The sequence below is a fragment of the Parabacteroides sp. AF17-3 genome (assembly GCF_003635445.1).
GTDB classification, from domain to species: Bacteria; Bacteroidota; Bacteroidia; order Bacteroidales; family Tannerellaceae; genus Parabacteroides; species Parabacteroides goldsteinii.
Genome location: NZ_QTMM01000002.1, coordinates 479,166 through 536,836, shown reverse-complemented (window position 1 = coordinate 536,836; position 57,671 = coordinate 479,166). Strand labels below are relative to the sequence as shown.

Here is a 57,671-nt window from a genome sequence, read left to right as displayed (position 1 = left end):
TAGAGAAATCTAATCGATAATAACAATGAGTACGAAAAGAACAAAGAGCTCTTTCAGGACAATGAGCACAAACAGAAAATTAGAATCTGTTTTCCTGTTTGTCACAGGACGGTGTAATGCTAAATGTAAAATGTGTTTCTATGCAGAAGACATGGATAAAAAGGAGAAAGACCTGACTTTTGAAGAAATCAAGACAATCTCCGAAACAGCCGGGCAGTTCAACCGTTTGTGGGTATCCGGCGGTGAACCGACACTGCGTGAGGAGTTACCTGAAATTATAGAGATGTTCTACAAGAATAACGAGATAAAGGACGTGAATATCCCTACCAACGGATTGAAGCCTGACCGGATCGTCGCCTGGGTAAAACAAATCCGCCAGAATTGTCCGGAACTGAATATCAACCTGAGCCTTTCTTTGGACGGTTTCGGTGATACGCATGATATACAGCGCGGCGTTCCCGGCAATTTCTACAAAGCGATGGGGACACTGAAGCTGATTGAAAAAAACTTTGCTGACGACGGCAGGGTGTTGAAAAACCTGGCCACCGTAATCACCAAATATAACGAGAATGAGGTCGAGGATCTGATGATATGGATGCTGGGACGTTTCCATCTTTCCAATCATATTATCGAAGCTGCACGCGGCATGACCCGCGACGACGGAGTGAAGGTTCTTACCGAGCCTACTTTACGCGCCTTGCAGGATAAGGTTGTTCCTATTTATAATGTATATGGGGAGCGTATGGCGGAGGAAACCGGTGGGTTCAGAAAACCTATCGCCCGTTTCTTCTACCTGGGTTTCATACGTACATTATATAATGTACGTGCGACCAATATCGATCATCCGACCCCCTGGGGTATGGATTGTACGGCCGGCGAAACAACACTGGTCATAGACTATGACGGTCGTTTCCGTGCCTGTGAACTTCGCGAACCGCTCGGTAATGTAAAGGATTATGATTGCAATATCGCAAAGATTATGGAGAGCGATGCCATGAAACAGGAGATTGCCGCTATCGGTCATGGTGACAAGGCTAACTGCTGGTGTACGCATGGGTGTTGGATCACTTCATCGCTTGTTTTCAATCCCCGCAAGATGATCACGCAGGTCTATAAAGGATACCGGGAGATGAAGAAGCTGAACCGTCCTCTGAATATCAGTGAAGAGCTTTTGCAGAGCATCGAACGCAAATATGCCTTGGACGAACAGAAACTGGTGGAGCTGGGGGTTCGTAATTAAAATAGTTCCGATAACGGATCATTTATAAAGCCGGTTGACGGGAAATATACCTCTGTTAACCGGCTTTATTGTGTTTAAGGGAATAATTGTCAAATTATCTGGTAGAATTGCCATTTCCCATAGGGGAAAAATGTCGGATCTTTGCATCATAAGTTAAACTGATAAACAAAGAAAGACATGACTACTAAATTAAAAGATTTATTCGACACATTTCTGAACATTGCAGCTTCTTCACAGAAACTGGGTATTAACCTGATCCGCGTAGCTATCCTGATTATATTCGTATGGATCGGCGGGCTGAAATTCTATAATTATGAAGCGGAAGGGATCGTTCCTTTTGTGGCAAACAGTCCGTTTATGAGCTTTTTCTATGCAAAGAGTGCACCGGAATACAAAGAATATAAGTTGAAAGAAGGTGAATTCAATGAAGCCAAGCATCAGTGGCATGTAGAAAACAATACCTATATTTTTTCACATGGACTAGGCATTATGATCATGGCGATCGGTATCCTGACTTTCCTGGGTATCTTTTCTCCGAAAATTGGCTTGATAGGTTCCGGACTGGCGATCATAATGACATTGGGTACGCTTTCATTCCTGGTGACAACACCTGAAGTATGGGTGCCCGATTTGGGAAGCGGAGAACATGGTTTCCCCTTACTGACCGGAGCAGGTCGGCTGGTAATAAAAGATACGGCAATCATAGCCGGAGCGATCGTGGTATTGTCCGACTGTGCACAACGTATATTAAAGAAGAAATAGGAACAAAAAGTGTTTATTTTAACACTTTGGAAGCAAAAAACAAACATATTGAACCTTGTTAGCTTTTCTTATAGTGTATGAAACACCATTTAGCATAAAACCTCTTGACAGGTTTGGATTAAGCAGTATATTTGCATCATGGTTTTTTCATAATAGTATTAGATTTAAGGTTAACAAAGTTGGTTAGGGCTTGTCGTGAGACAGGCTTTAATTGTTTATAGGGGTTTGCATCCGGAAATGCAAGCCTTTTTTCTTTTAAATATGGCATTCTCTGAAAAATAACTCCCTTTTTTATCGGTAATATTCGGCAATTCACCGATATTTGACTGTAATAGGACGTATTTCTATTGCCGGAAGGCTGACAGGAGCATACTTTTGCTCTCAAACAATTAAACTGTATATCGTATGAATCTTAGGAAAAACTTATTTTGGGCCATCCCGTTTATTGTAGTGGGGGTCGTATGGATCATGAGGAACACAGGCATGATCACGGATGATCTTTTTAGGTATAGGGAGTATTTCCCGGAGACATTATATAGGCGGTTTGATTACCTTTTTGGTTGGTGCGGCATTTTTACTGCCACGACTGGGGTGGATGGATAGCGATTGGTTGCAGGTCTATTGGCCGGCTGCTTTTGTCATTGTCGGTTTAATGCTGATCTTCGAACCGCGTAAAAAGAACTCCTATCATTACAATAGCCGGAGAGAGGATACCGGTGGAGAAGATATCCGGGGAAATGCCGTTGCCGGTAAAGTAAAAAGTGATTTTATTAATACGGACGGATATGTGGAATCGGATAATACATTTGGCTATGTGGAACAAATTATTTTAGATCCGGTATTTAAAGGAGCCAGGATTAGGACTGTGTTTGGGGGAACGGTCCTGGATTTGCGGAAAACGAAGCTGGATAGTGCTAAAACCTATATTGATATCGATTGTAAGTTTGCCGGTGTGGAAATCTATCTTCCTGGGGATTGGGCGGTCAATTTTCATGGCAGTCCGATCATGGGGGCATGCGAGGATAAACGTTTTAATGCCTCTATGGAAATGGATAAAGAACATATACTGGTTGTACGGGGAATTGTTATGTTCGGTGGCATTGAATTTAAGAGTTGATTATGCAGACACATCCGTTTATAAATTCTGTCCTGTGTAGAATGGCTGGTGTGGCTTTGGCTGTGGTCAGTTGCAGCATAAGCGCCTTGCTCCTCTATTATTACGGACATACGGGATGGCTTGTCGCATGGTTGGATAGTCTGGTTTCGGTCGGTATATTCTGTGTCTCCGGTTTCCTGTTCTGGTATGTAACAGGCATATTGCGGCCATTACAGGCCCAGATTGCATTGGCTGTTGGCGTCCTTATCATATCCGTTACCGGAGGATATATGGCCGGGGCGCTGGTTTATCCGGATAGGATGGATTGGTTTGCATCTACCATTCCGTTCCGTATTTTGTTGGGTTTGCTGGGATGGATTATTTTGGCCCAGTGGTATTATATCCGTTGGAAGGAGTTGCAGATGGAGATACAGGAGGAACAGAGAAAAGAAGAAAATGCTCCGGCGGAAACAGGCGTATCGTCACCGGAAGAGGAAGCAATACTGGATCGCATCTCTGTGAAGGATGGCAGCCGTATCCATCTGATCCACCTGGAGGAGTTACTTTATATCCAGGCCAGCGGTGACTATGTGGCACTCTTCACGACCGACGGACAGTATATAAAAGATCAGACAATGAAATATTTTGAATCGCATCTGCCGGCAAACCTGTTTATCCGTATTCACCGTTCCTGTATCGTTAATAGCGAACAGATCATGCGTGTGGAACTGTTCGGCAAGGAAAGTTACCAGGTTCGTCTTAAAACAGGTGTCTGTCTGCGTGCCAGCCTGACCGGATACAAGTTGCTTAAAGAACGTCTTTCTCTATAGATTTGGCTGTTTTAACTGTTAAAATTAGCAGTTTTTGTCTGTATTGTATAAAGTTTTGTGTTCGGAAACAATTTTTAGCTACAATGCCCGAAAGGCTTAACATATATTGTCTGTAAAAGACTTGACAAACGCTTGTTTCAGGCTTATCTTTGTACTGTGGTTTTTTCATAATAGTATTAGATTTAAGGTTAACAAAGTTGGTTAGGGCTTGTCGTGAGACAGGCTTTAATTGTTTATAGGGGGTTCTTTTCTCATCATTTTGTATGAATCTTTGATTTTGAGGTGTTATCTTTGCAAGCTATGGAATATATAGGACTGCATGAAGATAAAATATCACTTGCTGATATTATAAAATATCTTTCTCTTTTGAAAGGTAATATGGATGAATTGAATTTGCTTGAATTCAAAACCATTAAAGGTTGGTTGGTTTATTCTTTGTCATTAGTTCTTTTGTTGTGTATACCTTGTGTAATCATTTTATTAATAACAGGTCTTTTATCCGGAAATATAGATAGCGGATTATTATTGGCTGTTTCTTTTATCCCTTTCCTCTTTATTTTGCCTTTGACATTGTTATTGACTTTCATCAACAATTACAGAAAACCTAAAAAGTTGAGGGAACTAATGCAGACGGTTTTGATGCGTTACGAATGGGATGGTCCTATCAATCAAACCGGACGGTTGCAGTTGGAATGCAGGAAGGACCATTTTCTGTTTAGAACGGAAGTTTTGCGGCAAATGAATCCCAAAGGGCGTAATGTGTCTTTGATTTTCATATCCGTTCCTTTCTATGTACCGATAGAAAAGGAGCTGATACATGCCGAAGATATAATTGCTTATCTGAAAGGCAAGTCTCTTTTCGTGATTGAGCCAGATATGGCTTGTTTGAGAATGTCGTTTAAAATGTTTCAGAAACTGGATTTGCGTGAAGATATTGATCAGTTGATTTATGTGATGAAACGTTTTTCCCTTCGTCCCGGAACACTCTTCAAGGCGCAGGATATAACTTTGAAAGTTCCTGAAACACTGGAAATACAGGCACTATTCGTTTTCGGTCAAAAAATAGACCAAAGGTTTCTGAATTGGGCTAACCTGATGCTTGATGCCGGATTTGTGAGTGATAATATGAAAATTATGGCTGAACAAGCATCTCTGACTCTCCCTCAAAAAGAATTGAAGAAAAGAGTAGAGGTGATTTTCCTGGAGTTTAATTTGTATTTCTCTAAAGAGACTGCATTAAATAATTATTTGATATTCCTTATACTGGAAGAACAGGAAGAACGAAGGTCTGTTTTGGAGATTATAGAATGTCTGGCCAGTCTCTATCAATCTTCCAGGCTGCCTCTGTTGCAAGAATATGATCTGTTATATAAAGCGAAAAGGGCATTGGATGAAACAGGAGAACAAAATTTCTGGACGGCAGACCTGCCTTTGACGGTCGATAATGTGGATACTTATATATTAACCTATTTGACCAGAAGGCTAGCTGACCTGATAGCTTCTCGAGAAAAGGATCAGTGATCGATCATCCCTTTGTAACAGATGCGTCAAAAAATAACGTAAATGTTGCATTTTTATTAAACCTCTATGAATTAAGCGCATAATTACAAATAATTGGCGAGTTCGTGCTTTTTGTGCTATTGTTTATTGATTTAGTTTGCACCATCAACCTTGAATAAGTAAAATAAAATTGATAGACATGAAAGCACTATTGTTAACTGTTGCCCTGCTGCTGGGGTGTGTAACCGTTTCCTCACAGGATAAAGATACGGGGATAATTACCGTCTCTACAAACGATCTGAGTATGGTCTTTTCGATCTCTCCGGATAAGAAAGTAGTGTATAACTATTTTGGCGATAAATTCCAGGACGTTTCCCCTTTCCTTCATAAGAAGTATAAAGAACAACCGGATAACGGAATCGGTTATGCTCCGGTAATCTATCCGGCTTACGGAGGACGTTTCTTCCTGAATCCGGCATTGAAACTGACCCATGACGACGGCGTTCAGACAACCGAATTAATATATGCAGCTCATCAGGTAAAGAATATAGATAATAATAGAATAGAAACAGTGATACAATTGAAAGATCCTTTGTATCCGGTTTTCGTTAACCTGAACTTCACGGCTTATCAGAAAGAAAATGTAATCTGCCAGTCAGTCTCCATATCCCATCAGGAGAAAAACAAGCTGGCTGTCGAGAATATTGCCTCCGCTTATCTTCCCCTTCATGCAGATTCTTATTATCTGACCCATTTCCACGGGGCCTGGGCTTCCGAAATGCAACTGGTAGAAGAACAACTGACACCGGGTGTGAAACGGGTGGAATCCAAGAAGGGGATACGTACTACCCAGTCTGAAAACTCTTCTTTCCTGCTTTCCCTGAATGGCCCTGCCAATGAAGACATGGGCGAAGTGTATGCCGGCTCCCTGGCCTGGTCGGGTAACTATCTGTCTTCCTTTGAGATAGACGAATGCGGTTTGTTGCATGTCATGAGCGGGATGAATGATTTTGCCTCTACTTATAATCTGGAACCGGGTAAAACGTTGCAGACTCCGGAAATGGTCTGGACATATAGTTCTACCGGTAAGGGACAGGTATCGAGAAACCTCCACGACTGGTCGCGTAACTATGCATTGGCCCATGGAGATCAGGAATTGCCTATCGTCCTGAATAGCTGGGAAGGCGCTTATTTCGATTTTAATGAAAAAACGATTACGGATATGATCGATGACGCTGCTGCTTTCGGTGTTGAAATGTTCGTACTCGATGACGGATGGTTCGGAAATAAGTATCCCCGCAATTCGGATAAGGTTGGTTTGGGCGATTGGCAGGTGAACAGGAAAAAACTGCCACGCGGAATCGATTATCTGGCGAAGCATGCGGTAAGTAAAGGATTGAAGTTCGGTATCTGGATTGAGCCTGAAATGGTAAGTCCCAAGAGTGAACTGGCAGAGAAGCATCCGGAATGGATCGTCAAGAGCGGTAAACGTGATATAATCCCGATGCGTAACCAGTGGTTACTCGATTTGAGTAATCCGGAGGTACAGGACTTTGTTGTAAAGACGTTTGATGAAGTGATCGCTTTGTCTCCTGATATCTCTTATATAAAATGGGATGCAAACCGTCACGTGGATAATTTCGGTTCCGAATATCTGTCCAAAGAAAATCAGACTCATTTCTGGATTGACTATACAAAGGGCTTGTACAGTGTTTACGAACGGATTCGTGCAAAACACCCGGATGTTCTTATTCAGTTGTGTTCTTCGGGTGGCGGCCGTCTCGACTTCGGTGCATTGAAATATCATGACGAGTTCTGGGCTAGCGATAACACCAATTCGTTTGACCGTATATTCATCCAATACAGCACAAATCTTTTCTTCCCGGCAAAGGCTACGGCCGCCCATGTTTCGACTACTCCGAATCATCAGACGGGTATGATGGCGCCGCTGAAGTTCCGTTTTGATGTGGCTATGACAGGCCGCCTGGGCATGGAGCTGCAACCCAAAGACCTGACCGGCGACGAACTACCTTTCGCTGAGCAAGCTATAAAGAATTATAAACGTATCCGCCCGATCGTACAGTTTGGAGACCTCTATCGCCTGAAATCTCCTTACGACGGAACCGGCTGGGCTTCACATATGTATATATCTAAGGATAAAAAGGAATCGGTGTTTTTTGCTTATAGCCTGAAATACCACGGACGTACAACATTCTTTGAGACCAGATTGAAAGGACTGGACCCGGCTAAAATGTATAAGATCACAGAGTTGAACAAAGCCGGGAACAGCACCTTCTATGGCGACGGTCAGGTTTTCCCCGGTGATTATCTGATGAAAGCCGGAATCAGCCTGACGATAGGGAATACTTATGAAAGTACCGTTCTGTTGATAACGGAACAATGAAACTATCTATAAATTATCAATACATGAAACTCATCAATTTAAATCTGCTGCTATTGCTCGCCCTGCTTGTATCCTGCGGCGAATCATCCGTTTCTTCGGGAAAGTGGACGGTTAGCTATGACCAGGTGCAGAAAGGCCACCGTATCGAGAAGGAGAACCAGCTTCTTTCCGATGGGGTTTATGCCTCCTACAAGTTGGGTAATAAGTTGGTCACGACCCGTGACTACAAAAAGAGCAGTTCGAAAGTCACCGCTATCAGCGATGCTTTCGGTCAGGGTTCATTGTTGCAGGTGACCTACACGGATAGCAACCTGCCTACGCTTGTACAATCTTTCTACATCTATCCGGAGAAAGATTATCTGCTGACGGAATTTACTCTTCAGGGAGGAGCCGCTGACGTTGAATCGAATTATATGGCCCCGGTTACTATCGACCGCATGCCGGCCGTGTTGGCTGAAGGCGATAACCGCGCGTTATTCCAGCCTTTCGATAACGATTGCTGGATACGTTATCAGTCTCATCCGCTCACTTTCGATCAATTACGTAGCTATGAAGTAGCGACTGTCTTCAACAACGACGACCGTAAAGGTTTTGTCATCGGTTCAGTGGAACACTCCGACTGGAAGACCGGTATCGATATGGGGAAAGGCGACCGTAATAATATCGGTTCATTGGTTTGCTTCGGCGGCGTTGCCGATTCGTTGACACGCGACTCTAAGGCACACGGTGCTTTAAAAGGAAAAATGGTAAAGTCTCCTAAGGTATTTTTCGGTATCTTCAACGACTGGCGTGCCGGACTGGAAGAGTATGGAAAAGCGAATGCGGTGGTTGCCCCTGTAAAGAGATGGCCAGGTGCCGTTACCTTTGGCTGGAACAGCTGGGGCGCGTTACAGTTCAGGCTGAATCATCAGAATGCAATTGAAGTGTCCGACTTTTTCAAAGAAAACCTGCAAAATAACCATTTCGTCAATACAGACGGGAATGTGACGATCGGCCTTGATTCAGGCTGGAACAGTTTCACGGAAGAAGAGTTGAAAGACTTCGTGAATCATTGTACTGCCAACGGCCAGATTCCAGGTGTATACTGGACGCCTTTCACCGATTGGGGAAAACATCCCGAACGGATGATCAAAGACGCTCCTGACTATAAATTCCAGGATGTCTACCTCTACGCCAACGGTCAGCCGCAGGAACTGGACGGTGCTTATGCCATCGACCCGACCCATCCGGCTATCGAGGAGATGATGAAGAAAACATCCGATCTTTTCCGTCGTTGCGGTTTCAAGTATGTAAAGATGGACTTTATGACGCATGGTGCGATGGAAGCCGACAAATGGTATAACCCGGAAATCCGTACAGGTATCCAGGGATATAATTACGGTATGCAGTTGCTGAATAAATATTTCGGTGATATGTATCTTAATTTATCCATCTCGCCTGTATTCCCGGCCCATTATGCCAACTCACGCCGTATCGCCTGTGATGCCTGGAACAAGATCAAGGATACCGAGTATACGCTGAATGCCCTTTCTTACGGATGGTGGCAGGATGAGGTGTATCAGTATAATGATGCCGACCACCTGGTGTTGCGCGAAGCTACCGAAGGCGAAAACCGTGCCCGTATCACTTCCGGTGCCATTACCGGACTTTATATCGTTGGCGACGATTTCAGTAAAGGCGGCAAACAGATCGACAAGGATCGTGCCTTGAAATTCCTGACGAACCCGGATGTGAATGCTGTAGCCAAAGGGGTTTCTTTCTCTCCGGTAGAAGGAAACGGTGAAAAATCGGAACATCAATTTATTCACCATGATGCAGATGGTACATCTTATTTTGCTATCTTTAATTATTCGGAAGATGAGATGAATGCCACTATTTCACTGGAACGTATGGGACTAGACCCTGCGGCAAACTATCAGGCAAAAGAGCTCTGGAGTGGAAATGAACAACCAGTAAAGGAAAAACTAACTGTGACGGTCCCTGCCAAGGATGCGTTGCTTTATAAAATTAGAAACAACTAAATGTTCTTAAATTTATCAATTATGAAACAGATCAAGCTTTTTAGTATTTTGATGATGCTTGTGTTATGCTGCGGTACCGTTTTCGCACAGGGCATAACGATAACAGGTACAATCACCGACGCTAAAACGTCGGAGTCGCTCCCGGGAGCGAGCGTTGTTCTCAAGGGAACAACGCAAGGGACTATATCGGATATGGATGGAAAATATTCCATCTCTGCAACACCGGGCGCCACACTGGTGATCAGCTATATCGGATATGACACCAAAGAAGTAAAAGTTGGAAACCAGCATGTTATTAACGTAACTCTTTCGGAAGACTCGCAATCTATCGACGAAGTTGTGATTGTAGGTGCTTCCATGAAGAAAAGCGACCTGACCGGTGCTATCTCCCATGTCGACGCCAAGGTGTTGGAGGAAAGACCGGTAACAACCGTCAACGAGGCCCTTCAGGGACGTGTTGCCGGTGTCTTGATCACTAAGGGAACCCGTCCGGGCGACGATTCCAGCATCAAGATCCGTGGTGTGAATACGATTAACTCAGGCTCGGACCCTATCTACGTTGTCGATGGTTTGGTGATGGGCAATGGTTATGGTGGTTTTAATGCGATCAATGTAAACGATGTCGCTTCGGTACAGGTATTGAAAGATGCCTCGGCTACGGCTCTTTACGGTTCGCGTGGTGCTAACGGTGTAGTTCTTATCACGACCAAGAAAGGTAAGATTGGCGAAGGACGCGTAACCTATGACGGATGGGTAGGTTTCTCTAAAATCACCCAGCGTCCGAAGACACTGAATGCACAGCAGTTGTTCGACCTGCGTGTGGATGCTTTTGCCAATGGTTACATGCATGATAATCCGACAGCAAACCGTCAGGATTATATCGACAATACGCTGATGAAAACCAATACGGCTTTCTCCGATGCTGAATTTGAAACGTATCGTTCGGGCAAGAGCTACAACTGGCTCGACGAAGTGATCAGCAGCGGTTTCCAGCAGAACCATTCCGTAAGTTTTTCCAATGCAACGGAAAAGAACAACGTTTATATCAGTTTCGATTACGCCAATATCGATGGATTGATCGGTGATTCGAAAGAAAAGAAATATTCCGGTCGTGTCAATGCGGAATCGATGATCAAACCGTGGTTGAAGATCGGTACGAACTCTTCTTTCTCACGTACGGAAAACAATTTGCCGACAGACGACGTGTACGACAAGGCACTGAACGCAAACCCGTTGCTGAATCCGGAACCGTTCCGCGATCCGTCGACCCGCTATACCTGGGATTATCTGACACTGTATTACCGTGTCCACAATGAAGGAAACAACAACGATTATAACCCGTTCAACTCGCAGGAAGTAGCCCGCGAGCGTGCCCGTAACCGTTTCCTTTCATCCAATTACATCAATATCAATCCGATTGAAGGACTGAATATCCGTTCAACTTTCGCGCTGGACGTTTCTTCACAGACATGGTTCGAATATACACCGAGCTACATCCAGGAAGCGATCCGCCATTATAACGGTGATGCAAGAGCAAAACATGAAAGATGGTCACAGCTGAACTGGCAGTGGGATAACACGATCACTTACGATAAGACGATCAACAAACACCGCATGAACTTCCTGTTCGGTACGAGTACGACTAAGAATACCGAAAACTATACAAAAGCGCAGGGCGACCGTTTCGCCAGCGACGACCTGTTGTGGAACGACCTGAAAGGTGCTGCCGCTAACGATAAAAAAGAACTTGATTCAGATTTCAAGGGCAATACCCTCGTTTCTGTGCTGGGTAGAGTGAACTACAATTATGACCTGCGCTATTATCTGACGGCAACGGCCCGTTATGACGGTTCTTCCAAATTTGCCGAAGGCCACCGTTGGGGTATTCTTCCTTCTTTCTCTGCTGCATGGGATGTGACGAATGAAGCGTTTATGGAAGACCAGACAATCTTTGACCGTTTGAAAATGCGTGTCGGTTACGGTGTGGTTGGTAACCAGGATATCGAAAACTATGCGTATCGTACGCTTTATTTCTCTTCTGTCAGCAACGGTGAGGCTTCTTATGCAACCAGCGGTTTGAGAGGTACACCTGCCATCACTTGGGAAAAACAGAAACAAACGAATATCGGTGTCGATATGGCATTTCTGAACGATCGTTTGAACGTTTCTCTGGACGGGTTCTTTATCAAGAACGATAACTTGCTGATGAAACATTCATTGCCGTTGACTTCCGGTTACAGCGAAACATGGGAAAACATCGGTTCTGTAAAGAACAAAGGTTTCGAAGCGACTATCAACGCAACCCCGATACAGACAAAAGACTTTACCTGGAATGTAAATGCTAACATCTCCTTTGACAAGAACGAGGTTTCGAAACTGTATGGCGATGTAAAGGAAATCCTGAACGGCTCTGAACGTGAGAAGAACATCTTTCTGGGTGAATCGCTGAATAACATTTATACTTATAAAACAGGCGGTATTGCCAATGAGTCAAACCGTAGCCAATGGGAAAATCTGGATTTCAACGGTAAACATGTCAGCTTGGGTGACTTGTTCCCATTGGATGTTTCCGGTCCTGACGGTGTGCCCGACGGCGTAGTCGACCAGCTTGACCGTGTAGTGGTGGGTAAGAAAGACCCGAAATTCTACGGTGGATTTGCAACAGACTTCAACTATAAAGGTATCACCCTGAATGCTGTTTTCAATTATTCTTATGGGGCGAAGAAGATCAGTTCTTATTATGAAACATTGATCAACAGTACAGGTACAAGCATGGCTTCCGAAGATTTGCTGAATCGTTGGACACCGGAAAATACAGGAGCCTCCGTTCCCCGCGTGATCGCCAATACCAGCAGCGGTTACAATCGTTACAACCCGTCGGATATGGATTACACGATCCAGAATGCATCTTATCTGCGTTTGTCTACCCTGACATTGGCTTATTCATTCCCGAAGCCTCTGTTGAGCCAGATCAAAGTAGAAAACCTGCGTGTTTACTTCACTGCATCCAACTTGTTCTGTATCACCAAATACAAGGGGTTCGATCCTGAAACAGGCGACTACGGTTATCCTCCGACAAAGATGTATGTGTTAGGTTTAAACTTTAGTTTTTAATGGAATAAATAGGAAACAATTATGAAAAAGAGATATAATTTAATCGGATTACTGGCTTTGGCGCTTACAGCCGGGATCACCACATCTTGTTCCGATTTCCTGACACAGGAGAACAAGAAAGCACTGACAGAAGAGCAGATCTATTCGGATGTCGAGTTTATCGAACTGAATCTGAAAGGTATATACAATACCTGGCGTGATAACACCCGCCAGGATGAACGGGCCTGGTTCCTGATGACCGGTACCGACGAAATCCAACGTGGAGCCCTTCAGAATAAAGGAGGCGGTGAAGGCGCGGCAATGGACCGTTACGATGCTAATATGAATTCATTGCATAGTAAGGTAAAAGATCAGTGGAACAAACGTTTCCCGATTGTTACCGCCGCAGCCAAGATTATCCGTGCATTGGATACTCCTGAACTGGTTGAGGGATCGAAAGAAGCCGGACTTTTGGGTGAAGCCTGTTTCGTCCGTGGTTTCGTCGATTATGAACTGGCTATGTACTGGGGTGAAATTCCTATCATCGACCTGGATAAGCTGGATGAAACGGGTTATGGCCGGCAGCCGCTGACCGATGTATGGCAATTCATTATCAACGACCTGGAAAAGGCTGCTAAGTATGCTCCGAAAACCAATACCGCCGGTCGTGCTACTTCCGGTGCCGGTTACACTATGCTGGGTAAAGCCTATATGTCCGCCCCGGTTGAAACAGGACTCCGTGACTTCAATAAGGCAAAGGAATGCTTTGAAGCGGTAATAGGTATGGGATACCAACTGGTTCCTTATGCCGATCTGTGGAATTACGAAAAACCGAATACAGCCGAATCTATCTACGAATTTCAGTTCAACAATAACCCGAACCGTAATCAGATTCAGTTTCAGATCGGTTCGCGTGTAGCACAGAACTGGTGGACCGATGGTTGTTATTTTGCTGGCTACGACCATGTAGTTGTTACTGAATATGCTTATGAAACCGTAGAGAACGGCGGTATTTGGGAAGACGGCGATGTTCGTAAAGAAGAAAGTATCCGCTACGATTTCACTTATTATGGCGAAGTTCCCAACTATGAATGTGTTGCCTGGGAAGACCTGGGTGAAGACCATGACGAGTTGAAACCGCATGTAAAGAAATATGAAGATTTCCGTACCGACCAGCATTCCGGACTGGGTATCAATAATATGTGGAACTCGGGTAAGAATATCCCGGCTATCCGTTATGCCGATGTGCTTCTCAGTTATGCTGAATGTCTGAATGAATTGGGACAAACCGGGCAGGCTGTCGAAAAGGTAAACGAAGTGCGTAACCGTGCGTGGGGCTTTAGTATCCCGGCTGATAAGAAATGGGATGCAGGCATGTCGCAAGATGTTTTCCGTACAAAGATATTGGATGAACGTATCCGTGAGTTTCTGGGTGAGAACTGGCGCCGTGCCGACCTGATCCGTACAGGCAAGTTTGTCGAGTATATTAAGGAACGCAATAAATGGGCGAAACGTTCGGGTACGATACAGGATTATAATGTCCGTTATCCGATACCTAACGAAGAGATCGAACAGAATCCGGACATGACGCAGGACGATCAGAACCCGGGTTACAGATAATAGTAGGGCTGCCCCCGTTTCCTGTTTTGGAAACTGTAATCGACTAAGCACTAGTCGGTAATGGCAAAAAGATTGTAAGAAGAAAAACACCGGGAAGGCATGTCTTTGCCCGGTGTTTTATTTACTAACCGAATTAAGCTAATATACAAGGATCATGAAAAAGAATTTACAAAGAATTACCCTGCTCTTTTGTCTTGTCTGCCTGTTTATCGGGAGGGAGACGTTTGCGGCTGACCAGCAGACGATAACTTCCGGTGACTGGAAGATCGTTTATAACAACGATACGAAAACCTGTGATTTTATCCATAAAGGAAAAACAATCCTGGCGGGTGTCTTCGTCCAGGCCAAAGATAAAGACCAACTGCTGCGTAGTACGGAATACGGCCAGCCGACCTTCTCGGAAGAAGCTGTCGACGACGTTTTCGGTGCCGGCCATAAATATACATTTACCTATGCCGGACAGGAGGGAGCACCTTCCCTGCAACAGCTGTTTTATTTCTATCCTGATAAAAGCTATTTCCTGACAGAGGCTTTTATCCTTTCAGAAGCCGGTACGTCGAGTAATTATATCGCTCCGGTTGTTACCGAAACAGTCAACTCTTTCCTGAATACGAATACCTCCAACCGCGTGTTATCCGTCCCCTTTGATAACGATGCCTGGATCGGCTATTCCTCTCTGGCCTTGTCGGTCGATTCCGTATCGTTCGAGGTTACTTCTTTCTACTGTGGTGATACCCGCGAAGGGTTGGTAATCGGCTCGGTAGAACACGATACCTGGAAGACCGGAGTCCGTTATTCCACTTCCGGCAACCAGAAGGTAAACCGTCTCGAATGTTTTGGCGGCATAAGCCATCGCGTAACCCACGATATAGATGCTACCGGAGCAAAAGCCCACGGCAGCATTTCCGGCACTAAACTGAAATCTCCGAAGCTCTTAATCGGTATGTTCAACGATTGGCGCGAAGGGTTGGAAGCCTATGGAGAGGCCAATGCCTTGATCGCGCCTCCCCGAAAATGGTCGAATGGAAATATCTTCGGTTGGAACAGCTGGGGCGCCATGGCTGAGAAGCTGAACTACGAAGGTGTGCTGGATGTCTCTGATTATATCAGTACGAACCTGCAACCGAACAATTTTACCAATGACGGCACGGCCTATGTCATCCTCGATTCTTATTGGGATAACCTGACTGATACCCAGTTGAAATCATTCGCCGAACGATGTGTTGCCAACGGGCAGGTTCCCGGCATTTACTGGGCTCCTTTCTCCGACTGGGGGGAAAACGGCAGCCGTACGATGGAAGGAAGTAACTATAAATATGGGGAAGCCTATTTATATGTAAACGGACAGCCTAAAAAGATCGCTTCCCGTGCCCTGGACCCCACGCATCCCGGAACCCGCCAGCGGATGAGTTATTTCATCAACCGCTTTAAAGATTTAGGTTATAAATATATCAAGTTCGATTTCCTGAATAATGCAATCCTTGAAGCGGACTCTTATTATGATAAGAATGTAACGACCGGCGTTCAAGCTTACAACAGCGGAATGAAATATCTGACGGAATTGTGCGGAGACGATCTGTTTATGGCTTTATCCATTGCGCCTGCATTTCCGGCTCAATACGGCAATTCCCGTCGTATCAGTTGTGATGCCTGGGGAGCTAAAGAGGATACGGAATATGTAATGAACGGCCTTTCTTATGGCTGGTGGCTCGACAAGGTGTATAACTTTAATGATGCCGACCACCTGGTGCTTCATAGAGAGGATTATAACGAGGATGAGAACCGTATGCGTATTACCTCCGGTGTGATTACCGGGACATATATCCTGGGTGATAACTTCAGCCAGAAGGGAACATGTCTCGGGGAACCGGCTGCCCGGCAGAAAGCAGAAAAGTTTGCAACGAATGCGGAAGTGAACGAAATTGCCCGTATCGGTAAATCTTTTTATCCGGTAGAAGGGGCAAAGGCTTCGGGAAAGAATAGTTGGGGACGTAACCGCGGCGAGAATCTCTTTATGCTAGATACGGAAGATTATCTGTATGTTGCCGCTTTCAACTATAAAGACCTGGCTTTCTCGGAAAATATAAAATTGTCGAGATTGGGAATCGCCTCTTCCGATGTAAAAGGAATTAAGGAATTGTGGACCGGGCAGGATGTATCATTGCAAGGTGAAGAAATCCCTGTATCCTTACCTGAGTATGGCGTGAAACTCTATAAGATAGAGAAGAAAGGTACCGGTACCGGACTAACTGGTCTTACTGCGCCGGATAAAAAGATTACAGGCTGGGTGAAGGATGATCATTTGTTCATTCAGAGTGAAGAGACCTTGAAAGGTCTTTTCATTTATTCGGCGCAGGGAACGTTAGTCAAGAAACTTCCGGCTTTATATCCACAGGCCCGCTATGATATAAATATCGCTGATTTGCCAAAAGGCATGTTTCTTGTTCAGGCAGTCACTTCCGTGCAGGAGTCAGAATGTTTGAAGTTCGTAAAATAATGGTATCTGTTTCCCCTCTGGAGAGGGGATTAAGGGGTGTGTTAAAGCTCGTTTTAAGGCGTAACTATAACACACCCCCTGCCCCCTCTCCAGAGGGGAAAAGTTACTCTCCGGCTGTTAATTTTAGTAGAATTTGATTGTAATCTATATAGTTTTGTGTTCAGTAACAAAATTTGACTGGAACAAGTGTTTTGCTTAACGTTTATTAGTCTGAAAAGGCTTGACAAAAGGCCTCTACAGCCTTATCTTTGTACTGTGGTTTTTTCATAATAGTATTAGATTTAAGGTTAACAAAGTTTGGTTAGGGCTTGTCGTGAGACAGGCTTTAATTGTTTATAGGGGTTTGCTTTATGCGAGCCTTATTATATCAAACTAACAGACAATAAAAAAGGGAACATCAGGTCAATTGATGTTCCCTTTTCTTTTATATAAGAACGGATTAAGTTGTACCGGCAACTTCGGCTGTCCGCTCTACTACTTCAATTTCAAAAACTAAAGTAGAGTAGGCAGGGATAGTAACATTCCCGGCGCTGTCTTTTTTGTCAACCGAACCATAACCTAGTCTTTGAGGAATCCAGACTTCCCATTTCTCGCCTACTTTCATATTTTGCAGAGCGATAGTCCATCCTGATATGGGACTGGGAATTCCTGTTCCATAGTAACTATTGTAGTTTGAAGAGGCTGTACTGACAGCCCATTCGGAAGGTGATCCGTCTTCTAATTCTTTCTTATCGAAATATTCACCATCCTCGCTGTTAGGGAACCATCCTTTGTAATAAACAGTGACACGACTGTTGTAATAGATTGGAATTTCAGGTTTATCTGCTTCTTTGAGCCTTTTAGCATAAATGAAATCTTCTCCGGCTCCCTGTATGCTTACCTTAAAGAAATCCGGGTCATTAGCCTTCGCCGCGAAAGCCTGTTCGTTTTCCAGCTTGTAGGCTTCAACGGCTACATCATCACTATCATCGTCATCTTTACAGGAAGTAAAGACGGCAGACATACAAAAAATCATCAACGCGAATTGCAGGTACTTCTTCATTTAATTATTCAGTTATCTTTTTTAATAAAGTCTTCAGGCTTACCTTTTCAGAGATAATATCGTGCAGCTTGTCGATGCTTACACGTTCCTGTTCCATGGTGTCACGGAAACGGATCGTTACACAATTATCCTTCAAAGTATCATGGTCAACTGTAATACAGTACGGAGTTCCAATAGCATCCTGACGGCGGTAACGTTTACCGATAGAATCTTTTTCATCATACTGGCAACGGAAGTCGAACTTCAGCATGTTGACGATCTCTTCAGCCTTTTCAGGAAGCCCGTCTTTTTTCACCAGTGGCAATACGGCGAGTTTGATAGGAGCCAGGGCTGCCGGCAATTTCAAAACAACGCGTGTTTCACCGTTTTCAAGTGTCTCTTCGCAGTATGAACCTGCCATAACGCTCAGGAATACGCGGTCAACACCGATAGATGTTTCAATAACGTACGGAGTATAGCTTTTATTTAATTCCGGATCGAAATATTGTATTTTCTTTCCTGAGAACTTTTCGTGCTGGCTCAGGTCGAAGTCTGTGCGGCTATGGATACCTTCCACTTCCTTGAAACCGAACGGCATTTCATATTCGATGTCGGTAGCGGCATTGGCATAGTGGGCGAGCTTTTCGTGATCGTGGTAACGATACTTTTGGTCACCTAATCCCATAGCCTTATGCCATTTCAAGCGGGTAGACTTCCACATCTTGAACCATTCCATTTCTTCTCCCGGACGAACGAAGAACTGCATTTCCATCTGTTCGAACTCACGCATACGGAAGATGAACTGACGGGCAACGATCTCGTTACGGAACGCTTTACCGATCTGGGCGATACCGAAAGGAATCTTCATACGGCCGGTCTTCTGTACGTTGAGGAAGTTAACGAAAATACCCTGTGCCGTTTCCGGACGCAAATACACTTTCATTGCGCCGTCGGCAGTCGATCCCATGTCGGTTGCAAACATCAGGTTAAACTGGCGTACTTCCGTCCAATTGCGTGTACCGGAAATCGGGCAAACGATTTCGCAGTCCAGAATCAACTGGCGCAGGTCTTCGAAATTGGAATCGTTCATGTCTTTAGAGAAACGTTCGTGTATCTCGTTCCATTTGGCTTGGTATTCCAATACACGGCCATTGGTGGTACGGAACTGCGCTTCGTCGAATGCTTCGCCAAAACGTTTGGCGGCTTTTGCCACCTCTTTGTTTATCTTTTCTTCAATTTTTGCCAAGTGGTCTTCGATCAGTACGTCGGCGCGATAGCGTTTCTTTGAATCCTTGTTGTCGATCAAAGGGTCGTTGAATGCGTCCACATGGCCGGATGCTTTCCAGATGGTCGGGTGCATAAAAATAGCGGAGTCGATGCCTACCACATTTTCATGAAGCAGCGTCATGCTGTCCCACCAGTATTTCTTTATATTGTTTTTCAGCTCTACGCCATACTGTCCGTAATCATATACTGCTCCCAAACCGTCATATATTTCTGAAGAAGGAAATACAAATCCGTATTCTTTGCAGTGTGAAACTAATTTCTTGAAAACATCTTCTTGTGCCATAACTATATGTAATTATTATCAACTTGCAAAGTAAATGATTTTTTCTGTAAGTTATGGCATGTCTGACAGTTTATTCAGGGCAACCGCCCCAAAACAGTTCTCGCCCGAAAGAAAACGGATGGGGAACTGTTCTTTTTTGATAAGTACCATTTTGGCCGACACAAAACACCGTTTTACATGATTGAAATGGTAGTTTAAAGTCATGAAAGTCCGTGACGGAAACAATCCTCCCCCTCCATGATTTTCATACTTCTGCCTTCACACATGTAACACGCTGTATTATAGTTTATTGTGGTGAACCCTGCCTTTTCACTACTGCTTGGGGAACCGTAACAGAAAAACCTTCCGGTGAGTAGGCATCCGTTTAGGGACGGATAGTTATCCGTTGGGCAACCAATGCCTGTCCGTTGGGGAAGAACCACCCGCCTTCATACAGTCATGTAAGTAGTGCTGACACTACGATGCTGACCGCGGATGGGATAGTAGTACCGGCATGACGGTACACCTACCTTATAACGTACATACCAATAGGATATAGGGGACCGGACGCTACTTTACAGGGTATAATCTGCCGGAATATAGGGGAAAAACCGTACGTATTCTTGGGAAAAGCCGTACGCATTTGTTCGAACAACATTTTATCACCCTTTACTCTTTCTTCACTACAAATAACTGTTTTATAATATGTTATAGACGGTGAAAGGTGAAATTAAATTTATAAAACTCCATTGGGAGATTGATTTTTTACAAAAAACGAGGACTTTTTGAAGCTCCAAAAGTCTTTGCTGCCCTTTTTCAAACAATTTAGTGCGGTTGCCCTGCAGTTTATTAACGTGGTATCTTGATTTGAATGTTTCCTTGTATCATGATTCCCTCTTTTATTGTTTGAGAATAGATCGGGGATATTGTAAGAAGTATGAAGACTATATAAAGTAACTGTTTGAGGTTATGTCTATTCATGATTATAACACTATAAAGTTAATGTGTAGAGTCAATAACCAAAGAGAGGTGGCCATCACGGTCACCTCTCTCGTTTCACCAATCATTATGTTGAATATTTAGTTTGGAGTTTTCTAATTTTCCCACCAAACACGGCCATGTTCACTATCCAAACGACCGAAGTTAGATTCCTTTTGCATATCTTCCAAGCGTTTTACTTGGTTAGCATAGTTAGGAGAACCATCTGCCGGCATAGTGAATTTTTTGCGACGCGGAACTTGTTGTAATTCGCCGTACACATGGATCGGTTCCCAAGTAACCAAAGTAGAGGTTGTACTCGGATAGCCTACACGTTTGTACATCGCCCACGATTCATTGTTGTTCTTGAAGTGTTCTATCCAAGTCTGGCAATAAATCTGTTCTTTAGCCATAGCGCTGTTCCAAGCAATTCCTTCCTGTGCCATGTATTCGTCGATTTCAGCTTCTGTAATGGCTTCGTAGTTGTTGATTTTGCAGTAGTCGGCAATCTTGCTCCAGAATTTCAAAGAAGCTCTTACACCCTCTTCGTACCATTCCTGTGCGCTTTTCGTATTAGCCACACCTTCCAATGTAAATTCGGCAGCCATAAAGCAGAAGTCTGCATAAGTCACCAATGGCACCCAGCCGCCTGCTGTACCTTCATCCTGTGCCCCTTTCCACAGACGAGTCTGTGGTCTGTTCATCGGGCGCATATCGATATCATCCAGATAACGCGAAGTACGACAAACATCTTCTGCCTGCAAATCATAGCTTACGTGACCACCTTCCCAACGGCTCAAATTGGTAGGAATGATTTGTTTGGGAGTTGTTGTTTCCAGTGCGTTGAATGCAGCGACATTTTCCGGAGTCAGGTTGTTGATCTGGAAGAAAAGACGTTTACGTGGGTCGTTGTATTTTTTCAGATAATTCATGAAGCAGACAGAAGCACGGTCCATGTCAATGACTGAATGCCAGTCGCCCAATGTAGTCCAGTGATTATCGAAATAAAGGACGAAACTATCGTCAATGTTGTCGAATATATTACCGGATGACAATATTTCTCGTGCAATGGCTTTAGCCTCTTCCGGTTTCCGGTTCAACAGACGTAATGCCAAGCGCAGGCGTACAGCGTTAACGGCTTTCACCCATTTAGTCATATCGCCATTATACGCCAGGTCGTAATTTTTGAAAGAAATCTGGTTCGTAGCGGTAGCCAGCTTATTAGCAGCTTCTTTCAGTTCCTGATTCCAGATGGTGTACAACTCTTCTTGTGTTTGAAATGCCGGTTCGAGGATTTCCGGACGTCCGTTACGTGTTCCCCAGGCATCTGTATAAGCCAATGAACCGTATACATCGGAGGTCTGGATACCTTTGGTGATCAGCAGGACACGAGCCACTTCTATCAAGTTGCTATAAGCAGCTTCCTGTTCCGGTAAATTTGTTTGGATGTAATAAGGGATATGTGTTGCGTACTTTCCGGCAGTATTATAGTTGCCATAGACTGTACCACCCCATCCGGCACACTCTGTAAAGTTTGTCGTTCCGTACCCCCAGATACCTGTACAATACTGCATCCAGCGTAAACGACAGGCATAAGAATCTGCCCAGGTTTCTCCGGCATTGAGCATCGCATTTTCTACCTGATAGAGGTATACTTCCGGATCGACCTCATACACCGTATCGGGATTTTTATTGATTTCGGTAAAATCTGCATCGCAAGAGGTCAATGCAGCCATAGATGCTAAAGCACCGAAAATATAATATTTAATCTTTTTCATTTGACTATACGTTTGATTAGAATGAAACATTAACACTGAAGCCGATGTTACGTGAGAATACCGCACCACCACTTTCCATATATTCGGAACTGTAAGTTGTATTCAAACCTTCCGGATGAATGTTGTCGGGCAAGCTGTTATACAGGAAACCCAGGTTACGTGCCATCAAGCCTACACTGACATTCTGCATATATGCTTTTTCTACCCATTTTTTAGGTAATTGCCAATGTACGGAGACTTCACGCAGCGCAATCCATGAACATTTGTGGATACCTTCTTCGCGGATACCGCCAGACCAACTATATACATTGTCGTAATACTTGTAGGCCGACAGCGGTTCAACCAATCCTTTTTCGTAAGCAGCCTGATAGCTCATGCCGGATACATCCTGTCCCTTGATTTCTGTGCCGGGCATGAATACACCTTCCGGAATGACACCATCGTTAACGGTTCTCCCGTCGGCCAATGTACGAGGTAGACCGCCATATTGTGTATCGCGACCAGCCAGTGAAGACTTGATATTACCGGAATTCATACCATAGTAATAACTTGCAGAGAAGATGTCACCACCGAAACGGGCATCAATTACAGCATTCAACGTAACGCCCTTCCAACTTACGGAAGTATTAGCACCCCACAAGAATTTGGGTTGCAAGGAACCGATCTTTACACTTTCGTTTGAACGAGGATAAGAACCGTCTGCATTTAATAGTTTTTCGCCCTTTTCATTACGTGTGTAACCGTATGAAGTATAGATATCACCGTAAGAACCGCCAACGGTTGCCCATCCCTGCGTATCTGTACCGCCACCTACTAACTGATACTTGTCGACACCTTCAAACAGGGAAACAATTTTGTTTGTATTGCGTGTCAAGTTGAAAGACAAGTCCCAACGCCAGTCTTTTGTTTCGATCGGAGTACCGGTGATCAATAACTCGATACCCTTATTCTGGATATCACCGGCATTGATCCAGCGTTTGCCTACACCCGACTCAGATGCGATCGGTAATCCCAGGATTTGGTTCTTCGTATTGGTCTTATACCAAGCAAAGTCGAAACCTAAGCGGTTCTTCAGGAAACGCATATCCAAACCAACTTCGATAGAGTGTTGTTTTTCAGGTTTCAAATCCAGGTTAGGCAATTCATCCTTGTCAAATTTGTAATACGGATAAGTTCCGCTACTTAATTGATTATCGAATGTATTGTCGAAAGCATAGTAACCTGTACCTGTTGTTAAATACGGTGCACAGTCATTACCCACAATGGCGTAAGAAGCTCTTAACTTACCGAAAGAGATGAACTCCGGCATGTGTTCACGCAGACCTTCAACAAACAACCAAGAGGCACCTACCGACGGATAGAAGTAAGAGGTATTTCCGGTTCCGTTCTGATAGATCAATGCAGACGACCAATCGTTACGTCCGGTGATATCCAAGAAGTAAACGCCTTTGTAGTCCATATTGGTAAACGCATAGATTGAATTGATACGTTTACGGCTGGTATTGTATCTCACGCTTGTTTCGGCACGTTGCACAGAGTTGGTCATGTCGAACAGGCCGGGTACACGCAAACCGTTCTTCGAGTCGGTTTTATGGTATCCGCTGCGAGTATCCCACTGCTCAACTGCCACACTACCACTGATGTTGAAGTCTTCGAACGAATGGTTGGCCGTCAACATACCGGTAATTTTGTACTGGTCTTTCTTGTTTTCATGGATCTTGTAAGCTGCCCCATCGTACTTGCTGGCGCCTGTTGCCATTACTTTTGACTCGTTGGTAGTGTACAATTTATAGATGTCACCTTTTACTTTTACAGATAACCAATCCAACAGTTTCAGATCCAGGTTCAAGTATCCGCGCACGCTCATTTCATCTTGTGTGTAGATGTTTTCCAAGTAATCGTAGATGGTTTTAGAGTATCCGTATGGGTCCATCGAGTTGTAACCGTCGCCTGCCGGGCTGATGTATTTTTTATCTTTCAGCCAATAGTCTGTGTCATATTCGCGGGCGATGCTGTACATGAAGTCGTAGATCGGCGATCCAGCTCCACCCTGCCGAGTCGGGTTTTGTGCCGTTGATTCGATATAAGAGAAACCGCCTTCTGCTTTCAAACGAGAACTAATATCGTGTGAGGCGTTTAAGCTGAATGAATTACGTTTGAACTCATTGTTGAAAGTCAAACCATCGGAATTCAGATTTGAATAAGAAAAACGGAATGCACTTTTTTCAGAACCACCTTGCAATGCCACATTTGTGTTCATGTAACGGCCGGTCTTATACAAATTCTGCAAGTTGTTTGTTTTTGCAGAATAGATCATTTCCTGACCGTCCACATAGAACGGCTTGCCGTCGAAACGCGGTCCGAAACTACGTCCGGCCGAGGTATAACGGTTTTCAGAACCGTCATCATTCAACGCCCAAACGGGGGATGAACCGGAACCGAATTCGTTTTGCAAATCAGGGGTTGCATAGATCTTTTCCCACTGTTGCGTGTGAGAAACAGAGATACCGATACCTTCTCCTTTGCGTCCTTTCTTGGTGGTGATCAAGATCACACCGTTTGCTGCACGTGAACCGTAAAGGGCAGTAGCGGCGGCACCTTTCAAGACAGACATAGACTCGAAGTCGTCGGAGTTCAAGTTTTTCAGGTCATTACCCCAGTCTTGGCCCTGGCCGGTTTTTGTTACTTCATTGTCGATGATAATACCGTCGATAACGAAAATCGGCTGGTTGTTACCGCCCAATGAGGTGTTACCACGAATAATGATGCGTTGTGAAGATTGCGGGCCGGAGTTACCCATGTTAATCTGTACACCGGCAACCTTACCTTGCAAACCATTGATCGGGTTAGGAGAGTTTACTTTGGCGATTTCATCTCCTTTCAGTTCTGTCATGGCGTAACCCAGTGATTTTTTGTCACGCGACATACCCAGGGCTGTTACCACAACTTCATCCAGGGCTTGTGAATCTTCTTCCAGAAGAATTTTCATTGTCGTTTGTCCCGTGTAGGCGATTTCTTTTGTTTTGTATCCGACAAAAGAGATTTGTAGGACTTGACCTTTTTTGACGTTATCCAGTGTAAATTTACCGTCAAGATCAGTCATAATACCATTAGTGGTGCCTTTGATTACCACAGAAGCTCCAATTACCGGACCTAATGCGTCTTCTACGACTCCGGTTACTTTCCCACTCTGTTGGGAAATGTTTACACTTTGCCTGTCGGGCAATACGTCGGCGTAGACTCCTATCGGAGATGCTAATGCACCGGCAAGCAAAATCAAGCTTGGAAATTTCAATTTTTTAGACATAAGCGTTTGATTTATAAGTAAAAATAGATGTGTGTATAATGTGTTTCAGCATCAATTAAATTATTATCATAGTTCTAGTAGAACTATGGAATTATGTCAAAAAGAAAGTATGATGAATTGCTTAAAATAGGATAAATCTATTTTAAATTAGTTAATCGCCAGCTTGTGTGCGCTAAAAGGGTTAATTTTGTTACAAATTAGTTGTAATTAATTATAAAAAAATGAGGTCAGAAATGAGATGTTAACTACTAATCTATTTTTTGATAGATATTATGAATTAGTTCTACTAGAACAATATCATTTAGAAAAATGTAAAATGCTGACTATATATTTATAGTTCATTTGTTTGCCTTAATTTTTAATTTACAGTATCGAGTCTTTTTTGAATGTTTCGATATGTTAAATATTCTATTGTCTGCTATTTTTCTCTCCTGCTGAAATGCTTTTTTTATGTAATCAATTGTTATTTAGATAATGCTGGTAATTTTAATCTAAATCTCCCTGATGTATTTTCATGGATTTGTTTAGCTTTGTGAAAGCTTATGTTTTAATACGATTTTACATTATAAAACACAATAATATGAATGACGTTTCAAAAAAAGTAGTAGTTCTTTTGGCTCATCCCAATCTGAAAGAATCACAGGCTAACAAGGCTTTAGCCGATGCGGTAAAAGATATCGATGGCGTGATGGTATACGATCTGTATGAATATCAGGATCAGTCTTTTGATGTAAATGTGTGGAGCACGATTATATCCGATGCTTCCATGGTGGTCTTTCAATTTCCTTTCCACTGGATGTCAGCACCTTCGTTGTTGAAAAGATGGCTGGACGAGGTCTTTACTTCCCTGGCAAAGACACCAGCTGTAGCCGGCAAGCCGTTGCAGATCGTCACTACAACAGGTTCGGAGTATGCCGCTTACCGTAGCGGAGGCAGGAATTGTTTCACGATGGATGAACTTCTGCGTCCTTATCAGGGATGTGCAATACATGCCGGAATGACCTGGCAGACGCCATTGGTGGTTTATGGCATGGGAAGTGCCGATGCTTCCAGGAATATAGCAACGGGTGTCGAGGTTTACAGAAAGATGGTGGAAACGGTACTGGCTGATCATACGGTGAATAATGCCTGGTAAAGTTTTCGGATAATTAATGAACTTTCTGCCTTAATTCCTTTCAAATCAACAAAAAATATCTATTTTTGCGAAGTTGATGTTTTTAATGTTTGCGCAGACAATATTAATTATCTAAATAGAATACCATGAAATCAGAAGACATCTCACGTCGCTCGTTCCTGAAACGGGCATTGGCATTATCGGCAGCTACTGCAATACCTTCGTTTTGGATCCCTTCGAAGGCTGGTGCAATGCCGGGTGTACCGTTCGTTAGTGCGAACGAGAAAGTTAATATCGCATTTATTGGCATTGGTAACCGGGGTGGTGAAATTGCCAAGGAATTGTATAAGACCGGATTGTGTAATGTTGTAGCCCTTTGCGATGTGGATATGGGGGCGAAGCATACGCAGGAACTGATCTCCATGTTCCCGAAAGTTCCCCGTTATCAGGATTTCCGTAAGATGTTCGATCAGATGGCGGATAAGATCGATGCTGTGACGGTGGGGGTTCCCGACCATGCCCATTTCCCGATCACAATCGAGGCAATGGCCCACGGCAAACATGTATATGTTGAAAAACCGATGGCGCGTACTTTCCAGGAAATAGAACTGATGATGCGCGGTGAAAAGAAATATGGCGTGGTCACACAGATGGGTAACCAGGGACATTCCGAAGCCAATTATTTCCAGTTCAAGGCATGGAAAGAAGCTGGTCTGATAAAGGATGTAACAGCTATCACCGCTCATATGAACTCTCCGCGTCGTTGGCACGGATGGAATCCGAATATCAAGCATATGCCGATGGGAGAACCGATTCCTGAAACAATGGATTGGGATACCTGGCTGGGGGTAGTGCAGCATCATGACTATAACCATGATTATCATATGGGACAATGGCGTTGTTGGTATGACTTCGGTATGGGCGCGCTGGGTGACTGGGGTGCACATATTCTGGATACGGCACACGAATTCCTGGATATGGGATTGCCTACAGAGATCAACCCGTTGTATCTGAAAGATCATAATAAATTCTTCTTCCCGATGTCGTCGACTATCCTGTTCAAATTCCCCGAAAGAGGCGATATGCCGGGAATAGATGTTACCTGGTACGATGGTCTGGATAATATCCCTCCTGTTCCTGAAAACTTCGGTTCTTCGGATGTCGATCCGAATATTCCGACTGTAGCCGGTGGCAAACTGCAATTGATGAAACTGAATCCGGGTAAGGAAATTTATACGAAGACGCTGACATTCAAAGGAGGTTCTCATGGAAGTACATTGTCTGTCATCCCGGATAAGATTGCCAAGGAAATGAATCCAACCCTTCCCGAATACCAGAAGAGTCCTTCCAACCATTACGCGAACTTCCTGTTGGCTTGCCAGGGCAAGGAAAAGCCCCGTTCACCGTTCTCTATCGCCGGTCCGCTGAGCCAGGTATTCTGCCTGGGTGTATTGGCACAGCGCCTGAACCGTAAGTTAGTTCTCGACCGCACCACCAAAGAGATCGTCAACGACAGCTTCGCCAACCAGATGCTGAGCGGACAGCCGCCACGCAAAGGATGGGAAGAGTATTATAATGTATAGTGTTGGTTATATAGAATAATTTAGTTAGTAGCCAAAGTAGATCACTCAGATTCTGCTTTGGCTACTGATTCTTTCATGACTCTGTATCGTTATAATAATATTTTGTTCATTGCAAATGAATAAAAAACGATATTTTTACTCATTCTGAATGAATGAAATTTAGTTCGTAATTTGCGGGATTGAAACAGAGGTAGTCTATTTAACCTAAAATATCCTGTTCCGGTGAATAATTCATCCCTTTCCTTCGTATATTTGTACCGCAACAAACTGATTGCCGATTGATTTCGATAATATTATCGATAGCCATCAGTAATATTATCGATAGTTATCAGTTATATTACTGATGGCTGTCGGCAATAAGTTAGTAAGGCATAAAATTTAGTACAGTATGGCATCCCGAAAAATGTCGTACGTAACCTTTTAAATCAAATTCCCATGAGTATCAAATTCAGTGTTTATAAGACTCCCCGGCCTAAAGGGAGTAAAGATAACTTAGAACATGCACGTCTTGTTTCGAGAGGAACAAAAGGTCTTGAAGAGATATGCAGAGATCTCTCGGATGCTTGCACGGTTAATTCGGCCGATATAAAAGGTGTGCTGGAAGCATTGACCGTATATATGGGTAGGGAACTTGGCTACGGATATAGTATCGAGTTGGAGGGGATCGGACATTTCTCCCCGGCGTTGCGTACCCGGAAAATTTCTGAGGAAAACGGAAAAATCAGGTTTAGTGTTTCTGTCGACGGGGTGAATTTTCGCTGTTCCAACCGTTTGAAGGAGATGGTTAAAGAAGAACGTCCCAAGAAAGTAAAAAGAGAAAATATTTCTTCTGAACCCATCGAAACCCGGAAAGAAAAGATGTTGGAATATATCCGCAAGCATGAAAGCATCAATGAATCGGATTATGCAGAGTTGAACAATTGTACTCGTTACCGGGCAGGCAAAGAGCTGAAACAGTTTTTGGAAGAAGGTATCATCCGTGAGATGGGATATAAAACGCACAGGGTTTATGTGTTGGCCGCGAAGGAGTAAAGTACTTTTTTCCCTTCGCATGTTTTCCCGGGAGCAGACTTACCTTACATGTCATCAGGAGAAAAACCTTTATATTCTATTGTGTACTTTTTATGGCTTGCAGCAATATTTTTGGCTTTATATTCTAATGTCCCTAAGTTGATCTCGTTAGGATTGTGTTTTACTTCACCGATGACCATTCTCTTATTGAATTCGTCTACGGCAACGATATCTATTTCGTTTTTATTTCCGTTTTCCCAATAAGAACCGATAGCAGACCATTCTTTGGATAAGATTAGCTGGTCTCGGAAATATTTTTCAAGTATTCGTCCTATATATGTGTTGTAATCTCTTTCTACCACCTGTCGAATGAATCCCAGATTGGATATTTCTACTGCGCTTCTGTATTTGTAAATAAAGCGAAACCAGAAGTTCAGGAAATTGTCATCAATATAATAACGGATCTGCCGGGTATTCGGCTTTGAAAATATTGGACTGGTACGGGTAATGACATTAAAGTCTTCTTCCAATGTTTTTAATTGGGGACCGACTGAAACACCTAATTCGCCTTCGATTTCCGGTCGGGATGTTTTAGAAGAGGCTATTAGGGAAAGAATAGAGAAATAAACAGTATAATCCTTTCCAAATTCTTCTATGAGAACATTTTTTCCTTCCTCTAAAAAGAAAGAGTTTTCGCTGAAAATAGTATCCAGTATTTTCTCTTTTGTAAAAGCTTTGCTCTTGATTAATAGTTCTATATACCGTGCAACACCTCCGGTTACTGTATAAAAAGCCAGTAAATCTTCCGGAGTGAAAGATGGGAAATGATCTCTTATGATATCTTTTATCACATCTACTGTGAATGGGCGTAACACAATGCGATGATCGGCTCGTTGGAATAGTGGTTCCCGGGAGTTTTCGAATATGCGTTTCATGAGTGAATAGATCGAGCCGCAAAGTACTAAGTTTATTTTTGCGTGATCTTTCATTTCATCCCATACATTTTGCATTTCGCTGTAAATGGCGGGATTAATATAATAGAATTCCTGAAATTCATCTATTACTAATGTAAAGTTTTGTTCAGTTGATATGCGCATCAGATATCGGAATAAATCCCGGAAGTTACGGTATTCAAGGATATCTGTACCTAATATGTCTTTGGCAATTGCTACAAATTCTTCGCAGAGAAGTACTTCATTCTTTTTAGTACAGAAGAAGTAAATCATCTTTTTGTTTTCGAAAGCTTTCTTAATCAATGTAGTCTTTCCGACACGCCGGCGCCCGATTACAATTGTCATTTGTGCTGCTTCGGCAGACAACTCTTCCCAGTCATGTAGTAATTGTAATTCTTTATTTCTATTGTAAAATTTCATAAGCTATCCTTCTATTGTAGTCAATATTACTGTAACTTTCGCTACAATAATGCAAATGTAGTTATAATATGCTTATTATGAAATAATTATAATGATATTTTTGAGGTAAACCGGTCAGACTTTATTCACAGGCTTCTTTTGCCGGGGTATTATCATTATCTTTGTAGCCTTTATAATAACGCTCGTATGAAATACATCTGCTGTCTGATCTTGTTCTTTACTGTCCTTTTACCTTCCTGTCAGTGGGGACGGCAGGAGGCTTTCTTTCCGGATGAAGGTTTGGCTGAACGTCTGTTGCGGGAAAATCCGGACAGCCTGGCGATGATACTGGAAGAGCAGGTCGTTCCAGCTGAACTCTCGGATAGCCTTCGGGCGGAATATGGCTGGTGGATCACCCGGCTGCATCAACGACAGGGACGGAATATGGTGAATGATTCGCTGATTCATTATACACTTCGTTGTTATGAGCAACAACAATCCCCTCGTCTGACAGAAGCATATATGTTAGCTGCCATGCAGGTGAACTATTCGGGAGATAAAAGGGAAGAGGCTAAAGAGTTTATTTCAAAAGGAATACAGATTGCAGCAAACAATAAAGATACCACTTTGCTGGTGGAGCTTGCTTCGACTCTGGGTTATCATGATCTGCTTCCGGGGAATCTTTCTCTGGTACCTGAAGACGTTAAGCACATTATATTCGATTATTATGCTTTAGATTCGTTGCAGATGATTCATTGTTTGTATGGTCTCGGTTGTTATTATGCTTCCCGGCAGGAACCGGATTCAATGGAGCATTATATGATACGGGCACTAAAACTGGCGGAAGAGCTGCGAGTTGATAACAGTTCGATTCTCCGTAATTATATAGATGGTTTGAATGCTTTCCATCAGAGTGAAAAGGCTTTGCCGCTGATGAGGAAGTTTGATCGGGAATATCCTCCGAAACATCTGCATGATAGTATTGTGAAGACTGCTACTTATGTATGTCTTTGGTTAAATCTGGGGAAATTGGATTCTGCGGAGGTTTACCTGAAACAATTGGAATATTGTTGCGATTTAATCCCCCGGGATTATTACGGGAACGGATATCGTACCTCTTTTTTTTATGTGGAGAAACTGCTTCGTAGTGTTTATGATGTAAAGAAGAATAATGCTCTGAATATCATTGCTGTCTATGATTTTTGTGAAAAGGTGGCATCGGTGGAAAGAAGGAATGTGGCAATAGAAAAAGAGCGGTTGTTTGTGCAGAACCAACTGGAACGGAGGAATCTGAATCTGAAGATTCAAAAAGACCGGAACCACCGCCTGACTCTTTATATTCTGTCGGCAGCCGCTTGCCTGATTTTCTTCCTGGCTTATTTATACCAACGTAAATTGTTGAAGAAGGAACGTTTTATCCGGCAGATGAGAGAGCAGATGCGACTGCATCAAATTGCATTAAGCGAAAAGGAACAGCTGATCCGGCAAAATGAGGAGGCGATCGAACAATTGTCAGCCCGCCAGTCGGAGCAGGAGGAAATAGCCGAACAGCAATTGAACGACCAACTATCTGAAATTGAACGGATCTGTCAGGAGAATGAGCTATTGAACCGGGAAAAGAAGCAGCTGCAACAGGAAATGGCCCGATATGCTCAGAATATTCCGGAAAAAAACATTGAAATGGATTCGTATGAGCGGATGGTTATACAAAACCAAGCGCTTACAACCAGCACGAAACAATTGTCTCTTCAGGTTATCTTGCAATATAAAGAGTTGGAACGTTTGTACAAAGGAGAAGTCCGTAATCTGTCGGATATAGACTGGCCTGTCATTTATAAATTGATAGACAAGATATTTAATAATTACACCGGGCGGCTTCGTGCTTCTTTCCCGTTGCTGACGGAAGAAGATATTCAGTGCTGCTGCCTGATTAAATTACAACTGTCCACCTCGGCTATTGCCCGGTTGTATAGTATTGCTCCCTCTTCCGTCACCAAACGGAAACAACGTATAAAGGAGCGGATTAATCAGGGAAAAAATGAGTTGATCGGGAAGGATCAGCCGGCCGATGTCTATCTGTGGGGATTTTGATGGGGTGATTTGTCCACTTGAAAAATATAGATTCTTTTATTTGCTTGTTTATTAGTTGTTTAACTGTGCGTGATTGTACAGGTACTCGGTATTCTTTGTCCACATGGAATTCAAGGTTGTCTACTGCGGAGGCTCTACCTTTGCCTTCAGATAATCACTCAAATTCTATGTTATATGAAAAGAATATATCTATTTATTTTAGGTGCTGTTCTGTCAGTCAGTCTATGTTATGCGCAAAAGATAAAGATCTCCGGAATGGTGACAGATGGAAGCACGGATGCCTCTGTTGAATTTGCCAATGTCGTGTTGCAAACGCTCGATTCAACTTTTGTCACAGGTGTATCGACTGATACGAAGGGACGTTTTCAGTTGGAAAAAATAGAAACAGGCAGTTATCGTCTGATTATTTCCGCTATTGGGTATACAGATAATATAACCGATCTGAATGGCCTTTCCAAGTCAGTTGATTTGGGAAAACTAACATTGAATGAAGCAGCGGAACAACTCGATGAGGTGACAGTTACAGCCGCCAATATTGTCAACCGGGCGGACCGTAAGATCGTATTTCCCAATAAACAACAGCTGGCAGCCTCTACAAATGGGGTGAATTTGCTTCAGGCCCTGATGTTACCGCGCATTCAGGTGAATCCGATGACAAGGGATATCTGTGTTTCCGGCGGTGGCTCCGTACAGCTTTGTCTGAATGGAGCGAAGGTGGATGCAAAAGATATTTCTGCATTGCAGCCGAACGATATCATACGTATTGAATACCTGGAGAATCCCGGCCTGCGTTACGGAGATGCCGAAGCCGTATTGAATTATATCACCCGCCGGTACGAAACAGGTGGCTCCGTCAGCCTGGATATGATGAATTCCCCGCATGTAGTATTCCATAATGATGAAATATCAGCCAAACTGAATCATAAGAAATCGGAGTTTGGTCTGAGTTATTATGCCAGTCCGCGTGACTTTTACAAATGCTGGCGCACGAATGAAGAATCTTTCCTCTTTGAAGACGGTACCTCTTTGCACCGGTATGAAAAAGGGCAGCCCGGACATTTTCAGGAACTGAATCATGGCGGTTCTTTCACCTATAATTATCAAGAACCGGATAAATATCTGCTGAATGCAAAGCTGGGTTACTGGGGGTATCTGCAACCACATACGGATTACAGAAGTGAGTTGTATAATGTCGAGTATCCGGACCATGTAACGGATATGCGGGACAACAATGATAAAAAAACACATCGTCCGTATGTCGATTTATATTATCAGCAGAACCTGAAGCACAAACAGTTTCTGGCGCTCAACCTGGTCGGAACATATATCTACACCGACTCCAAGCGTACTTATCAGGAAAAGCAGAACGATCTGTTGCTGACTGATATCTACTCCGGTGTAAAAGGGAATAAATATTCCGTGATTGGTGAAGGTATTTATGAAAAAGGTTTTGAAAAAGGCCGGTTAAGTGCAGGACTGAAACATTCACAAGCCTTTTCGGAGAATACCTATGATGGAAATATGACATATAAAACGGAGATGAAACAGTCGGATACCTATTTATATACCGAGTTTCAGGGCAAATGGCAAAAGCTCAATTATTCGTTGGGTGTGGGTGTTACCCGTTCATGGCTGAAACAGGAAGGGGAAGATGGTTATCAGACCTATACGTTCTGGCCTCGTTTTTCTTTCCGTTATGCTTTCTCTGATAATTTCTATGCGCGCCTGAATGGCAGCCTGACGAACAATCCGCCGGCACTGTCGGAGTTGAGTGCTGTCGAGCAACTGATCGATTCGATGCAGATACAGCGGGGAAATCCGGACCTGAATCCGTACAACCGTTACCAGGCTGATTTGTATATGGAATACCGGAAGGGGAAAGTCTCTGTCGGCTTGTCTTCCCGTTATCGGAATGCTCCGAAAGCGATAATGGAATCTACTTTTATTGAGGATGGCATGTTTATTCATACTTATGAAAATCAGGATGGTTTTCAGTCCTTGAATGGCGAGTTGAACCTGCGGGCCGGTATGTTATGGAATATCCTGCAATTTTCTCTCAGCGGAGGCGTGAACCGTTACTGGAGTGATGGGAAAGATTACCGGCATACCTATACGAACTGGTATTATCGTGCAGAGATAATGGGGCAGTATAAACATTTGACGGCTATGTTCAGTATTTACAACCGCCGGAATAGTTTCTGGGGAGAGAAAATGTCGAGCGGAGAGAATCTTCATATGCTGATGGTCCGGTATAATTATAAACAGTTCTCAGTCGGAGCCGGTATGATCAATCCTTTTGCCAATAACTATAAACGGATTTATGAAAACTGGAATAAGTATGTTTCCTCGTACAAGGAGAATTATATCAATGAAAGCTCTCATGCCTTTTTCCTGACCTTTGCCTGGAATTTCCGGTTCGGTCGCAAATACCAGAGTGATGGGAAGAAGATATATAACCAGGATAATGATTCGGGAATAATGAATGCCGGCAAATAAATGATTGTCTGGCGGATTGCCGGCTGTTATTCCTGTTCGTATCAGTTACATCTGCAAAACCTGTTCGCCCCGCAGGTGCAGGTTGGCCCGCCATCGCCATTGAGTATTTGTACGTTTTCTCAATTATGACTCTCCTTTAAACGTAAGATAATATAACTCAATAGAAAAAATGTATAAATAGATTGTCCATGGATTCTTTTATTTTTGTATGCTAATTTGATTAATTAAAATGAAACATCTATTCTTTCTTCTTTTTATTCTACTGTCTTCCGGTACGTACGCAGGGAACAAGATCCTTTTTGAAATAGGCAAGCAGGATAATTCAGCTGCCGAGTTTGCTTTGTATCCCGATAACTATAATAGTTTTTTGGCTAATTTCGGAGGGGAGAAATCTTTTTATGTCGGTTATTCGTCGGCCGGTAAGCACTGGCCTTATGTTTTGCCGGGACCGCTGGATAGCTGGGCTGGCGGCGGATATTGGGCCGGGTTTCATCCCCGCCATTTCCCTGCTGTGTTTTTTAATCTGGATAAGGTCTCTGCGCAGGGAGAATGTTCCCTGACTTTTTTCTTTACCGGGGCGCATAACAGCCATCCTGTGAAGATACGGGTGGAGATAAACGGTAACCGGTTTGAGGAAGAGTTGAACGGAGAAAACTCAGGAGAGTTACTTACGAACAAGGAGACCGGAAAGGCGAAAGAAATAAAAATACAGTTTCCTGCTGCGTGGCTTACTGCCGGGATGAATAAAATCCAGTTGGGAACAATTAAAGGAACCTGGGCGATTTTTGATTGTATCCGTTTGGAAACACCGGCCGGCATTCGGCTGGGGAAAGCTTCTTCTTCCCTGATACGTTCTGTCAAAGCAGCTCCGTTCGAATACCGGAAAGAAAACGGGGAACGTATGCAACCGGTCCTGGTGGATATGAACCAGTTTGACCATTCCCGGGAACTGACGTTCCGGATAGAGGGATGCCAGCCGGTTTCGCGTGTGATTGAAACGGGTGAGAGTATCCAGGAGATATGGATGCCTGCTGCCAAGACCAATGACAAACAGGAAACTTTGCAGTTCACGATTCAGGATGGCAAGGAGATTGTTTATAAAGGAGAAATTACCCGTAGCCGGCAGCCTCTTCATTCTTATTCGGATGATGTCGACCTGCTGATGGGTACCGGTAATTCACGCTGGATGTTCAAACCCGGACCGAGTCTCCCGCTGAGTATGGTGCAGATCGCCCCTGATAACCAGGATGAGATATGGAAAGCCGGATATGAATATACGATTGAAAATATCATGGGCTTCAATCATTTCAGCGACTGGACCATGACCGGATTCCTGATGCAGCCTACCTGCGGGGAACTGAAAGTAAATCCTGGACGGGAGGATTTTCCCGACGAAGGTTATCGTTCGCGTATCGATAAGGCTTCCGAAAAAGCTGAAATAGGCAGATATTCCGTTTATATGACCGACACAAAGATCAAAGCGGAGATTACGGCAACGCGTCGTGCAGCCCTGCAACGGTATATTTTCCCGGCCAGGGAAGATGCCCGGATTCTGATCGATATGTTTACTCCCAACGAGTATCCGCATAATCTGGTGAATGCGCATATCACGAAAGTAAATGATACTGAGATAGAAGGGTATGCGACTTATTATAATGCTTTTACCGGTTATACGTTGGAGCAGAACTATACGTTATATTTTGTCCTTCAATTTAGTAAGCCTTTTGATTCGATGGGGGGATGGGTGAACGAAGGTGTTAAACCGGTAACCGGTTATATCCCTGGATGGAACAGGAATCACGAGTTTGAGACTCCTGCTGAAATAAAACAGAATATCACGCAGATAGATGGCAAAGGTGATGTCGGTATATTCCTAAATTATAAGACGAAGGAGAATGAAGAGATTCTTGTCCGTTCGGGTGTCTCTCTGGTTGATATGGCTGGGGCACGAAATAACCTGAAACAGGAACTGGCTGATCCGTTTGGTTGGGATTTTGAGAAAGTCGTGGATAATGCCCGTTCCGTCTGGGATGAATATCTGGGCAGGATAGCGATTGAAACAGATGATTACCTGCAAAAGAAAAAATTCTATACGAATCTTTATCGTGCCTTGGCAGCTAAAGCAACCTGGAGCGATGTGGATGGTCGTTTTGTAGATGAAGACGAGCGGATCAGGCAGTTGGAGAAACCGGACGATTGTATCGTGAGCGGTGAATATTGGAATACGTTCTGGAATAATCAGCAGTTATTTAATCTGATGGCTCCTGAAATATCCAGCCAATGGGCACGTTCGGCTATTCAGCTTTACCAGAATAGCGGATGGTTCAATACGGACCCTGCCGGAATCGAACATACCGGTGTTATGGTTGCCATGCATCCGATCTCTCAGATTCTGGGAGCCTGGCAAAGTGGTATACGTGATTTTGACTTGAATATTGCGTATGATGGTTTGAAAAAGATGATGACGACACCTCCTCAGAAATACGAAGGCGGTGGAACTGTTGGTGTTGAGAATTTAGTTCCCTATATGAAGTATGGGTATATTCCTGCAGGAAAAGGGACGGTTTCTAATACGATGGAATATGCTTATGATGACTGGTGCCTGGGGCAGATGGCTAAGATCCTGGGGAAGACCGATGATTTTAAATTATTTGATAAACGTTCGAACAATTGGTGTAACTTGTTTGATCCTGAGTCCGGTTTTATGCGGCCCAAAGATGAACATGGAAACTGGGTGGAACCTTTCGATCCGTATCATACTCCCGGATTTACGGAAGGGAATGCTTTCAATTATTCCTGGTTTGTTCCTCATAACCCCGAAAAGTTAATTCGTGAGGTCGGTAAAGAACGCTTTATAAGCCGCCTGGATAAGGCGATGGAGCAGTCGTCGCATGCCAATTTCAATGCGGCCGGCGATAATTTTTCGGCCTTTCCGATTAATCATGGCAACGAGACATCTATGGAAGTGGCTTATCTTTTCAATTGGGCAGGTGCTCCCCATCTGACACAGAAATGGATACGTGCTATACAGGAACAGTATTACGGGACTACCCCTTATGACGCTTATCCGGGTGATGAGGATCTGGGGCAGATGAGTAGTTGGTTTGTTATGAGTGCCATCGGTCTGTTTCAGATGGAGGGCGGTTGTTCGGAAAAGCCTTTCTATGAACTGGCATCCCCCCGTTATCCGAAAATAACGATCCGCCTGGACGGTAAGTATGGTCGGGGAAAAACTTTTGTGATCGAAGCTCCCGGTGCATCTAAGGAAAATAAATACATTCAATCAGTGACTTTGAATGGAAAGCCAGTCGATGGTTTTAAAATACCACAGGATGAAGTGTTGAAAGGGGGAAAGATTGTAGTTGAGATGGGAAAGGAGGCAAAGAAATGAACGTAACATCATTAGATCAGATAAAAGATCGTTATTATGGTGAAATAGGGACACCGGAGCGCAATGAGCTTGAAAGAGAATTGGAATCTCTTCGTGTCGGTGTGAAAATTCGTGCAGCACGTGAAAAGCGAGTCCTCAATAGTAAACAAAGCAACTGTAGCTAAAGGATGTTCCAATCTAGAAATAATTGAGCTATCCCGATCCCGTGCTTGACACGGGATCGCAAAGGCACAAACCGTATCCTGTATGTATTTTTTGATACAGCCGGTTCTTCTGCGACCCCGTGTCAAGCACGGGGACAAGATAGTTCGCTTCTGACAAAATCTGAAACAAGTTATTTTGGTGTGGTTGTCCTGAATAGGAGCAAGTAAACACCTTTATTTCTTTTCAAGCTCTTCAATCCTTTTCAAAAGAACATCGATAAGACGGGAATTAGATTTAACCAATTCGCGGAGGTCATCGCTATTGTCTACATTTACAATACTACTGTCACGCGTAATCCATACGCGACCATAATCTTTAGGATAGTTATTATACGTATCTCCTTCTATTCTCGTGAATAGTTCAACTGCGGACATGTTGAGTATATCCGCTATTTTGTTCAGACGAGTAAGGGTGAGGTCGGTTTCGCCATATTCAATTTTGCAATAGGCACTCGTAGAAAGATTGAGTTTTTCACTCATTTGTTCTTGTGTCAAATTCCTTTCCAGACGAAGTAATTGAAGGCGTTGTCCTACCAGTTTTTTCAAATCTGTTTCCATACTCGTAAATAATTGATTAATATTCTTATTTTATCGGTCAAAAGTAACAAATAATGTGGATATAATGTAACCTCTTTTCAATTTAACTTTGTAAAGTCAATAATTCTTAAAATCATTTAGATCAATAGGCCTGTGAAGTGAATGGTATAGAGACCGTAAAGTCTTATGCTTCGGCATTAGACGTGTCAAAATTATGACTTGTCAAATTATTATTAACCTGTAAAATAATACAAGAAAATGCAACAAAAAAAGAATTGTGATTTTCTCCCGGGAAGAAAGGATTCGATTTCCCAGGCAATAAAGATTATGTGTGGCTTGTTTTTATGTTTGCCGACAGAAGTTTTTGCTATGGATGAGAATCTTGAATTGTTAACCTCAAGTTGGATAGAGAACAGGATACCTGATCAGGCGGAAAAAACAGTGACTGTTATGGTACGGGATGAAACCGGGCCTGTCATAGGAGCAAATGTTGTGGTAAAAGGAACGACAATAGGGAATATATCAGATGATAATGGAATGGTTATCCTGCAAAATATCCCGGATAATTCGACCTTGGTTATATCCTATATAGGTTATATAAGCCAGGAAGTGAAAGTCGGGAAACAGCATTCAATTCAAGTGAAATTGGTAGAAGATGCCGAGACCCTGCAAGAAGTTGTAGTTATCGGTTATGGCTCACTGGATAAAAAGCAAGTCACCAGCGCTATCACCTCTTTGAAAGCTGACGACCTGATGGTCGGTGTCAGTGGTGCCGACATTTCTACATCTTTGCAAGGCAAAATTGGTGGTCTGGTGATGTATAATCTTGGAAGTGCCAATGCAGGCACCACATTCCAGTTACGTGGCATGACTTCCATCAATGCCGGCAAAGCTCCGCTAATCGTCATCGATGGTTTTCCGGGGGGTGATATCCGGTCTTTGACGCAAGACGACATCAAGTCGATCGACATTTTGAAAGATGGTTCTGCCGGAGCTATCTACGGTACACGGGCTGCCTCCGGTGTGATTCTGATTACGACCAAAAGTGGTTCGGACACGAATGGAAAAGTGAAACTAACCTATAGTAACGAATTCACGAAGAAACAGGGATATAATGCTCCGGAAATGCTCTCCGGACGTGAATATGCAGATTATGAAATCGGTACCGATTATGGACAGGATACAGATTGGTGGGATGAATTGCTGAATCATGGTAATTTTTCGCAAAAGCATCATCTTGCATTGGAGTTCGGTACCGAAAAGGCGCAGGTCTATACTTCTTTTTTCTATGAAAAGAACCAGGGAGTGGCCAAGCAGGATGGACGTCAGGATTATGGAGGGCGTGTGAATGCTAATTTCAAACTGTTTGACGATTGGTTGGAGATACATCCGGCTGTCGATTATCGGCAGGCTGCACGTAACAACCATTTTCCAAATTTCCAGCAGGCTATGCGTAATAACCCGACACGTTCTCCTTATGATCCGGAAAATGAAACCGGATATAATGTGTGGTTGAACGAATCGCTTGATTATAACGTGGTGGCCGATGCTATGCTGGAGGATTACTACGGAGTGGACAAATGGTTTAAGCCGGAGGTGAATATGAAATTGAATATCAAACCGGTTCCAGGCCTCTCTTACCAGCAGATCCTGGGGTATGAAAACCGCCAGTGGGAGTTGCACCAATATTGGCCGCGGACGCATCGTTCTGAGTTGAACGAATCACGTAAAGGACATGCGCATCTCGCATTCAGCAAGACTGAGAATCTGACTTCCGAGGGATATTTTTCTTATATAAAGGATTTTAAGGAAGATCATAGCTTGAACGTTACCGCCGGTTATTCTTATTTCGAGCATAACGGCGAGAATTTCGGTATGGATAACTATAATTTCTCTGTCGATGGTCTGAAATATTGGGATATCGGCAAAGGTAGTTATCTGAGTGACGGTAAGGCTGGCATGAGTTCCGGTAAAAATATCACGGAACGTCTGTTCTCTGTCTTTGCCCGTGCTAACTATGCTTATCGGGATAAGTACTTATTATCTGCCTCCATACGTCATGAGGGTTCCTCCAAGTTTTCTGCAGACAATCGTTGGGCTAATTTCTGGTCTGCCAGTGCCGGTTGGCGTATTTCCAAAGAGAACTTCATGAAAGAGGTAAAATGGGTAGATGACTTGAAGGTCCGTTTTGGTTATGGTGTGACAGGCAATAACGATTTCGATGCCTCTTATATGGCCGATATGCTGGGCTCTGATACATACTGGATGCTTCCGAATGGCGAATGGGCTTATTCTTTTGGTAAAACGCAGAATGTGAACCGGAATTTAGGATGGGAAGAGAAGAAAGAATGGAACTTAGGGGTTGATTATTCTTTATTTGGCAACCGGCTATATGGAAAATTCGACTATTTCAAACGTACGATCGACAATCTGATTTATGAAGTGGCCGTGCCTCAGCCTCCTTATACACAGAACACGCAGTGGCAGAATATCGGTAGTATGGAAGTCAAAGGATGGGAGTTTGAAGTCGGAGGAGATATCATTCGCACAAAAGATTTTGTTTGGTCTTCCAACTTAAATCTTAGCCATAATTCAGGTAAGATTGCTACGCTTTGGGGAAATAATACTTATAAAAACGGTAACGGTTTCGTTGCCCCGGGTTCACCGGGTGATGCGGCACGCATGGAAGAGGGATCGACGATCGGTTCTTTTTATATCTGGAAGTTTGCCGGTTTCGATGATGAGGGCAATTTTTTGTTGTACGACAAAGACAACAATGTGATTCCTGCAAAGGACAAGACTGAGAATGACAAACGTTATGTCGGAAACTATACCCCAAAGTTGATTGTCGGCTGGAGTCATACATTTACTTACAGGAATTTTGATCTGGGTGTCAACCTCCGTAGCTGGATAGACTTCGATGTCTATAACACAATTAATATGTACTATGGTATACAGGGACAAGGTAATTTCAATGTGTTGAAAGACGCTTACGGCAAGTTCAGTCATATCAAAGGGGAAAAGCAGATTTGCGATTATTATCTGGAAGACGGTACTTTCCTGAAGATCGACGCTATTACGTTGGGTTATACGTTGCCGATGAAGAAGTATACGAAGAATCTGATCGATCGGATACGTATCTACGGCACAGTCGGCAATGTCTGTACGATTACCGGTTACAGTGGTATGAATCCGGAGGTAAACATTACCGGCTGGGATCAGGGTACTGAGAAGTTTTGGGATACGGAACGCTTTTATCCGATGGTTCGCACATATACATTAGGCATGCAGTTTAACTTCTAAAACAGATTGTAAGATGAAAAAAAGAAATATAATCCATTTGTTTTTATCAGGAATCATAAGCCTGTTGGCTGTTACGTCTTGTGATATAGATCCGACATTTTATTCGCAGTCGGTTCCTGAAACGTTTTATACCTCTCAGGATGCCGTGTGGCAGCGCTTCAACCGTCCGTTTACACATTGGCGTTGGTTTGTCGGGTCCAATAATGATCGTTGGGCTTTGCAGGAAATTGGCACAGATGAATTTTGCCTGCCAACCCGTGGCAGCGACTGGTATGACGGAGCCTATTACCAGAAAGTGCATCATCATGCTTATACCGAAGATATGGCATTTGTCAACAACGGATGGTATGGCTTTTCCATGGGGGTAGCTTTGGCCTGGGATGCTTTGGAGGATTTGGCTAAAATCGATTTCGATGCTTTGGGTTTTGCCGACGGGACACGCGAGTCGATGCTGAACCAGCAGAAAGTGTTGGTGGCTTCGCTTTATTTGGACGGGCTTGATCTGTTTGGCGGTGTTCCGCTCTATACGACGACGCAAAGTGATATCAAAGGGCGGTCGACTGATTTGGAAACATTTAATTTTATCGATTCTTTATTGACGGAGGCTATTCCCGAACTTCCGCTAAAGGAGGAATTGGGAGCGCAAGAGACCGGAAGTATCAACAGAGCTGCCGCCGCTGCGTTGAAAGTGCGTCTTTATTTCAATGCAAAATCTTATATCGGTAAAGATATGTTTGCTGAAGCTGCCGGTATCTGTAAAGATATCATCGATGGGAAATATGGGCAGTATGCGTTGGCTTCCGACTGGACAAATATTTTTGGTTTCGACAATGAAGCCTGCCCGGAACTGATCTGGTCTATTCCGAGCCAGAATGCAAAACTGGAGACGGATGCCGGCTATTGGGATTGGTCTGTCCCTTATAATTACAAAAATTATCTGGGTGGTTTGGAAGGTTCCGGATCCAACAATGGAATAGGATTGATACCGAGTCTGGATCCGACAGGTAAGAAGTATCCGTATAAACTCGGAGGTGCTTATGGAAAATTTCACGATTGGGATGTACGCAAACAACCGTATGTATATGAAGGAAGCGGTAAATATCGAGGCATGTTCATTGTTGGCAAGTTAGTTAATCCGATTCATCCGGAATGGACTTGTACGGGAAGCCGTGAATATAAAGGGGAAGTAATTACGGTAGTCGATCAGGTCGCTTATTTTGCCAAAGTGGGTAAAGATGCGAAGTATCCGGATCTCGAATCGCTCCCGTCTAATGTGGGCATGGCGGAAGAAAACTCTTGTGTCCGGCTGGTAAAATTCAGTCCGCGTCCCAACCAGGATGAGATGAAACGTAAGTTTGATCCGGATGTTCCTGTCATCCGCTTGGCTGAGATTTATTATACGTTGGCCGAGTGTAAGATGCGTGCCGGTGACAAAGAGGGAGCCGCTGATCTGATCAATACTGTCCGGAAGCGTTATTTTGAGGGCGGGAACGATCCTGATCCTGTCACGTCTGCCAATTTGGATAAATATCGTATGTTGGATGAATGGCAACTGGAATTTCTGGGTGAAGGACGGAGACGTACTGATTTGGTTCGGTGGGATGCTTATGTGACGGAAAGCTGGTGGGATCATCAGGCAACCAATAATAAAAATCTGAATCGCTTCCCGATACATTACAGTATTATCGGTGCTAATAACCTGATCAAGCAAAATCCTGGCTATGGTGAGTAATAAGAAAAGATTCGAAAGAATGTTGTGTTTTAATTAAATATAGTTTTTCGTGTTTTGAGGCTGTCAAAAGTTATCTGTTTCTTTGATTCAGGTCTTTGTGACAGCTTCTTAACGTTATCCCGGAATAATCTTATACCCCGCTGCCGTCAGCGTATATTGTATTTGGTCGATATGTTCCTGGTTACGTGTTTCCATTTCCAGACGGAGATAGCAGCCGTTGATGTCGGCGGTATGGCTAACTCGTTCGTGATGGACGGATACCACATTGGCTCCGGTGCGGGCAATAATTTCAGAAACGTGCTGTAACTGTCCGGGTTTGTCGACCAGTTCGATCGTCATGGTGTAGGATCGGCCGGATTTCTGCAAGCCCCGTCCGATAACGCGAGAGAGGATCGTTACGTCGATATTTCCTCCCGATACCAGGCAGATCGCTTTTTTACCTTTTATGGGAACTTTATTGAACATGGCTGCCGCTACGGCTACCGCCCCTGCTCCCTCGGCGATTAATTTGTGCTGTTCGATCAGAGCCAGGATAGCGGTCGAAATCTCATCGTCGTTGACTGTAACGATTTCATCCACATACTTTTTACAATATTCAAATGTATGTTCACCCGGTTCTTTTACGGCTATACCGTCGGCAATGGTACGGACGAATCCCATCCGTTCGATTTTATTGTGCTCGATAGAATTCAGCATGCTTGGTGCACCGCTGGCCTGTACGCCGTATATTTTTACATTCGGATTCAGATGTTTGATTGCAAAGGCGACGCCGGAGATAAGTCCCCCTCCGCCTATCGGAACGATTACGGCATCCAGGTCGGGCAACTGTTCCAATAATTCCAGTCCGATAGTCCCTTGTCCGGCAATAACGTCTTCGTCATCAAAAGGATGAACGAACGTATATCCTTTTTCATCTCTCAGCTTCAGGGCTTTCTGATAAGCGTCGTCGTACACGCCTTCGACCAGGCAAACATCGGCACCGTACCATTTGGTAGCCTCTATCTTGGAGATCGGTGCATTGTCCGGCAGGCAGATCAGTGACTTGATGCCATGGGTGGTGGCAGCCAGGGCGACACCCTGTGCATGATTACCGGCGGAACAGGCTACGACGCCTTTGGCCTTCTCTTCTTCTGTCAGTTGGGCGATTTTGAAGCAGGCACCGCGGACTTTGAATGATCCAGTAATCTGTAAGTTCTCCGGTTTCAGATAGATATGAGAATCCGGATTGATGTTGGGCGCACTGATCAGGTCGGTGCGACGGATAACTGTTTTCAAGGCAAAAGATGCCTGATAAATCTTATCGAGTGTGAGCATTACGCTAAATTTTTGAGGAGACAAATATAGGGAGAATTCAGATATCTCACCGAAACAATAATGCTTTTTTATTATCTCGCCAATATTTCGTATATTTACACGCTGGAATTTACTTTCCGGCAGAGGCTGAAAAAGAAGATAGAGCACCATATAAGTATATGAAACCAGAGGATATTGAAGATTTCACAGAAGAAAACGAGAACGAGGAAATAGAACAGACAAATACAGACTCACAGGAAAATGGTGAGCAATCTGATTCTACTACACATTCGGAATATAAAATACCCGGGAAGGGAGAAGGCCGCGTATCCTATCATCTGTCGGGGATGTATCAGGATTGGTTTTTGGATTACGCTTCGTACGTGATCCTGGAACGTGCAGTGCCGCATATCAATGACGGTCTGAAACCTGTGCAACGTCGTATCTTGCACTCGATGAGGCGTTTGGATGACGGACGGTATAATAAGGTCGCCAATATCGTGGGGCATACCATGCAGTTTCACCCTCATGGAGATGCTTCTATCGGGGATGCGCTGGTACAGTTGGGACAGAAAGACCTGTTGATCGATTGCCAGGGAAACTGGGGTAATATCCTTACCGGTGACGGTGCCGCTGCTCCCCGTTATATCGAAGCACGTCTTTCCAAATTTGCTCTTGAAACAGTCTTTAATCCGAAGACTACCCTTTGGCAGCTATCTTATGATGGGCGTAATAAAGAACCGGTTACTTTGCCGGTGAAATTCCCTTTGCTGCTGGCACAGGGAGTGGAAGGTATTGCCGTAGGTCTTTCTTCTAAAATACTTCCTCATAATTTTAACGAGTTACTGGACGCTTCGATAGCTTACCTGAAGGGGGAAGACTTCGCTTTATATCCTGATTTTCAGACAGGAGGTTATGTCGATGTCTCTAAATATAATGACGGTGAGCGCGGCGGTTCGGTAAAAGTTCGTGCTAAAATAACCAAGCTGGATAACAAGACATTGGTAATCAGCGAAATTCCATACGGAAGAACGACTTCTTCCGTGATCGAATCCATCTTGAAAGCAAACGACAAGGGAAAGATCAAAATCCGGAAAGTCGATGACAATACGGCGAAAGATGTAGAAATCCTGGTGCATCTGGCTCCGGGCGTATCGTCAGACAAAACGATCGATGCCTTGTATGCCTTTACAGATTGTGAGATCAGCATTTCGCCCAACTGTTGTGTGATCATGGACAACAAACCTCACTTCTTCAAAGTGAGCGATGTGTTGCGCCATTCGACAGATGATACGCTGCATCTGTTGCGTACCGAATTACAGATACAGAAAGCCGAGCAGGAAGAAACTCTCTTTTTCGCTTCCCTCGAAAAGATATTTATTGAAGAACGTATTTATAAGGATGCAGAGTTTGAAAACTCGAAGGATATGGATGAGGCCGTGGCTCATATCGACTTGCGCCTGACTCCGTTCAAGCCTGATTTTATCCGTGAAGTAACCCGCGAAGATATCCTCAAACTGATGGAGATCAAGATGGGACGTATCCTTAAATTCAACTCGGAAAAGAGCAATGCATTGATTGCCCAGATTCGCGAAGAGATCGAGCGCATCAATCATCATCTGGATAATATCGTAGACTATACGATCAACTGGTTTACCATGTTGAAGGAAAAATATGGCAAGAATTATCCGCGTATGACCGAAGTCCGTAACTTCGACACGATCGAAGCAACGAAGGTGGTGGAAGCAAACGAAAAGCTCTATATCAACCGTGCGGAAGGTTTCATGGGAATGAGCCTCAAGAAAGATGAATATGTTTGTAACTGTTCGGATATAGACGATATCATTCTGTTCTATCGTAACGGAACGTATAAGATCGTGAAGGTCAGCGATAAAATGTTTGTCGGGAAAGATGTTTTGTATGTGAATGTATTCAAACGTAACGATACCCGCACTATTTACAATGTTATTTACCGTGATGGAAAAGTCGGTTATAACTACATCAAACGTTTTGCCGTCACCGGTGTGACACGTGATAAGGAGTATGACGTGACGAAAGGAACGGAGGGTTCACGGGTGTTATATTTCAGTGCGAACCCCAATGGGGAAGCTGAAACGGTCAAGGTGATCCTTAAACCGAAACCCCGCCAGAAACTGCTTGTGTTTGAAAAAGATTTCAGCGAGATCGCCATTAAGGGACGTGGCTCGATGGGAAATATCCTGACAAAGGCGGATGTGCATAAGATCAGCCTGAAACAGAAGGGTAGTTCTACGTTGGGAGGACGCCAGGTTTGGTTCGACTGGGATGTGCTGCGCCTGAACTATGACGGTCGCGGTGACGAACTGGGCGAATTCCAGAGCGATGACCTGATCCTGGTAGTTTTACGCAACGGCGATTTCTATACGACGAACTTTGATCTGAGCAATCACTACGACGACAATATACAGATTATAGAGAAATTTAACTCGAATAAAGTCTGGACGGCCGCTTTATATGATGCCGACCAGAAATATCCGTATCTGAAACGTTTCGTGCTGGAAGCCGGTAGCAAGAAGCAGAACTTCCTGGGTGAGAATCCGAAGAGCCGCCTGATGTTGCTTACCGATGAGGTTTATCCCCGTATTGAGGTGGTATTCGGTGGTCATGACGCTTTCCGCGAGCCTCTTGTGCTGGACGCGGAAGAGTTTATCGCAGTGAAAGGCTTCAAAGCGAAAGGCAAACGTATCTCTACCTTTGAGGTGGAAACAGTCAACGAGCTTGAACCAACCCGCTTCGCTCCTGCGGAACAGCCGGGAGATACGAGTGGAGAAGGTAATCCGGATAATGACGATACCGGGCAAACAGAGAGTGATTCGGATATTATAGACGAAATAACCGGGCAGATGAAGCTGTTTGATGAATAGCCTATGAAGACGTTGGCCTCTCTGATGATTTTGTCGTTTTGTCTGGTGTTTCCGCTTGCGGCTCAGACAGACAAAAATGTGGAAGACGAAATTCCGCGATCGGTCAATGAGGCGACGATGATAGGAATAGGCGGTTACAATGTCATGGATACCTACCTGACTCCCGGAATAGAAACGAAATATACGGGATGGGGTGTACGGATACAGAATGAACGGATGAAGATTGTCCGGCTGGCGGATTATAAGGTATCGCGCCAGCAGTTTCTCAATGTCGAGTTTGCATCTACCCGGAATGCTGCGGACGTGGCAACCGATTATGTGGGTTTTGTGGACTATTCGCTTGGATATCACTACCGATTTACCAACCTGTTGCCGAATCTGAAAGTTCTGACAGGCCTTTCGGGGCGTTTGTCGGGTGGCTTTATTTATAATACTCGTAACACGAACAATCCGGCTTCGGGCAAGGCTGATCTGGATTTGAACTTCTCGGCGATGGGGATTTATGGTTTTAAGTTCGGGAATTATCCGGTGACTTTCCGTTACCAGATGGAAATACCGTTTATCGGTGCCCTGTTTGCCATCCATAAAGGTCAACCTTATTATTATCTCAGCCAGGGAGACCGTAGCGGTGTGATAAAGTTCAGTTCGCTTCATAATAAGTTCGCCATGAGGAATTATTTTACCTTCGACTTTCCGATAGCAAATTTTACGGTGAGGGCCGGCTATCTGAACAGCATGTACCGGACAGATGTGAACGGGATTAAGACGCATGTTTTATCCAACTCCTTTATGATCGGCCTGGTGAAGGAGTTTTATTCCTTTGGAGGGAAACGCCTGAAACAGAGGCATAAGTACAGCAGTGCCTACTATTGAAAGCGAAAAAATGAAATTACATATTCTATATTATTTATTCCTGACGGGTATCCTTCTTTCGGCTTGTGAGAAGGCGGATAAGTATAATCCGTCTCCCAGGGATAACTTTGAGGCGCTTTGGCGGATTCTGGATGAGAATTATTGTTTCTTCGAATTTAAGAATATCGATTGGGATGAAGTGCACGACCGTTACAGTGTTCAGATCGATGATAAGATGAGCCAGTACGACCTGTTTGATGTATTGGGTAAAATGCTGGCGGAACTGAAGGACGGGCATACGAATCTGTTTTCTTCATTCGATGTGGCCCGTTACTGGGCTTGGTATGAGGATTATCCGGCTAATTTCGATTCGGACATACAGAAGAATTATCTGGGGACAGATTATAAAATTGCCGGTGGACTGAAATATAAATGTCTGTCTGATAACCAGGTGGGTTATGTTTACTATGGTAATTTCTCCAGCGGGGTAGGCGAAAGTAATCTGGATAATATGTTCCTGCATTTCAAAGACTGTAAAGGTATCATCTTTGACGTACGAAATAACGGGGGAGGTGCGATGTCAAATTCGGACCGGATCACCCAACGTTTCCTGGAAGAAAAGATATTGACCGGCTATGTCATGTATAAAAAAGGGAATGGGCATAATGACTTTTCCACTCCTTATCCTTTATATCTTTCTCCGTCCGACCGGCTTCGCTGGCAGAAACCGGTTATCGTTTTGACGAACCGTCATTGTTACAGTGCCACGAATAATTTTGTGAGTACGATGCGTTTATTACCCCACGTAATGATTATGGGTGACCGTACCGGAGGTGGTAGCGGTTTCCCTTTTACAACGGAGTTACCCATAGGGTGGAGTGTCCGTTTTTCCGCTTGCCCGATCCTTGATGCAGACAAGAAACATACAGAGTTTGGCATTGACCCGGATCAGGAAGTAGCCATGACCAAAGAAGATATGCAGAAAGGAAAAGACACTATTATAGAAGCTGCTATCTCGCGCCTTTTGTCCGGCTCAGAACTGTCAGAGCCTGATATAAATAAAATCTCCCCCGAAATACTTGCAGATTAATAAAAAAGATTTACCTTTGCACCGCAAACCAAATGCGGCTGTGGTGTAATTGGTAGCCACGCCAGACTTAGGATCTGGTGCTTCACGGCGTGGGGGTTCGAGTCCCTTCAGCCGCACAAAATGCAAAATCCTTCTAAGATGTTCTTAGAGGGATTTTTTGATTTGTGCTGGTTGCTAGGTTTGTTTTAGCCAATCAATGAAATCTAATTTTATCAGTTGCCAGTTCTTCTTTTTTAAGCATTTGGGATTGGGGTCGGAATCTGCAATATCAAAATTAGTGAAACCTTGAATAATTTCTTCTTTCGTATGATTGTAAGGAAAACGTTCTACATATAAGTTTAACATTTCAGTTATCGAATATGTATTATGTAATTCGTGAATATCCCAAAAGTCTTTCTTTCGTCCACCACGCCCGATTACATCTAGTTTCATGGCTATAATATCCTCAAAAGACGTTAGACGTATATTATCAATGACTTTTGCAGGACGAATAAAAGGATCTGTATAAAATAGATCGAGTTTGACAGAATCGTCAACAGAGTCACCTATTATATAGGAACATCCGAAACCAACAATTTCACCACAATCTCCGTTACAGTATGCAAATTGAGTTCTTAGCCAGTCTTGAATAACCCTAAAATCAATAGAATCATACTCGTAATCAGTAAATAAATCTATATCATCAGAGATACGGTGTCCTAACTGTAAACTCAATGATGTTCCACCTACAAGCTGGAAGGGGTGAAAAAGGTCATTGGACATTAATTGTGTCAATACCTTTTTTAGTAATGGCGTTACTGTTTGATATTTGAGTTTAGTTGGCATAATTCAGATATTTTTGAATGTTAGATTTTAGATTGACTGCATACTTATTATTTAAGTCCAGCAACGACAGGATTGTGTCTTTACCATAGAAACGAATTGTTTCAAGTATTTCTTTTTCATTTCCCCGTTCAAAAATACGATTAATGATATACCGTTTATTGGTGTTCCAATCTAATTTATCAAAGTCTGTATCCCAAAACAAGATCTTACGATATATAGAAAGATCAGGATGATATGATTGAGCTTCTTTCTTCTTTTCCAATTCAATATCATAATAAACCTGTAAGGTCATTAGTAGTCCTTCGTCTAAATGGAGTGATCTCTCGATCTTTAGAGACAAAGGTATGTTCATATTTCTTCGTCCCTTAATGATGGCACTTAACGTTTGAGGATGAACTCCTATGGATTCTGCAAATGCACCACTTCTTAATTGACGATTTCGTAACTCCCTGCTTAAAAATAAGCCAGGGTGAACACCTTTCAATATTTCTAATTGATCTTTCATATCACTACAAAAATAAACAAATTTGTTTAGAAATACAATATGTGGATATTTATTTAGCTCCCCCTACTCAATTACCCCAATCCTTATCGAGCATGGCATAAATTATATCGTCTACCCATTCGCCACGAAGGAAATAGTGCTTCTTTCCTGAACCCCAATTTTACGAACTTCTGAAAACAAGCAAAGGGGTACTTCACTCCAATTTGAGAATAAGTCCCCCCTTGCTTATAATTTCCTTTAATTATCAAATGTCAGTAATAATTGGTGATAAACAGTTTCGTTAATATCGTCGATTTAAGGTAAGTGTCGACTTGTATGAACTAAGTGCTTCTAATACCATCCTATCTTTAGCAAATTCTAACATAGTACGTTTACTAAAAAGAGGTCCGTCCTCTATATTCATAATTTTACCTTCAATGGAATAGTTAAACTTATATACCTCAGCTCCGAATCCGTCTTCCCTAAGAATATATTGACCATTCTGTGTATCAAAGAATTGCATCTCTACGTTAATTGCCCTTATAGTTTTATCTCCATCGGTTACGAGATTAACTCCCTCCCATGTCGTCTGTTTCAATGATTCAGAGTCAAATCTAAAATCATCATTATCATTACTGCAAGAAGTGGATACGATTGCCAAAAACAGTATTACAAATGTTCTGAATAAATTTTTCATATAACTATATTTTAATTGATAATAATTCAGGGAATAATAATACGTGCAAAGTTGGAGAACATGAATAAAAAAAGCCTTGAAATACTTCAAGACTTTCATTTTTGCCGTAGTTTTCTTCGTATATGGCTGACGGTTTCAGGTGTCACACCAAGAAACGAGGCTATCTCTTTTAAAGTAATATGCTGGGGGAGGTTTGTGCAGCGCTTTAGTAGCGCAACATAACGCTGCTCTGCTGTGTCGCAGTAAAAGCCAAGTAGCCGTTGATACATTTCTACAAAAATTTCTTCTGCTACCAATCTACCAAAACGTTGAGTATTTATGCTTGTTTCCCAAAAATCATTCAGTTCTTTCATAGATAACACGTACACAGAACAATCTGTAACAGCTTGAATATTGGTTAATGACCCCATGTGCTTAATCAGTGATGGGTAATCACACACAAAATCTTCGGTAAAACTATAACCGACAATAGGTTCGTTACCAGCATTATCAATACGAGTATATCTAAAAATGCCACTTTCGACAAATCCCACATATTTACATGGCTCATTTTGTCTAACAAAATAATCCTTCTTTTTAATCTCGATTGACTTTCCCTTTTCTAAAAAGTGCTTTTTGAATTCTGAGAAATCAATCTCATTTATGTATTCATTGAAGTTCACCATCTTATAATCCGCTTATATTTGCAAAGATATGATTTTTAGGCGGTAATTATTTTGAACATACACAAAGAAGTGGTTACCTTTTTCTGAACTCCTCCTCTTTGGGGTTGGTACTATTGGGAATAAAAGGTAGATCGAACAATTCACCAATGGAAAATTCGAAACATCTTTCTTGTTCATGGGGATGTGGAACGAGTATTCAACAATTTTTGAACTTTGCTTTATATGTTTTTTCTAATTTTGAAGTAAACAAAGTCAATATAGAAATGAAATTTTTAATCCCATATAAATGATTTGGATAATTCTAAATTAAAAAAGATGTTTTAGGAAAAAGGAATGTACGCACTTGTTCTAAAAAAGAGGCTTTTATAGGATATTCTTTATATCTTTGTGCATCAGGCAAAAAGAAATACTATGTCAGAGGTCAATTTATCAATATCACATTTAAATAGTTACACAATTCTCAAAGAGTTTTTCTTAGAAAAAGGCAAAAGAGTTGAATACACAAAAAAGGAATACTTCTTGCAACAAAATTTTCCATCTCTAATTGCTGGATGGATAGAAAATGGTTCATTTCGATATACTTACATGAATGAAGCTGGAAATGAACGTATTGTCTGTTTTTCGTTCGAGAAAGAATTTGTTTGTGATTATGCTTCTTTTATCCATAGAGAACCAGCACTTGTAAGCATTCAAGCCATTACAGATTGTGTAGTTTATCAACTAACATATAAAGAATTAATTGATTTCTTAGAAATGAACGCAGATACACAGAGATTGGGGCGTAATGTAGCAGAGTCTATGTTTAAAATGGCATACAAACGAATGCTGCAGGCATATTGTGATTCTCCAGAACAGAGGTACATAACGTTAATGCAGCGGTGTCCCAATTTGAAAGAAGAAGTCTCTCTAAAAGAAATTGCGTCTTTTATTGGTGTTACTCCTGAGACCGTCAGCCATATCCGAAAAAAAATATTATTAAAAGAGTCTTGAATTTTTTCAAGACTTTTTTACTGCATTCTGCCTTACTTTGCATCTTTATTATATAATGCCTTCTGCTAACTGCAAATGAACTATAACACAGGTTGTATACTGATTAGATTATCTGCGATTTTTAATATCAATCAACTAAGAACACAATTAAAATGGATATAAAACATAAAATTCAGTTTGGATGTAATGCTGATGAATTAGCAATGAAAGTATTATCAGGAAAAAAAACAGCGACTTCATCTTTATATGATTATCACTACAATGAATACAAAGATATAATAAAAGTAAATGAATTTGCTTCTATACTTGATTCACACAATAAAGAAATCTGTATAATACAAATTACTAAAATTGAAATTGTAAAATTCGAAAGTATTACAGAAAAATTTTCAATAGAAGAAGGAGATGTAAGTTTAGAAAATTGGAAAAGAATTCATACAGAATACTATTCTTCTATATTAAAGAAAATTGGGTTAAAACTCACAGGAGAAACAAGGTTGCTTTGTGAATGGTTTACTGTTGTTGTACCCAAGACACAAGAATAAACTACTTTCTCACTGAAATATAAGTGAAAATGTCTTATTGGTATCTCATTGATGAAGCAATAGGACTAATAAATAATGAAATACACATTTTAGAATAGCAAATAAAATATCCCGAGCAGTTTAAACGGCAACTTGATAAACCACCTCTTCAAGGTGCTGCCTGAAGATGACAACCTGCTACGATATTCAAAATCTATAACCGTATCTGTTACGCTTTGAATAAATACATTATCCCGTTTCCGGTTAAAATTCATCTCCAGCAAATCAAGGCTTTTCCCGTCCGCTTTTCATTTCATCAGGAGATAACGGTATTTCATATCATTGTCTTGTAACTGCTGCATCCGTTCCGCAAAACGAATATTCAGGACTAACGACGTAAGGCAAATGATTATTCCTGCCCTTTCCGTTTGCTGCGTATCAGCCGGAAACAATACCTTTAGCTTTTCTTTAAAATACTTGGCTCGTTCGAGAATTTTCTCTAAAGCCACATTTCGAAAAAGAGATATTGGATATTTACCATGACTATGTAGAGGAAGAGGCTTTAATAACTCATTCCTCTGCTTATGATTGTGTAGCCCGCATGTTGAAGCGGATGAGAACATTTGAAGGTGGTGATGCTATGGTCAATCAATTGCTCCGGGAATATAGAGATACATATAAGCGAAGAAAAATATGATCGCAGCATTGGAAAAAGTGTAAGTATTCATTTGTTACCCCAATCCTTATCGAGCATGGCATAAATTATATCGTCTACCCATTCGCCACGAAGGAAATAACTCTCTTTGAAATGAGCTTCTTTCCTGAATCCCAGTCGTTCGATAAGTCGGATAGAGGCGGTGTTTCTTGGATCAATAGATGCTACAATACGATGTTTCTTTAGGATTGTGAAAAAATAGTTTACCATTGCCGTTAATGCTTCGGTGGCATATCCTTTACCTTGAAAAGTTTTATTCAACGTACAACCGATCTCTACCTGCATTCTTTCGTGTCCTGTGAAGATTATTCCCAAATCTCCGATCAGACGGTTTTCATTCTTGGTAAGAATGGCAAATTGAAAGCATATGTCGGCTATATCTATAGTCATCGGCATATTGGTTATATAATTACGAACTTCCTCCACAGATTCGGGGAACCAGCCCTGATATTGGTTTTCAATAGTATCAGAGCGGTAAGCGTATATTTCTTCCGCATCATCCGGGTTTGCTAACCGTATAATCAACCTGTCGGTCAGAATATTGCCGAAAGTAGTACCTGCTCTATCAACGTTTTTGGATTCAAGCATATGTCTTTTCTTTTTATTTGATTTAAGACTCCATTGTGGCAATTGTATTTTCTAAGAATACAATTTTTACTCATCTCCAAAGATAGTAAATATTTGGAAAACAGCTATTTTATCCTTTAATGCAATGTGTTAAAGTGGGATATTACGTGAAATGATAAGATGACAACACGAACTTTTGAAGTGAAATTATGGAATTTGACAAAATGAGGCAATATTGCTTTTCTTTTGAATTAAAAGATTTTATTATAGTCTTTTTGCTAACTTGTATGTTATGTCAAATTGGTGTTACAGAAGAGCGCTAAATACAATATTTAACAATCCCCTTTAGGTATATGACTTTTGCAATTCGTTTAAAAGGATTTTCCATCTCGTTTAAAACGAATTTTTTTTCATTTTAAATGAGATAGGGATTTATTTAAATGGAAATTCTTTGTTAATAAGTGTTGATTATGGCCTCTTTTGAAGCTATTTTGTAGTATAAAAGCATGTTGAATAACACTTTTTGTGTTCTATAACAAGGCAGATGAGTGTTGTAAGTGGATTGACAATATGTAGTGTATACGATAAATATTTGGTCGATTGTTTTGTTTTATTTGATATGGGCAGCATAATGCTGTTTTGTTTGCTTCAGGCAAGATGATATGTTATTTCTTAAGTTGCTGACAGTGATGTAAAAGGTAGCAGGTCTTGATTCTCTCCCGTGCAGCCTTTCCATAGGAGGGTTGAATTGACAGTTTGATATTCGTGAGTTCTTCATAATAATATAATTCAAGTACGGATTATACAGATTTCATTGTTTAGATAAATAAGCAATTTGTCAAATCCGTATAATCCGTGCCTGTAAGAAAGTATAAAAAGGCTTTTGCTATAGTCTTCTTATGGTTTAGGGACTACCGGTTAATTATAAAACATCAGGCAAATATTATTGGATAGATGTTCTATTGCCTTCGCTTTTATGTAACAACCTGGTATCGCCCATCTATTCATTAAATAGTCGTAGTTTTGGGTTATCTCCAGATAAGAGATGAATCCCTTTACATACTCATTTTTATCAGGGAATAAATAAACAAATTCACATTTACCTTCGTTGCTGAAAAGACAAGTCATCGTAAATGCTTCCTGGTCAAATCGTATCTCGATCGATTTTTCTTCCACATTTTTTTCGAAATAGTCTATCAAGCAATATGGATAGTTTATATATTTCTGTCTGATTTCTGGTAATGACAGATTTAATAAAGAAGTAATTTGTTGTAGCAGATAGTAATAGCCTTTTATTCCAGTTATATTATTATTGTCCATATGAATACGTTCCTTTTTAAGCCTGATTCGGAGGAATCGAGCCTATATTAATACTATGATATTTTAATTGCCTGTATTATATAGACTTATTCATTCTGTACTATCAAACAAAACAAATAAAAACAGGAACGTTGTGTAAATATATGATTTAGAATCAAAAAGCTAAAGGCAATTCTGCTTTTTTTGTACTTTTGTATTTTAACGTTGTACATAATCAAGCATAATGAAAGACTCGAT

37 protein-coding genes, 1 tRNA gene and 1 pseudogene are annotated in these 57,671 nt (G+C 42.6%); 25 read left to right on the top strand and 14 right to left on the bottom strand.

Translation table 11 applies throughout. The features are described from left to right. Positions 1-25 precede the first annotated feature (25 nt). From DWW91_RS04260 to DWW91_RS04210, 10 genes are all read left to right on the top strand, one after another. Positions 26-1,240, top strand: a complete 1,215-nt coding sequence (locus tag DWW91_RS04260) for a radical SAM protein (RefSeq protein ID WP_009860311.1) — start codon at positions 26-28, stop codon at positions 1,238-1,240. A gap of 177 nt (positions 1,241-1,417) precedes the next feature. Then, positions 1,418-2,002 carry a DUF417 family protein gene (locus tag DWW91_RS04255; protein WP_010801057.1) on the top strand — a complete coding sequence of 195 codons (585 nt, stop codon included), beginning with the start codon at positions 1,418-1,420 and terminating at the stop codon, positions 2,000-2,002. A 493-nt stretch (positions 2,003-2,495) separates the two neighbouring features. After that, a complete protein-coding gene (locus tag DWW91_RS04250; protein ID WP_122327038.1) occupies positions 2,496-3,119 on the top strand; it encodes a LiaF domain-containing protein in 624 nt (207 codons plus the stop codon). A 2-nt stretch (positions 3,120-3,121) separates the two neighbouring features. Beyond that, positions 3,122-3,928, top strand: a complete 807-nt coding sequence (locus DWW91_RS04245; protein ID WP_010801055.1) for a LytTR family DNA-binding domain-containing protein — start codon at positions 3,122-3,124, stop codon at positions 3,926-3,928. Positions 3,929-4,228: 300 nt separating this feature from the next. Next, entirely contained in the window at positions 4,229-5,449 is a 1,221-nt protein-coding gene (locus DWW91_RS04235) for a hypothetical protein (RefSeq protein ID WP_122327037.1), read from the top strand. A 178-nt stretch (positions 5,450-5,627) separates the two neighbouring features. Further along, positions 5,628-7,832, top strand: a complete 2,205-nt coding sequence (locus DWW91_RS04230; protein ID WP_122327036.1) for an alpha-galactosidase — start codon at positions 5,628-5,630, stop codon at positions 7,830-7,832. A gap of 23 nt (positions 7,833-7,855) precedes the next feature. Beyond that, entirely contained in the window at positions 7,856-9,853 is a 1,998-nt protein-coding gene (locus DWW91_RS04225) for an alpha-galactosidase (protein ID WP_122327035.1), read from the top strand. Positions 9,854-9,874: 21 nt separating this feature from the next. After that, positions 9,875-12,967, top strand: coding sequence for a TonB-dependent receptor (locus DWW91_RS04220; RefSeq protein ID WP_122327089.1), 3,093 nt, complete (start codon positions 9,875-9,877; stop codon positions 12,965-12,967). Between the two features lie 21 nt (positions 12,968-12,988). Continuing rightward, on the top strand, positions 12,989-14,566 hold the full coding sequence (locus tag DWW91_RS04215; RefSeq protein ID WP_010801049.1) for a RagB/SusD family nutrient uptake outer membrane protein: 1,578 nt from the start codon (positions 12,989-12,991) through the stop codon (positions 14,564-14,566). 154 nt (positions 14,567-14,720) lie between these two features. Continuing rightward, positions 14,721-17,063, top strand: coding sequence for a hypothetical protein (locus DWW91_RS04210; RefSeq protein WP_122327034.1), 2,343 nt, complete (start codon positions 14,721-14,723; stop codon positions 17,061-17,063). Positions 17,064-17,502: 439 nt separating this feature from the next. Here DWW91_RS04210 and DWW91_RS04205 read toward each other — a convergent pair whose 3' ends face one another. From DWW91_RS04205 to DWW91_RS04190, 4 genes are all read right to left on the bottom strand, one after another. After that, on the bottom strand, positions 17,503-18,105 hold the full coding sequence (locus DWW91_RS04205) for an FKBP-type peptidyl-prolyl cis-trans isomerase (RefSeq protein WP_010801047.1): 603 nt from the start codon (positions 18,103-18,105) through the stop codon (positions 17,503-17,505). Between the two features lie 4 nt (positions 18,106-18,109). Continuing rightward, a complete protein-coding gene (locus DWW91_RS04200; protein WP_010801046.1) occupies positions 18,110-19,654 on the bottom strand; it encodes a glycine--tRNA ligase in 1,545 nt (514 codons plus the stop codon). Between the two features lie 1,073 nt (positions 19,655-20,727). Beyond that, positions 20,728-22,389, bottom strand: coding sequence for a SusD/RagB family nutrient-binding outer membrane lipoprotein (locus DWW91_RS04195; RefSeq protein ID WP_010801045.1), 1,662 nt, complete (start codon positions 22,387-22,389; stop codon positions 20,728-20,730). A 16-nt stretch (positions 22,390-22,405) separates the two neighbouring features. Then, positions 22,406-25,696 (bottom strand): SusC/RagA family TonB-linked outer membrane protein, encoded by a 3,291-nt coding sequence (locus tag DWW91_RS04190; protein ID WP_010801044.1) that lies wholly within the window; start codon positions 25,694-25,696, stop codon positions 22,406-22,408. Positions 25,697-26,276: 580 nt separating this feature from the next. On the opposite strand from DWW91_RS04190, the gene DWW91_RS04185 reads away from it, so the two are divergent. From DWW91_RS04185 to DWW91_RS04175, 3 genes are all read left to right on the top strand, one after another. Next, positions 26,277-26,831 (top strand): NAD(P)H-dependent oxidoreductase, encoded by a 555-nt coding sequence (locus DWW91_RS04185; RefSeq protein ID WP_009860299.1) that lies wholly within the window; start codon positions 26,277-26,279, stop codon positions 26,829-26,831. A gap of 125 nt (positions 26,832-26,956) precedes the next feature. After that, the gene (locus tag DWW91_RS04180; protein ID WP_009860298.1) at positions 26,957-28,393 is read left to right on the top strand and encodes a Gfo/Idh/MocA family oxidoreductase; all 1,437 of its coding nucleotides are present in this window, start codon (positions 26,957-26,959) and stop codon (positions 28,391-28,393) included. Between the two features lie 435 nt (positions 28,394-28,828). Then, positions 28,829-29,425: an HU family DNA-binding protein gene (locus DWW91_RS04175; protein WP_122327033.1), complete on the top strand. Its 597-nt coding sequence runs from the start codon at positions 28,829-28,831 to the stop codon at positions 29,423-29,425. 44 nt (positions 29,426-29,469) lie between these two features. Here DWW91_RS04175 and DWW91_RS04170 read toward each other — a convergent pair whose 3' ends face one another. Beyond that, positions 29,470-30,777: an ATP-binding protein gene (locus DWW91_RS04170; RefSeq protein WP_010801042.1), complete on the bottom strand. Its 1,308-nt coding sequence runs from the start codon at positions 30,775-30,777 to the stop codon at positions 29,470-29,472. A 186-nt stretch (positions 30,778-30,963) separates the two neighbouring features. Here DWW91_RS04170 and DWW91_RS04165 point away from each other — a divergent pair, with 186 nt between their 5' ends. The 4 genes from DWW91_RS04165 (at position 30,964) to DWW91_RS27595 (ending at position 38,898) form a co-directional block, all read left to right on the top strand. Then, positions 30,964-32,847 (top strand): hypothetical protein, encoded by a 1,884-nt coding sequence (locus tag DWW91_RS04165; protein ID WP_122327032.1) that lies wholly within the window; start codon positions 30,964-30,966, stop codon positions 32,845-32,847. 174 nt (positions 32,848-33,021) lie between these two features. Beyond that, entirely contained in the window at positions 33,022-35,343 is a 2,322-nt protein-coding gene (locus tag DWW91_RS04160) for an outer membrane beta-barrel protein (protein WP_370449558.1), read from the top strand. A 229-nt stretch (positions 35,344-35,572) separates the two neighbouring features. Next, positions 35,573-38,734, top strand: coding sequence for a GH92 family glycosyl hydrolase (locus DWW91_RS04155; protein WP_122327030.1), 3,162 nt, complete (start codon positions 35,573-35,575; stop codon positions 38,732-38,734). Then, positions 38,731-38,898, top strand: coding sequence for a hypothetical protein (locus DWW91_RS27595; protein ID WP_010801038.1), 168 nt, complete (start codon positions 38,731-38,733; stop codon positions 38,896-38,898). The genes DWW91_RS04155 and DWW91_RS27595 overlap by 4 nt, the downstream gene beginning before the upstream one ends. Positions 38,899-39,111: 213 nt before the next feature. Here DWW91_RS27595 and DWW91_RS04150 read toward each other — a convergent pair whose 3' ends face one another. Further along, the gene (locus tag DWW91_RS04150; protein ID WP_010801037.1) at positions 39,112-39,495 is read right to left on the bottom strand and encodes a helix-turn-helix domain-containing protein; all 384 of its coding nucleotides are present in this window, start codon (positions 39,493-39,495) and stop codon (positions 39,112-39,114) included. Positions 39,496-39,732: 237 nt separating this feature from the next. On the opposite strand from DWW91_RS04150, the gene DWW91_RS04145 reads away from it, so the two are divergent. Together DWW91_RS04145 and DWW91_RS04140 are read left to right on the top strand one after the other, a co-directional pair. Next, entirely contained in the window at positions 39,733-42,777 is a 3,045-nt protein-coding gene (locus DWW91_RS04145; RefSeq protein ID WP_122327029.1) for a SusC/RagA family TonB-linked outer membrane protein, read from the top strand. 13 nt (positions 42,778-42,790) lie between these two features. Next, a complete protein-coding gene (locus DWW91_RS04140; protein ID WP_122327028.1) occupies positions 42,791-44,509 on the top strand; it encodes a RagB/SusD family nutrient uptake outer membrane protein in 1,719 nt (572 codons plus the stop codon). 114 nt (positions 44,510-44,623) lie between these two features. Here DWW91_RS04140 and ilvA read toward each other — a convergent pair whose 3' ends face one another. Beyond that, positions 44,624-45,823 (bottom strand): threonine ammonia-lyase, encoded by a 1,200-nt coding sequence (gene ilvA, locus DWW91_RS04135; protein WP_009860208.1) that lies wholly within the window; start codon positions 45,821-45,823, stop codon positions 44,624-44,626. Positions 45,824-45,981: 158 nt separating this feature from the next. Between ilvA and DWW91_RS04130 the strand changes: the two genes are divergently transcribed. The 4 genes from DWW91_RS04130 to DWW91_RS04115 all read left to right on the top strand — a co-directional run bounded on the left by DWW91_RS04130 (position 45,982) and on the right by DWW91_RS04115 (position 50,763). Beyond that, positions 45,982-48,705 (top strand): DNA gyrase/topoisomerase IV subunit A, encoded by a 2,724-nt coding sequence (locus DWW91_RS04130; protein WP_122327027.1) that lies wholly within the window; start codon positions 45,982-45,984, stop codon positions 48,703-48,705. 3 nt (positions 48,706-48,708) lie between these two features. Beyond that, on the top strand, positions 48,709-49,578 hold the full coding sequence (locus DWW91_RS04125) for a DUF3316 domain-containing protein (RefSeq protein WP_009860206.1): 870 nt from the start codon (positions 48,709-48,711) through the stop codon (positions 49,576-49,578). A gap of 10 nt (positions 49,579-49,588) precedes the next feature. Next, the gene (locus DWW91_RS04120) at positions 49,589-50,647 is read left to right on the top strand and encodes a S41 family peptidase (protein ID WP_010801034.1); all 1,059 of its coding nucleotides are present in this window, start codon (positions 49,589-49,591) and stop codon (positions 50,645-50,647) included. A 34-nt stretch (positions 50,648-50,681) separates the two neighbouring features. Next, positions 50,682-50,763 (top strand) — tRNA-Leu (locus DWW91_RS04115). A gap of 58 nt (positions 50,764-50,821) precedes the next feature. Here DWW91_RS04115 and DWW91_RS04110 read toward each other — a convergent pair. From DWW91_RS04110 to DWW91_RS04090, 4 genes are all read right to left on the bottom strand, one after another. Next, the gene (locus DWW91_RS04110; protein WP_010801033.1) at positions 50,822-51,472 is read right to left on the bottom strand and encodes a nucleotidyl transferase AbiEii/AbiGii toxin family protein; all 651 of its coding nucleotides are present in this window, start codon (positions 51,470-51,472) and stop codon (positions 50,822-50,824) included. Beyond that, a complete protein-coding gene (locus tag DWW91_RS04105; protein ID WP_121719534.1) occupies positions 51,462-51,977 on the bottom strand; it encodes a helix-turn-helix domain-containing protein in 516 nt (171 codons plus the stop codon). Before DWW91_RS04105 ends, DWW91_RS04110 begins: the two co-directional genes overlap by 11 nt. Positions 51,978-52,257: 280 nt before the next feature. Next, the gene (locus DWW91_RS04095) at positions 52,258-52,653 is read right to left on the bottom strand and encodes a hypothetical protein (RefSeq protein ID WP_147426528.1); all 396 of its coding nucleotides are present in this window, start codon (positions 52,651-52,653) and stop codon (positions 52,258-52,260) included. 95 nt (positions 52,654-52,748) lie between these two features. Continuing rightward, entirely contained in the window at positions 52,749-53,318 is a 570-nt protein-coding gene (locus DWW91_RS04090) for a Crp/Fnr family transcriptional regulator (RefSeq protein WP_010801031.1), read from the bottom strand. A gap of 411 nt (positions 53,319-53,729) precedes the next feature. Between DWW91_RS04090 and DWW91_RS04085 the strand changes: the two genes are divergently transcribed. After that, positions 53,730-54,308: a Crp/Fnr family transcriptional regulator gene (locus tag DWW91_RS04085; protein WP_010801030.1), complete on the top strand. Its 579-nt coding sequence runs from the start codon at positions 53,730-53,732 to the stop codon at positions 54,306-54,308. 152 nt (positions 54,309-54,460) lie between these two features. Beyond that, positions 54,461-54,853 carry an ASCH domain-containing protein gene (locus tag DWW91_RS04080; RefSeq protein WP_010801029.1) on the top strand — a complete coding sequence of 131 codons (393 nt, stop codon included), beginning with the start codon at positions 54,461-54,463 and terminating at the stop codon, positions 54,851-54,853. A gap of 89 nt (positions 54,854-54,942) precedes the next feature. Here DWW91_RS04080 and DWW91_RS04075 read toward each other — a convergent pair. From DWW91_RS04075 to DWW91_RS04065, 3 genes and pseudogenes are all read right to left on the bottom strand, one after another. Further along, positions 54,943-55,251: pseudogene (locus tag DWW91_RS04075) on the bottom strand (hypothetical protein); the annotation flags it as partial. Positions 55,252-55,556: 305 nt separating this feature from the next. Then, positions 55,557-56,135 (bottom strand): GNAT family N-acetyltransferase, encoded by a 579-nt coding sequence (locus DWW91_RS04070; protein ID WP_122327025.1) that lies wholly within the window; start codon positions 56,133-56,135, stop codon positions 55,557-55,559. An 897-nt stretch (positions 56,136-57,032) separates the two neighbouring features. Then, positions 57,033-57,434 (bottom strand): hypothetical protein, encoded by a 402-nt coding sequence (locus tag DWW91_RS04065; RefSeq protein WP_010801027.1) that lies wholly within the window; start codon positions 57,432-57,434, stop codon positions 57,033-57,035. Positions 57,435-57,671 lie beyond the last annotated feature (237 nt).

Coding starts and splice junctions, on each gene's coding strand:
- DWW91_RS04260 (WP_009860311.1), top strand. CDS start 26: ATGAGTACGAAAAGAACAAAGAGCTCTTTCAGGACAATGAGCACAAAC.
- DWW91_RS04255 (WP_010801057.1), top strand. CDS start 1,418: ATGACTACTAAATTAAAAGATTTATTCGACACATTTCTGAACATTGCA.
- DWW91_RS04250 (WP_122327038.1), top strand. CDS start 2,496: ATGATCTTTTTAGGTATAGGGAGTATTTCCCGGAGACATTATATAGGC.
- DWW91_RS04245 (WP_010801055.1), top strand. CDS start 3,122: ATGCAGACACATCCGTTTATAAATTCTGTCCTGTGTAGAATGGCTGGT.
- DWW91_RS04235 (WP_122327037.1), top strand. CDS start 4,229: ATGGAATATATAGGACTGCATGAAGATAAAATATCACTTGCTGATATT.
- DWW91_RS04230 (WP_122327036.1), top strand. CDS start 5,628: ATGAAAGCACTATTGTTAACTGTTGCCCTGCTGCTGGGGTGTGTAACC.
- DWW91_RS04225 (WP_122327035.1), top strand. CDS start 7,856: ATGAAACTCATCAATTTAAATCTGCTGCTATTGCTCGCCCTGCTTGTA.
- DWW91_RS04220 (WP_122327089.1), top strand. CDS start 9,875: ATGAAACAGATCAAGCTTTTTAGTATTTTGATGATGCTTGTGTTATGC.
- DWW91_RS04215 (WP_010801049.1), top strand. CDS start 12,989: ATGAAAAAGAGATATAATTTAATCGGATTACTGGCTTTGGCGCTTACA.
- DWW91_RS04210 (WP_122327034.1), top strand. CDS start 14,721: ATGAAAAAGAATTTACAAAGAATTACCCTGCTCTTTTGTCTTGTCTGC.
- DWW91_RS04205 (WP_010801047.1), bottom strand. CDS start 18,105: ATGAAGAAGTACCTGCAATTCGCGTTGATGATTTTTTGTATGTCTGCC.
- DWW91_RS04200 (WP_010801046.1), bottom strand. CDS start 19,654: ATGGCACAAGAAGATGTTTTCAAGAAATTAGTTTCACACTGCAAAGAA.
- DWW91_RS04195 (WP_010801045.1), bottom strand. CDS start 22,389: ATGAAAAAGATTAAATATTATATTTTCGGTGCTTTAGCATCTATGGCT.
- DWW91_RS04190 (WP_010801044.1), bottom strand. CDS start 25,696: ATGTCTAAAAAATTGAAATTTCCAAGCTTGATTTTGCTTGCCGGTGCA.
- DWW91_RS04185 (WP_009860299.1), top strand. CDS start 26,277: ATGAATGACGTTTCAAAAAAAGTAGTAGTTCTTTTGGCTCATCCCAAT.
- DWW91_RS04180 (WP_009860298.1), top strand. CDS start 26,957: ATGAAATCAGAAGACATCTCACGTCGCTCGTTCCTGAAACGGGCATTG.
- DWW91_RS04175 (WP_122327033.1), top strand. CDS start 28,829: ATGAGTATCAAATTCAGTGTTTATAAGACTCCCCGGCCTAAAGGGAGT.
- DWW91_RS04170 (WP_010801042.1), bottom strand. CDS start 30,777: ATGAAATTTTACAATAGAAATAAAGAATTACAATTACTACATGACTGG.
- DWW91_RS04165 (WP_122327032.1), top strand. CDS start 30,964: ATGAAATACATCTGCTGTCTGATCTTGTTCTTTACTGTCCTTTTACCT.
- DWW91_RS04160 (WP_370449558.1), top strand. CDS start 33,022: ATGAAAAGAATATATCTATTTATTTTAGGTGCTGTTCTGTCAGTCAGT.
- DWW91_RS04155 (WP_122327030.1), top strand. CDS start 35,573: ATGAAACATCTATTCTTTCTTCTTTTTATTCTACTGTCTTCCGGTACG.
- DWW91_RS27595 (WP_010801038.1), top strand. CDS start 38,731: ATGAACGTAACATCATTAGATCAGATAAAAGATCGTTATTATGGTGAA.
- DWW91_RS04150 (WP_010801037.1), bottom strand. CDS start 39,495: ATGGAAACAGATTTGAAAAAACTGGTAGGACAACGCCTTCAATTACTT.
- DWW91_RS04145 (WP_122327029.1), top strand. CDS start 39,733: ATGCAACAAAAAAAGAATTGTGATTTTCTCCCGGGAAGAAAGGATTCG.
- DWW91_RS04140 (WP_122327028.1), top strand. CDS start 42,791: ATGAAAAAAAGAAATATAATCCATTTGTTTTTATCAGGAATCATAAGC.
- ilvA (WP_009860208.1), bottom strand. CDS start 45,823: ATGCTCACACTCGATAAGATTTATCAGGCATCTTTTGCCTTGAAAACA.
- DWW91_RS04130 (WP_122327027.1), top strand. CDS start 45,982: ATGAAACCAGAGGATATTGAAGATTTCACAGAAGAAAACGAGAACGAG.
- DWW91_RS04125 (WP_009860206.1), top strand. CDS start 48,709: ATGAAGACGTTGGCCTCTCTGATGATTTTGTCGTTTTGTCTGGTGTTT.
- DWW91_RS04120 (WP_010801034.1), top strand. CDS start 49,589: ATGAAATTACATATTCTATATTATTTATTCCTGACGGGTATCCTTCTT.
- DWW91_RS04110 (WP_010801033.1), bottom strand. CDS start 51,472: ATGCCAACTAAACTCAAATATCAAACAGTAACGCCATTACTAAAAAAG.
- DWW91_RS04105 (WP_121719534.1), bottom strand. CDS start 51,977: ATGAAAGATCAATTAGAAATATTGAAAGGTGTTCACCCTGGCTTATTT.
- DWW91_RS04095 (WP_147426528.1), bottom strand. CDS start 52,653: ATGAAAAATTTATTCAGAACATTTGTAATACTGTTTTTGGCAATCGTA.
- DWW91_RS04090 (WP_010801031.1), bottom strand. CDS start 53,318: ATGGTGAACTTCAATGAATACATAAATGAGATTGATTTCTCAGAATTC.
- DWW91_RS04085 (WP_010801030.1), top strand. CDS start 53,730: ATGTCAGAGGTCAATTTATCAATATCACATTTAAATAGTTACACAATT.
- DWW91_RS04080 (WP_010801029.1), top strand. CDS start 54,461: ATGGATATAAAACATAAAATTCAGTTTGGATGTAATGCTGATGAATTA.
- DWW91_RS04070 (WP_122327025.1), bottom strand. CDS start 56,135: ATGCTTGAATCCAAAAACGTTGATAGAGCAGGTACTACTTTCGGCAAT.
- DWW91_RS04065 (WP_010801027.1), bottom strand. CDS start 57,434: ATGGACAATAATAATATAACTGGAATAAAAGGCTATTACTATCTGCTA.